Below are 56,014 nucleotides of genomic sequence, written 5' to 3'. Positions count from 1 at the left end.
CGCCCGCCCATGTCGCGTAGTGGTCGTCCGCCGACGCGGACGCCTGCCATGCCGTGGTCAGCGACGACGACAGCTCGCCGTGCTGGGGCAGTTGGTCGATGGTCAGTTCCTTGAGCCGGGTGACCAGGTCGCGGCGCTGCTCGGCCGCGCCCTGGAGGTCGGCGACGGCCTTGTCCAGGTTGTCGCAGGTCTTGATGGACTCGACCGCGCTGATCACCGCCGCCCGGCTGTCGTTGCTCTCGGCGAGGAGTTTGTCCAGCGCCTCGGCCTGCGGCTCGGCGGGGTCGGCCGCGGCCTTGTCGCCGTCCGCGCCCGACGGTGAACTCTCCGCAGACACCGTCTGGTTGTTGTCCTTCTTCTCGCCGTCGTCCCCGCTCATCAGCCAGCCGGCGCCGAGACCGAGGACGGCGCAGCCGATGACGACCGCGGCGATCATCGGGACCGGTGAGGACTTGCGGCGGCCGGCGGACCGGCCGTGCGGGCCGGACGGGTCCTGCGGGCCGCCGGGCGGCTGCCCGTACGGCGGCGGGGCGCCGCCCTGCCCGTACCCGTGCGCCGGGCCCTGCTGCGGGTGACCCTGCGGTCCGCCCCGGCCGGGGACCGGACCGGCGGCCGGGTCGAAGTGCGGCATCTGCTGCGTCTCGTCCGGGACGGGACCCGCGCCGGGGGCCTCCGTACGGAAGAGGCTGTCGAACTCGGCGGGCGGCGGGCGGTCGCCGGGGGCGCCGGGCCTGACGCCGAACGGCGCGCCCGGAGGCGGGGCGGGGACGGGGGCGATGAACTGCGTCGCGTCCGCGTCCGACGTGGTCTGCACGGGCGGGGCCGGCTGCTGGGCGGCGCCGAGGTACTGGGTGGATTCGGCGGGGCGCTCGGGAGGCAGCCCGCCGGGGTTCTGGCCCTGCGGATACTGCGGCACCGGGGGTATGTACTGCGTGGCGTCGGCGGGCCCGGCGGCCGGCACCGGCGGCAGATACTGCGTCGCGTCCGCGCTGCCGCCGGGGCTGCCGGGGCCGCCGGGGGACGGTGTCTCGGCCGGCAGGGGCTGGCCGCCGTACGTACCGCCCTGGGGGGCTCCGTACGGCTGCTGCGGCGGCAGGGGCCCCGGCTGGGGCTGCGCGGGCGGCAAGGGCTGCTGGTGCGCCTGATACGGCTGTTGCTGAGGAAGCTGGGGCGGCTGCTGCTGCGGCGGGTAGCCGTAACCCCCGCCTCCGTACGCGTTCGTGGCGTCGTACGACCCGTAGGCGCCCGGCTCCTGCTGAGGCGCCTGCGGCAGCGCGTGCGGCTGCTGCGCGTGCGACGGCGGCAGTTGATACCCCTGCTGCTGCCCCGGGTCCGGCAGTTGCGGCGGCGGCTGCTGCGGCGCCCCCGGACCCCAGGGCTGCCCCCATGGCTGCCCGCCCGCAGGCGCGGCCTGGTCGGCCGGGGCCACCTGGTCCGCCGGGGCGCCGGGGATCAAGGGGGGACCGCCGTCGGCGGGCAGCACGATGCCTTCGTGCGCGGGCCGAGCGGCAGGCGACTGCGACTCGTCCCTTTGTCCGCTTTGCGTCACCGGGACTCCTAGTGTGGACCTACGGAATCGTCAGTTCACGCTACCGGGTGAATCAGGAGCCCTGCCACGCGCCCGGAATCAGTCACAACCCCCCATGTTCAAGACACCTCCCGGCACCTGCCGGTGATGCGGATCGATCCGGCCTACCGCGCCCCGGTCACGTCCCTGCCGCGTCCCGTCCGCACCCCGTCTCACCGGCGCCTCAGTGCCTCGGGGCCCACACCGCTCGACGCCCGCTCAACGCCCGCCCGGCGGCCGTACGACGGTCTTCCGACCGCCGTACGGCCTTACCCCGGACGGAAGTTGTAGCAAAGCCGTGTCACGCGGCCTGCATCTCCAGCCTGGCGCTGAACTCCCGCACCGCGGGCTCCGTGCCGTACGGCTCCAACCGCTGCTGGAAATCGTCCAGATACTCGGCGCCTCTGCTGGAGCGCAGGCCGCCGAGCAGCTCCGCCGCGCGCGTTCCCGTACGGCACGCCTCCTCCACCTCGCGCTGCTGGACCTGCGCCGTGGCCAGCAGCACCAGGCCGATCGCCCGACGTCTCGTCCGGCACTCCGGGTGTCCGGCCAGCGCGTCGGAGGCATGGCGCGCCGCCACCTCGGGCTGCCCCAGATCGCGATAGCAGTGCGCCAACTCGTCGGCCAGATAGGCGTGGTCGTAGTGCGCGATCCACACCGGGTCGTCGTCCACCTCCGGATCCGTCTGCTCCAGTGCGGTGAGCGCTCGGCCCGCCACCGCGTTGCACTGACTCACGTCGCCCAGCAGCGCGTGGCCCCGCGCCTCGGCGCCCAGGAACATCGCCTGCGCCCTCGGGGTGACGTGCCCGCGCGCGCCTTCCTGTGCGGCACGCGCCAACTGGGCGATCTCGCGCGGATTTCCGAGCTGGGCCGCGAGATGGCTCATGGACGCGGCGAGCACATAGCCGCCGTATCCCCGGTCGCCCGCGGCCTGGGCGAGCCGCAGCGCCTGGATGTAGTAGCGCTGGGCGAGCCCCGGCTGGCCGGTGTCCACCGCCATGTATCCCGCCAGCTCGGTGAGGCGGGCGACGGTGGCGAAGAGTCTGCGGCCGACCGCTTCCCTGTACGACCCCGAAAGCAGGCCCGACACCACGCTGTTCAGATAGTGCACGACGACCGGGCGGACATGGCCGCTGCCGAAGCGGTGGTCCAGCTCCACCAGGGCGGCCGTCATGGCGGCGACCGCCGCCACGTCCGAATCGCCCACCCGCGCGCCGGTGTTGCGCGCCACCGACACGTCCGCGCCGGTGATCAGCCAGTCCCTGCTCGGCTCGACGAGCGCCGACGAGGCCACCGCCGATCCGGTCAGGAAGTCACGCCGGCCCACATCGCTGCGCCACAGCTCGCAGACCTGCTCGATGGCGCCGGTGACCGTCGGTGAGAACTGGAGGCCGATGCCCGAGGCAAGATTCTTGCCGTTGGCCATCCCCAGCTCGTCGATCGTGACCGTACGCCCCAGCTTGCGGCCCAGGGCCTCGGCGATGATCCCCGGGGCCCGGCCGCGCGGCTGCTGTCCGCGCAGCCAGCGAGCGACGGATGTCTTGTCGTAGCGAAGGTCGAGGCCGCGCTCATTCCCGACCATGTTCACCCTGCGGGCAAGCCCGGCGTTGGAACACCCGGCTTCCTGGATGAGTGTTTGCAGCCGTTCGTTCGGCTGACGGGCGACGAGAGGTCTGGCTGCCAATGGATACCCCCTGTGGCCGCAGTGATCGACTGAGTGATCACTGCCCGGCGGAAACGCAGTAAATGCGTGCGATGGTCGAAATCAGCAATCTTCGGTAACTTTCAGGAAACGCCGCCCGCTTGGCACCGAGATATGTGTGATCCGCCTCACGCCTCGCGCCTCCTCGATGGCAACCCCCAGTCACCGGTTGTGGTTACCCACCGACACGCCGCAACCTCGCGCGCGCCCCCACCCATGCATCAGTGCGCCCCGCGTGCGGGACCGATACCCCGCCGGGAGGGTCCCCGGCGCCCGTAACCCGCGGTGCGGGCGGCAGTTGTGTTCTTCGTGGACAAGACCATCGGAGTGACAGGCGTCACAGACATCGCGCACAACGCCGCGCGGGAAGCCGCGCACGAAGCCGCGCGGATTCCCAAGCAGCGGGGCGATCTGCTGCTTGACAGCGCGGTGCGGTACGCGGAGGAGCGGCACTGGGACGTGTTCCCCGGCAGTTGGCTGGAGGCGGTGGACGGCGCGGAACGCTGCTCGTGCGAGCGCTCCGACTGCCCGGCCCCCGGCGCGCATCCGACGAGGCCGGACTGGTCGACGCAGGCGACGGGCAGCGGCGTCGCCGCGCGAAGGCTGTGGTCGAAGCAGCCCCGCTCCTCGATCCTGCTGCCGACGGGCCGCACGTTCGACGCGCTCGACGTGCCGGAGTCGGCGGGGTTCCTGGCGCTCGCGCGGATGGAGCGGATGGCGATGACGCTCGGCCCCGTCACCCGCACCCCCGAGCGCCGGATGCTCTTCTTCGTACTGCCGGGCGGCTCGCTGAAGGTGGACGACCTCGTAAGGAAGTTGGGCTGGTCGGCGTCGGCGATCGATCTGGTGGCGCGCGGCGAGGGGCATTACGTGGCGGCCCCGCCCACGCGTGTCGGCGGTTACGGCGCCGTGCAGTGGGCCCGCAGGCCCACTCCGGCGAACCGCTGGCTGCCCGACGCCGAGGAGCTGATCAGCCCGCTGGCGTACGCCTGCGGCCAGGACGCGGCGACAGCGCGGGCCGCGCGGACCTGATCGACAAGACACCCCCTGGCCGCGCGGTCCTATGGTGGGTCCTCTCGACACCTCGAAAAGGAACACCGAAGGGCAGTGCGGCATGCCGGATCACGTACCGGACCGAGCGGCGGAGCAGCAGACGGGGACGGGAACGGCTGCGGGAACGGCGGCGGGAACGGTGGCGGCTGCGCCCGGCACGCCGCCCGCCGTCCGCGTGGAGGGGCTGTGGAAGCGCTTCGGCGAACAGATCGCCGTCGCCGGGATCGATCTCGATCTGCCCGCCGGCCAGTTCGTGGGTCTCGTCGGCCCGAACGGCGCCGGCAAGACCACCACGCTCTCCATGGTCACCGGCCTGCTGCGGCCGGACATGGGCCGCGTCCAGGTCGCCGGGCACGACGTCTGGGGCGATCCGGTCGCGGTCAAGGCCCGGATCGGCGTCCTGCCCGAGGGGCTGCGCCTGTTCGAGCGGCTGTCCGGGCGCGAACTCCTCGGATACACCGGCCGGCTGCGGGGACTGCCCGGCGACGAGGTCGACAAGCGCGCCACCCAGCTCCTCGACGTACTGGACCTGGCGGGCGCGCAGCACAAGCTCGTCGTGGACTACTCGACCGGTATGCGCAAGAAGATCGGCCTGGCGTCGGCGCTGCTGCACAATCCCGAAGTCCTGTTCCTGGACGAGCCGTTCGAGGGCGTCGACCCGGTGTCGGCGCAGACGATCCGCGGTGTGCTGGAGCGCTACACCGAGTCCGGCGCGACCGTCGTGTTCTCCAGCCATGTGATGGAGCTGGTCGAGTCGCTGTGCGACTGGGTCGCGGTGATGGCCGGGGGCCGTATCCGCGCGCAGGGGACGCTCGCGGAGGTACGGGGCGAGGCGCCGTCGCTCCAGAGCGCGTTCCTCGAACTGGTCGGGGCGCAGGGCCGTGACACCGGCGAGTCCCTGGACTGGCTGGGCGGCGCGCGATGAGCGCGCAGGCGCGGGCCGAGGGGGCGGACCTCTCCGGTTCGGCCGGTTCGGCCGGTCCCAGCGATTCGGCCGGCCTCGCGAGTTCCGCCGGACCCACCGGACCCGCCGGACCCGCCGGTCCTGTCGGCTCGGGCACGACGCCCGTCGTCACCCTCGGCACCCGCGCCCTCGCGCCGGTCTTCGTACGGCTCAAGCTGTCGCTGCTGCGCAACGGGCTGCGGCAGTCCTCCGGCCGTACCGCCGCGTACGTCGTCTCCGTCGTCCTCGCCCTGCTCATCGCCGCCGGTCAGCTCCTCGGGCTGATCCTGCTGCGCGGGAACGACGGCGCGGCCACCCTCGTCGTCGTACTGACCGCGATCGTGGCCCTGGGCTGGGCGATGCTGCCACTGTTCTTCCCCAGCGGCGACGAAACGCTCGACCCGAGCCGGCTCGTGATGCTGCCGCTGCGGCCCCGGGCGCTGATCGGCGCCCTGCTCGCCGCGTCCCTGGTCGGTATCGGGCCGCTGTTCACGCTCTGTCTGGTGCTGGGGTCCGCGATCGCCGTGGCGCACGGCGGCGCGGCGGTGGCGCTGTCGGTCGTCGTCGTACCGCTGGTGCTGCTGGTGTGCGTGGCGCTGTCGCGTGCCGTGGCGGCGGCGAACATCCGGCTGCTGACCTCGCGCAAGGGCCGGGATCTGGCCGTGCTGAGCGGTCTGGTGATCGCGGTCGGGATCCAGTTCGTCAACTTCGGTGTGCAGCGGCTCAGCGAGGCGGGCGGGCTGTCGGCGCTCGACCCCGTCGCGGACGTCCTGCGGTGGCTGCCGCCCGCGTCGGCGATCGGCGCGGTGGACTCGGTGAGCGACGGCGCGTACGGGTCTGCCGCCGGTCAACTGCTGCTGTCGCTGGGCGCGCTGGCCGCGCTCATGTACTCCTGGCAGCGCTCGCTCGTGAAGCTGATGACCGCCCCGGACGGCTCGACGATCGCCGCCGCCGCACCGGACGCCGCCCGCAAGGGGTCGCGGTCCGGGCTGAGCCGGCTGCTGCCCGAGGGGCGTACAGGCACGGTGATGCTGCGCAGCCTGCGGTACGTGTGGCGGGACCCGAAGACCAAGGCGGCGTGGGTCACCTCGCTGGCGATCGGGCTGATCGTGCCGCTGGTGAACGCCCTTCAGGGCAGCGGCTCGATCTATCTCGCGTGCTTCGCGGCGGGGATGCTCGGCATCCAGATGTACAACCAGTTCGGGCAGGACACCTCCGCGTTCTGGATGGTGGCCCTGACGATCTCCTCCACGCGTGACGCCTACCTGGAACTGCGGGCGCGGGCCTTCGCCCTGCTGGTGATCACACTGCCGTACTCGACGCTGGTGACCGTCGGGACGGCCGCGCTGCTCGGCGACTGGCGGGCGCTGCCCGAAGCGCTCGGGCTGTCCTTCGCGCTGCTCGGCGCGATGATGGCGACGGGCGCGGTCGCGTCGGCCCGGTTCCCGTACTCGATCCCGCAGGACAGCGCGTACAAGAACGTCGCTCCGGGGCAGGCCGGGCTCGCCTGGATCTCGATCCTCGGCGGCATGCTCGGCGGCGCACTGCTGTGCGCGCCGGTGATCGGGCTGACGATCGGCCTGCATGTGTCGGGCGCGGACGGCCTGACGTGGCTGGTGCTGCCGTTGGGCACGGCGTACGGCGCGCTGCTCGCGTGGGCCGGGGTGAGGGTGGCGGCGCCGCAGACGGCGTCGCGGCTGCCGGAGATCCTGACGGCGGTGAGCAAGGGCTGAGGCCCCGCCTTCGTACGGGGCGCCCGTCCGCCGGCTTCCCGGCCTGGGGTGGGCGCCCCAGGTGCGGCGCGCGGTGGGCCATCCAGCCCGGGAGCGAGGCCCATGTACCCACGCCTCTGGTGCGGCGTCCGCGCCATAGGCCGCCGTCCAGCCGGGAGTCGGGCCGGGAGGCCCACGCCCGTGGCCGAAGGGCAACCGCCGACCCTCCAGCCGGGGGCCGGGCACCCCGGCCCCCGCGTCCACGCGACGGGCCATCCGCCCGGACGGCGGGGCAGGCGGGGACCCGCCTTCGTACGGGGCCGTCCGCCGGCTTCCCGGCCCGGGGAGGGCGCGCCCCAGGTGCGGCGCGCGGTGGGCCACCCAGCCGGGGAGCGAGGCCCATGTACCCACGCCTCTGGTGCGGCGTCCGCGCGGTAGGCCGCCGTCCAGCCGGGAGTCGGGCCCGGAGGCCCACGCCCGTCCTCCAGCCGCACTTGGCCGAAGGGCAACCGCCGACCCTCCAGCCGGGGCCGGGCACCCCGTCCCCCGCGTCCACGCGACGGGCCATCCGCCCGGACGGCGGGGCAGGCGGGGACCCGCCCTCGTACGGGGCCGTCCGCCGGCTTCCCGGCCCGGGGGGCGCCCCAGGTGCGGCGCGCAGTGGGCCACCCACGCGGGGAGCGAGGCCCATGTACCCACGCCCCGGCCGCACTCGGCCGGAGGGCGGGACGCCGACCTTCCAGCCGGGGGCCGGGCACCCCGGCACCCGCGTCCACGCGACGGGCCATCCGCCCGGACGGCGGGGCGGGCGGGGCAGGCGAGGCGGGCGGGGACCTGCGCCGAGTGGCGGCAGTTGTGCGTCCGACGGGGTCACCTCGACCACGCGCGCGGTGAACGCTCCGCTCACCGCGCGAGCCGCTGACGCCTCCCGCACGAAGCGCGCGCGGAACCCGTCCCGTCTTCGTCCGCCAGACGCGGGCGGATCACCTTGACGCGTACAACCGCCTGCCTCGGACAGCTCCTGGCGCGTCCGGCGGCGGGCCTCGTGGGTGTCGCTTCACTCTGCTGGGTGGAATCGGCCCCGTAATAAGGGGCCTTCGGCCCCGCCATGCCCGGTGTCGTCGGCGTCCGCCTCAACCATGAGCGCATGTCACTACCCAGCCTGCGTTCGCTGGCCGGTCGCGTGGTTCCCGCGCTGCTGGTCGCCCAAGCCGCCTTCCTCTTCCTTCCCCCTCAGTCCGCCTCTGCCGCCCAGCAGTTGGCGCACCCGTGCCGAGCGCTGGCCAGTTGCGGTTCGGTCGTCGTCGCGCCTGTCTCCCAGGCGGCCCCGGATCACGGTCCCTGCACCAGCGCCGAACCCGTCGTATGTCTGATCCGCAGTGAGACTCCGCAGCAGCGCGAGGTCGCCCGCGATCAGCGGATGCGCTACCACGACCTCCTTGAGGACATGGAGCGCGCGGAGTGCGCCATGCGTGCGGAAGGGCGCTCCGAGGAGGACATCGCCCGCACCCTCGTCCAGATGCGCAACGACGCCAAGGACGTCGTCCGCGCCGGCATGACCCGCGAACAGGTCGCGGAACTGGAGGCGCGCAACCAGAAGAAGTACGGCAACCCGCTCGGCCCCACGGCGGACCAGCTCTATCTGAAGTACGGCTCCTGGGAGAAGGTCACCGACGCCGCCACGCGTTCGAGTGCGGCCGTGGACCGCGAACTCGGCCTGGAATTCCGTCACTGCCCCTGTGAAGTGCTCCAGGTGGCATGACTCGGCCGTCACCCGCCGCATGGTGCGGACGGGGACGGCGGGGGGCGGGGGCGGGGCCGACACGGGTCGGTCCCGCCCCCGCCCCTTCTCACGCCGCGTGCAGCGCCAGCGTCGGGGAGAGGCGGGAGGCGCGGACCGCCGGGTAGAGGCCCGCGACCGTGCCGATCGCCAGCGTGGCGGCGAAGCCGCCGCCCATCGCCCATGGCGGTACCACCCAGGGCAGCCCGCCGGATCGCGCGTACACGCCCGTCGCCGCCGCTCCCAGCGCCACACCGGCCAGCCCGCCCAGGCCGGAGAGCATCAGCGACTCCGTGACGAACTGGATCCGGATCTGGCCCCGGGTGGCGCCCAGCGAGCGGCGAAGGCCGATCTCGTAACGCCGTTCCAGCACCGAGATGATCATGGTGTTGGCGACCCCGACCCCGCCGACGAGCAGCGCGATGCCGCCCAGCCCGAGCAGCAGACTGCTGAACGCGCCCTCGGTCGCCGCCTTGGCCCGCAGCGCCGACGACGGGTCGGTGACCTTCACGTTCTGCGGGTTCCGGGGGTCGACGGTCGCGGCCATGACCGCGCGTACGGCCCGCACCGACGCGTCCGTCGAGCGCTCGTACACCGACGTCGGGTGGCCGTCGAAGTCCAGCAGCCGCTTCGCGCCCTCCCAGCCGACCAGCGCGGACCGCTCGATCTCCGGGGCCAGCGGAAGCGGGTCGAGGATGCCGACGACCGTGAAGTAGCGGTCACCGATCCACACCTGCCGGCCGGGCTCCGTGATGCCGAGACGCCGGGCGGAGACATGGCCGAGGACGACGGAGGGGTAGCGGCCGGTCGCCTTGTTGAGCCAACTGCCGCTGCCGACCTCGCCGCGCAGCACCTTCAGCAGGTCCTCGGTGGTGGCCTTGACCGCGATCCCGGCGGTGTCGTCCTCGTCGATCTTCTCGTTGCGGAGTACGGAGGCGTCCAGGTCGGCGGTCGCGCCGACGTCCTGTACGCCGTCGATCCTGCCGACCATCCCGGTCGACTCCTCGGGCAGCTTCACGTCCTGGCCCGCGAACATCGACTCGCCGGGCGAGGCCACCAGCAGGTTGGTGCCCAACTTGTCCAGTTCGCGCAGTAGTTGGGCCTGGCTGGAGGACGAGATGCCGACCACCGCGACCATGGTGGCGATGCCGATCGCGATGCCCAGCGCGGACAGCACGACCCGCATCGGGCGGCTGCGCAGCCCCGAGGAGCCGACGTGCAGTACGTCGCGGGGGCCGAGCCGGGCCGCCGTCAGCCGCCGCGCCCCCCGCCCCTGGGCCTTCACAGGCCCGCCCCGATCCGTATGTCGTTGCGGATGTCCGCGACCACCTCGCCGTCCCGGATGCGTACCTCGCGCGGCAGCCGCCCGGCGATCTCCATGTCGTGGGTGATGACCGCGATGGTGGCCCCCTCCTGGTTGAGGTCGTGCAGCAGTTGCAGCACCGCCGCCCCCGACGCCGAGTCCAGCGCCCCGGTCGGTTCGTCGGCCAGCAGCAGTGCGGGCTCGCCGACCACCGCCCGCGCGATGGCGACCCGCTGCTTCTGTCCGCCGGAGAGCTGGTGCGGCCGGTGGTCGAGCCGGTCGGCGAGCCCGACCCGTTCCAGCGCGGCCACGGCTTTTCGGCGGCGTACCGAGCGCGACAGGCCGGAGTAGAGCAGGCCCTCGGCGACGTTGTCCCGGGCGCTGACGCCCGGCACCAGGTGGAACGCCTGGAAGACGAAGCCGACGTGCTGGGCGCGCAGGGCGGAGAGCTTGCGGTCGGAGAGCTTCGCCACGTCGTGCCCCGCGATGCGCACCGAACCGGCGGTCGGGCGGTCGAGGGTGCCGATGATGTGCAGCAGGGTGGACTTGCCGGAGCCGGACGGGCCGACGATGGCGAGGAGTTCGCCCTCCTCGACCGTGAGGTCCACCCCGCGCAGGGCACTCACCCCGCCCGGATACTCCTTGGTGACCCCGGTGAGGCCGACGACCGTACTCGCAGGCGTACTCACAGGCGGCGTACTCGCAGGCGTACTCGCAGGCGCACTCACAGCGACGGCACCCCGACCTTCATGCCCTCGCGCAGCCCGCCGCCCGAGACCTCGACCCGGCCTTCGGCGAACATGCCCAGCTCCACCTTCACATCGCGCGCGGCCCCCTTCTCCACGACCTGGAGTCCGAAGCCGCCGCCGGACAGGGCGAGCAGCGCGTTCACCGGGACGCTGAGGACGTTCTCGCGTGTCTCGCCGGTCAGATTGACGGTGACCGGGGACTGGTCGAAGCCGTCGACCCGGTCCGGTTCGCCGAAGGAGACGGTCAGCGTGACCTTGGGCTCGGTGTCCTGCGGATCGTCGCCGGGCTTCGCCGTCCTGCCGACCGACGCGACGGTGCCGGGCGCGCTCGTACCGTCCGGCAGATCGACCGTGACCTTGGTGCCCGCCTTGGCGAGCCCGCTCTCGGTCACGGGCAGGGCGAAGGTCACGACGCGCTCGGAGCCGGTGGTCGTGAGGACCGGGGCGCCGGGCTGGGCCAGGTCGCCGACGGGCGTCCCGATGCTCTTGATCCGTACCTCGCCCGGCGCGAACGCGACGTCCCCCGGCCCCAACTCGCCCGTCCGCTCGCGGTCGTGGGCCTTCTGCCAGCGCTTGACGGCGGCGGCGGTGAGATCGGTGTACTCGTCGTCGGGCGTGAAGCCGGTGTAGCCGAGGTCGGCGAGGTTACGTTCCAACTGCTCGACGTCCCGGCCCCGGTCACCCGGCTTCACCGTCCGGTACATCGGCCCCGAGCCGTACATCAGCCGCACCGCCCGCCCGTCGATCTCGTACAGCCGCTCGTCGCGTTCGACGGTCGAGCCGGTTCGCGGGGTCCAGGTCATGGTCCCGGCCACGCCCGCGTTGACCTTGCGCTGTTTGTCGAAGCCGAGCTTCCCGTCCGCCTGGGCGCTGTCGCGCAGGTCGCCGCGCTGGACGGCGGCGGTGTCGGGCGGGAGTCCGGTGTTCTGCCGGGCGTCGGCCCGGTCGGAGCCGCCGAGTTGGGTGAGGGCGAGGGAACCGGCGGCGACAGCGAGCACCGCCGCTCCGGCGGCCAGGACTTTTCCGCGCCTCATCGGCCGGCGCTTTCGCAGGCCTTGTTCGCCTTCTCGAACTTCTTCATGTCCTTCTCCTCCACCATGGGCGCGGCTTGCATCGCGCCGCTTTCGAACGTGGGGTCGGGCATGTCGATGCCGTTCTTGCGCATGCACCGGGCGAAGGCGAGCTGCTTGTCCTTCTCCGCCTGGGTCAGCTCTTTGGGCCCCCCGCCGACGGCCTTGTCCTGGCACGCCTTGAACGCCTTCTCCACCTCTGCTTCGCTGCCCCCGAGTTCGAGGGTCGCGCCCTCCCCGTCCGTCTTCGGCTCGGGGATGTCCAGGCCCTGTTCCCGCAGGCACTTACGGTGCTCCAGCGCCTGGTCCTCCTCGGTCTTGACGCTGTCCCCGCCGCCGGATCCCGCGTCCTCGGCACCGCCGCCGGAGTCGCCCGAGCAGGCGACGAGCCCCAGGGCGAGGGAGGCGAAGAGGGCGGCGGCGGCAGCGGTGTTGCGGCTCGCGGTGAACTGGTTCAGGAAAGTCATGACGACTCCTCGTCCATGGGCTGACAGACCGGATACGGACCCGGATACGGACCCGGATACGGACCCGGATACGAACGGTCCGAGCGTGCGCGAGGTCCCGGTTTCGTTTCTCTCAAGCCGAATGCTTACGCCGGCGAAACATCGTTGTCGGATATAGAGATCCCATGCGTGTGCTGGTGGTGGAGGACGAGGAATTCCTGGCCGAATTGATCGCCGAGGGGCTGCGGCGGGACGCGATAGCCGTCGATGTGGCCCTCGACGGCCATGCCGCCCTGGACCGGCTCCGGTTCGGCGCGTACGACGTGCTGATCCTCGACCGCGACCTGCCGGGTCTGCACGGGGACGAGGTGTGCCGGCAGGTGGTCCGCTCCCGGCTGCTCACCCGCGTCCTGATGCTGACGGCGTCCGGGACCGTACGGGACCGGGTGGCCGGTCTCGGGCTCGGCGCCGACGACTATCTGACCAAGCCGTTCGCGTACGACGAACTCCTCGCCCGGGTTCTGGCGCTGGGCCGGCGGGCCAGACCCGCGCTGCCGCCGGTGCTGGAACGGGCCGGGCTGACGCTGGACACCGCGCGCCGCCAGGTCAGCCGCGACGGCCGCTATCTGTCCCTGTCGCGCAAGGAGTTCGCCGTACTGGAGACGCTGCTGCGCGCCGAGGGCGCGGTCGTCAGCGGTGACGATCTCATCGAGGAGGTGTGGGAGGAGGACACCAGCTACCGCACCAACGCGGTCCGGGTCACGCTCTCCAAGCTCCGCGCGAAGCTGGGCGCCCCGGCGGTGATCGAGACCGTCCCGGGGGCGGGCTACCGCATCAGCGACGGCACCGGCGCTCCCGCCGGCCCGCGGGGCGACCGGTGAACAGCGAGCGGGCCCGGCTGACCGGGCTGTACGGCGGACTGCTGGTGCTGGCGGGCGTCCTGCTGACGGGCGGGGTCTATCTGCTGGTCAGCGAGGGCATGTACGCCAATCTGCTGACGGCGGTGTTCCCGACCGTCTCCGCCGGACAACTGGACGCCGACTTGGTCCTCGGCACCCCGGCGGACGAACAACTGGCGCAGACCGTCGTCGCCGACCCCGGCCAGTTCGCGGTGGCGCGCAAGGTCAGCAGCGCGGCCGGGGACGCCGCCCTCAGCCAGTTGCTCACGGTCTCCGGGATCGCCCTCGCCGCCTACTCGGCGCTGTCCGTCGCCCTGGCCTGGTGGATGGCGGGCCGGGTGCTGCGGCCGGTCGGTGTGATCACGGCGCGGGCCCGGCGGCTGTCCGGCAGCAATCTGCACGAACGCCTCGCGCTGAAGGCACCACCCGGCGAACTCAAGGAGCTGGCCGACACGTTCGACGGAATGCTGGACCGGATCGAGGAGCTGGTCTCCTCCAGGCAGCGGTTCGCCGCCAACGCCGCCCATGAGCTGCGTACCCCGCTGGCCGTGCAGCGGGCCGCCGCCGAGATCGGGCTCGCCGACGACCCGACGCCGCAGAACGTGGCCCGGATCCGGGCCAAGCTCATCGAAACGGCCACCGGCAGCGAGCGGTTGATCGAGGGGCTGCTGCTGCTCGCGGTCTCCGACGAGGGCCTGCGGCGCAGGGAGCGGGTCGCGCTGGACGAGACGGGCGCGGCGGTGACCGCCGCGCTGGCGGCCGACGCCGAGGCCCGGTCGATCACCGTCGAGTTGACGGCGCGGCCGGTGACGGTCGAGGGCGACGCCGTCCTGCTCGACCACCTCGTGCACAACCTGGTCTCCAACGCCCTGCGCCACAACCACCCCGGCGGCACGGTCCGCGTCGACGTCGGCCCGCAGGGGCCGCAGACCGTCCTGGAGGTCGTCAATACCGGGCCGGTGATCGCGCCGGAGACCGTACCGCTGCTGTTCGAGCCGTTCCGCCGTGCCAAGGCCCGGCTGCACGCACCGGGCGAGGGCGCGGGCCTGGGCCTGTCCATCGTGGCGTCGGTCGCGCGGGCACACGGCGGCGAGGCGACCGCGGAGGCGAACCCCGGGGGCGGTCTGACCGCCCGGGTCGTCCTGCCGAGGTGCCCCCAGGCCGTGTCCGGACAGGACCTAGACTCGCCGGTATGACTGTCTCCCTCAGCGCCGGCGCCCGGAAGCTCCTCGACGGCCGCAACCACGCCGTCCTGTGCACGATCAGCCCGGACGGCAGTCCGCAGTCCTCGGTGGTCTGGGTCGGTACGGACGGCGACGATCTGGTCATCTCCTCGCAGGCCGGCCGGCGCAAGGTGACGAACGTGGCCGGTGAACCGCGGGTCAGCCTCTGTGTGTTCGACCTGGCGGACCCGGAGCGGTACGTGGAGGTGCGCGGCACGGCCACGGTCGGCGAGGACGTCGGCCGGCGGACGGCCGTCGCTCTCGCGGAGAAGTACAGCGGCCCCGGCGCCGGGGAGGAGTACGTGAACCTCCCGCCCGAGGCCGTACGCGTCACGATCCGGATCACCCCGCAGCGGCTCACGGGCAACGCGGCGGCCTGATCCGGTAGATGATCCGGTAGATGATCCGGTGGATCGCGCCTCCCGCAGCCGTTACGGGGTCAACGCGCCGTCCAGGAAGGGCTCTATCGCCGCGCGCCAGGCTTCCGGCTGGTCGTAGTGCACGAGATGGCCGGCGTCCGTCACCTCCGCGTACTGCCCGCGCGGCAGGACCCGGACCATCTCCTGCGCCTCCGCGCGGCCCAACTCGCCGTCCAGGCCCCGTACGACCAGCGTGGGGCAGCGGACCTGCGCCAGTTCCTCCCAGTGCGCGTCGTGCACCCAGGTCTCGCGGGAGACGAGCATCTGGCGGCGGGAGAAGACCGGCCGCCAGCCGTCGGCGCGCTCGGCCATCACCTCGGCGAAGAACTCGCCGCGGCCCGGACTCGGCCGCTCCAGCCACGGATCGTCCTCGGCGAACCACTTCCGTACGTCGGCGAGCGTCGCGAACGGGACGGGCCAGGAGCGGAACCAGTCGTCCCACTCCCGCTGTGACGCCGCCCCCAGCGCGGACGCCCGCATGTCGCTGATGATCAGCGCCCCGACCAGGTCGGGCCGCTTCGCCGCCAACTGCCAGGCGGTGAGCGCCCCCATGGCGTGGCCGACGAGGGTGACGGGCGCCAGGCCGAGCTGTTCGATCACCGCCTCGGCGTCCGACACGTACGCCTCGCGGGTGTACGCCGCTGTGGACGGCTTGTCGCTGCGGCCGTGGCCCCGCTGGTCGAGCGCGACGGCCCGATGGCGGCCGGACAGCCAGCGCGCGGTGGACTTCCAGTGCGAGGCGCGGCCCATCAGTCCGTGGAGCAGCAGCACTCCGGGGGTCGTACTCCCCGCCCCGGCCGGCTCCTTGGGCGGATCCGCGAACTCCCAGGCCGCGAGCCGCAGCCCGTCGAAACCGGTCACGTCGATGCGCTGCACCATGTGTCCTGGCACCCCCTTCGGTCCTGAGTGGTCGAGTCCGATGGCACCGGCCCGATGCTGTGCCGTTCGGTCGTGCGGTCCCCAGACTATCGAACTCTCGTTCGAAAACATGGCTGTGGCGCGCAACACCGCTCGTTCGAGTGACCATGGTCCAGGGTTGGCCGAAGCGCCGCTGGGGAGATCTTCTGCGGGAGGCGGACCACTCGGGGATGAGGGTCCGTGGGGATCGACCCTGGGAGCTCGGGGCTCCGGGTCGAGCAAGGGGAGGACAGGCCCCGGCGCCGCGCGGCGCCGGGGCCCTTAACCTTCGGGGCGGGGCCGGGCGACACGGACCGGGCGCACCGGACGGACCGGTTCAGCGGCTCGTACAGCACATCGGTGGCGGCGTCGGTCACCGCGCGCGCACCCGGTATCGCGCACATCGCGGGCACAGCGACAAGCATCAGGCGCACAGCCCCGCTCCCTCCTCGGCCGCGCGACGAGGTCCGCGACCGGCTGCCCTCAGGCCCTACGCTCCCCGGCCAGCGTGGCACGCGAATCGCCCGCGCGCTGCCATTCCGCCGGGAAATCGCATTCTCCGTCGCCGGAGGAACACGCTCCGCAGCCGCCACCGGACACCGGGAAGCCCGCCCGCGAGCACCGTACGAACACGGCAGCACCCGGCACGTGCCCGGCGGACCGACCGCCCGGGTCCCGGAACCGAGTGACGAGAGGCGGTCCGGGTCCCCGGGAGGTCAGCGCTTGGCGACGAAGACGTGCGAGGCGACCTCGGAATTCAGCTCGGCGGCCTCGCCGCTGCTGCCCACGAGCACCCCGCCGACCGGCGACTGAGTCACGCTCACCACGGAGCCGGGCTGCACGCCCGCCCGCCGCAGCGTGTACATGAGCTGGGCGTCGGTCTGGATCGGCTCGCCGATCCGGCGCACCACGACCGTCTTGCCCTCGGTGCCCGGGTCGAGATCGGCCAGGCTGACCATGCCCTCGTCGAGGAAGGGGTCGGCCTCCTTCTTCTCGCCCAGCTCCTCCAGCCCCGGGATCGGATTGCCGTACGGCGACTCCGTCGGGTGCCGCAGCAGCTCCAGCACCCGCCGCTCCACCGCCTCGCTCATCACGTGCTCCCAGCGGCACGCCTCCGCGTGCACCTGCTCCCACTCCAGGCCGATCACGTCGACCAGCAGACACTCGGCGAGGCGGTGCTTGCGCATCACCCGGGTCGCGAGCGTGCGCCCTTCCGCCGTCAGCTCCAGATGCCGGTCCCCCGCGACCTGCACCAGTCCGTCGCGCTCCATGCGGGCCACGGTCTGGCTGACCGTCGGCCCGCTCTGATCCAGCCGCTCCGCGATCCGGGCGCGCATGGGGACCACACCTTCCTCTTCGAGCTCGAGGATGGTGCGGAGATACATCTCCGTCGTGTCGATCAGTCCGGACATACGTGCCCCTCAATGCTGTGACATGAAAACAACCGTGCCCTGCCCCGGCCCCTGCTCAATTCTGACGCATCGCACTGACAACCGTGCCGTACGGGAAGCCACCTCTGGCGAAGCCGTATTGACACGGTAAAGGTCCAGACCGCAACGTGATCCGCGGCACAGGCATTCCCGCGCCCTGTTCCACCCTCTTCTCCGCTTCCCCAAGCCTCCTAAAGAAGGGTCTCTCCATGAGCGAGAGCACGCTGGCCGGTCAGTTCTTCGGCGCCGCGATCGGTCTGCTGGAGCGCGTACGCGACGAGGAGGCCGCGAACATCGAAGCGGCCGGCAAGGCGATCGCCGAGGCCGTCGCCTCCGGCGGCCGTGTCTTCGCCTTCGGCGCCGGACACTCCTCGCTCGCCGCGCAGGACGTCGTCTACCGGGCGGGCGGTCTCGCCGTCATGAACCTCCTCACCGTGCCGGGCGTCACGGGCGTCGACGTCATGCCCGCGACACTCGGCTCCGCGCTGGAACGGGTCGACGGCCTCGCGAGCGCGGTACTCGACTCCAGCCCGGCGCGGGCCGGTGACGTCCTGGTGATCGTCTCGCTGTCCGGGCGCAACGCGCTCCCGGTGGAAATGGCCCTGAACGCACGGGCGTTGGGCCTGAAGGTGATCGGGGTGACCTCGGTGGCGTACGCGACGGAGACGAAGTCCCGGCATGTGACGGGGACGTACCTCAAGGACCACTGCGACATCGTGCTCGACAGCAAGATCGCGGTGGGCGACGCGGAGCTGTCGGCGGACGGCATCGAGGCACCGTTCGCGCCCGCGTCGACGGTCGTGACGAGCGCGCTGATGCAGGCGATGGTGGCGACGGCGGCCGGCGGCCTGGTCGAGCGCGGCATCGACCCGCCGCTGCTCAGGTCGGGGAACGTGGACGGCGGGCACGACTGGAACATGCGCGTGATGACGGAGTACGGCGACCGGATCTTCTACCGCAACTGACGCCGGACGGTCCGGGGCGGTCGAGCCGGGACCGGCCGGGGGCGACCAGGGGGCGACCGGCGGCGGCTCACGCCTCCGGCCGCGTCTCCTGCGCCCGGAGCAGATCCAGCGAGGCCGCCATCCGGGCCGTGACATCCTCCGCGTACACCGCGTCCTGGCGCTCGAAGGACGGACGGCTGGCGCTCCGCAGGAACGTGACCACGCCCAGGGTCCTGCCCCGGCTCCGCAGCACCGTACAGAGCGCGTGCACGGAGTCGGGGGGCCACTGGCGGGAGACCGACCAGGTCGGGGTGGTCGAGACGCCCGAGGGGGCGCTCGCGCGCACCGAGCCGGTCCGGGCGACCGCCTGGAGCGCCGGATGGCCTTCCCGGTAGCGCACGGGGATTCCGCCCGTCGCCACCGGCTGGCAGGGGCCGACCGAACCGCCCGGTGTCGCCGCGACCCGTACGAGCCTGGTCGGCGGTACGTCTCCGGTCGACGTACCACCCGCCGGAGCAGCCAAAGTCGCTGCCGCCGGATCGCCGTGCACCAGATCGATCAGGGCGTGGTCGGCGAAGCCCACGAGCGCGAAGTCCAGACAGACCGTCGCCGCCTCCATCGGGCTCTCGCACTCCCCCGCCGCCCGCCCCGCGCGATGCAGTTGGCTGGAGCGGAAGCGCAGCCTGTCGGCCTCCTGCGCGGCGAGCTTGGCCTCCGTGACGTCCTGGAACAGCCAGCCGACGCCCAGCGGCACCGGCTCCTCGGCCAGCGGCGAGGCCAGCCGGAGGAAGCCGCTGCGCCAGCAGCGCCGCCGCTCGCCCCCGTCCGGCGTGCGCAGCGTCACCCACAGCTCGGAGAGCGCGCGAGGGGCGCCCTCGGCCAGTACGTGATGAAGCGCGCCCTCCAGCTCCTCCACGCCCTGCGCGACGGTCTCGCCCAGGGGCCGCCCGAGCAGCGCCGCGCGGCCCGAGCCGAGCGCACGCGCGGCATGGCCGTTGACGACGGTCGGCCGCAGATCGACGTCGACCAGGACCACGCCCCACACCGCGTCGTCGAACAGCGCCTCGCTGAGCGCGATGGACCGCTCGAGATCGATCTGCGCGTGGACCTCGCTGAACGCGCAGTACACCCCGGCGGGCCCGCCGTCCGCACCGCGCACCCCGGCCGACTGGGTCCGTACGAGCACCCGGCTGCCGTCCTTGCGCAGCAGCGCGAACTCGTGCACCAGCCGTCCGGGCACGTTCATCGCCGACATCAGCCGCCCGCGCACCTCGTCGGCGTCGGCGCTGCGCACGGCCCAGCCGGCGAATCCGCGCCGGCCGACGGCTTCGTCGGCACTCCAGCCCAGTATCCGCTCGGCCTCGCGGTTCCAGTGCGTTATGACGCCGTCGGCGTCGAACGCGCAGAGCGCCGCGTCCATCCCGTCGAGCAGCGCGGCGAGCAGATCCGCCCCGGGACCGCTGTCCCCACCCGGGCCCGTCACCTCGGCCGGGCCGGATCCCGGCTCGTCGGGGCCGGGCGGGCGAGTGGTCTCACTCCGGGAAGCACTCATCGTTGGCACCCCCTGCCGGCTGCTTGGTCACACCTACGATCATTCAACTCGAACGTGACTCAGCACACACCTGGTTCCCGGAAATCGTTGTGCGGTGGAAATCCAAAATAATCACTTGTGGGTCGACGGACGCCTTCCTAGGGTGGTGAGCACACTAGAAGGGAGGTGGTTCGGAAGTGATTTCAATCCGGACAAGTGAGGTGGCTGCGGGCTGACGCCCGTCGTCGCACACGTGCGGTGCCGGTGAACCACCGGCCCAATCCAAGCAGTCACCCGACCCGCGTGCTCGCCGGTAAGTCCGGCCGGCTCCTCCCCGGAGGAACCTGAGCACGCGGGTCGTCTGCGTTGCCGGTTCCTACCGGTTCACGGGCAGAGCCGCTCCACCCGCCAGCCCGCCGCCTCCGTCACGTACCGCAGCCGGTCGTGCAGCCGGTTCTCGTGCCCCTGCCAGAACTCGACCGCGTCCGGCGCGACCCGGATGCCGCCCCAGTGCGGCGGGACCGGGACCTGCTCGTCGGCCCCGTAGCGGCCGTCCAGCTTCTCGTACCGCTCCAGCAGTTCGGCGCGCGAGCCGATCGGCGCGGACTGGTCGCTCGCCCAGGCGCCGAGCTGGGAGCCGTGCGGGCGGGTACGGAAGTACGCCGCCGTCTCCTCGTGGCTGACGCGGGACGCCGTACCGGTGACGATGACCTGGCGGGCCAGCGGGTGCCAGGGGAAGAGGAGGCCGACGTAACGGTTCGCCTCGATCTCGCGGCCCTTGCGGGACCCGTAGTTGGTGAAGAAGACGAAGCCCCGCTCGTCGTACCCCTTGAGCAGCACCGTGCGGGACGACGGGCGGCCGTCGGGGGTCGCGGTGGAGACCACCATCGCGTTCGGCTCGTGCAGCCCGCCGGCCACCGCGTCCTTGAACCAGCTCGCGAACTGGTCCATCGGTCCGGCGGCGAGGTCGCTCTCCAGGAACGCGGCCGTGCGGTACTGCTCGCGCATGACGGCGGGATCGGGCGTCTCGGCGGGATCGGGGGTCTCGGCGGGGACGTCGACGGTCTCGGGGGGCGGAGTGTGAGGCACGCGACCCATCCTCGCGCAATGCCGAGGGCGTGGCATGGTTGATTCGATGACCGAGCTGGGCAGGACGGTGAGTAACGGATGACCGTTCCGGACCGCGAGTCGTAGGACAACGACCGCGGATCCGTGCCGGCGCCGACAACTTCTGACACCGGACCGCGGGCCGTAGGCCGTAAGCCGTGCTCCCGGTTCAGCCGCACGCTTCCGCGTCCGTCACACCAGAGGAGCCGCCTGATGTCCGATTTCGTACCCGGACTCGAGGGAGTCATCGCTTTCGAGACGGAGATCGCCGAACCGGACAAGGAGGGCGGTGCCCTCCGTTACCGGGGCGTCGACATCGAGGATCTGGTCGGCCGCGTTTCCTACGGGAACGTGTGGGGCCTGCTCGTCGACGGCGCCTTCAATCCCGGTCTGCCGCCCGCCGAGCCCTTCCCCCTCCCCGTCCACTCCGGCGACATCCGCGTCGACGTGCAGTCGGCGCTCGCGATGCTCGCCCCCGTCTGGGGCCTCAAACCGCTCCTCGACACCGACGAGGCCACGGCGCGCGACGAGCTGGCGCGGGCCGCCGTCATGGCCCTGTCGTACGTGGCGCAGTCGGCGCGCGGCCAGGGGGTGCCGATGGTGCCGCAGAGCGAGATCGACAAGGCGGAGTCGGTGGTCGAGCGCTTCATGATCCGCTGGCGCGGGGAGCCCGACCCCCGGCACGTCAAGGCGGTCGACGCGTACTGGACGTCGGCGGCCGAGCACGGCATGAACGCCTCGACGTTCACCGCCCGCGTCATCGCCTCCACCGGCGCGGACGTCGCGGCGGCCCTGTCGGGGGCCGTGGGCGCCATGTCCGGACCGCTGCACGGCGGCGCCCCGTCGCGCGTCCTCGGCATGATCGAGGAGATCGAGCGGCTGGGCGACGCCACGGCCTGGGTGAAGCAGGCGCTCGACAAGGGCGAGCGGCTGATGGGCTTCGGCCACCGCGTGTACCGGGCGGAGGACCCGCGCGCGCGGGTGCTGCGGCGTACGGCGAAGGAGCTTGACGCGCCGCGTTACGAGGTGGCCGAGGCGCTGGAGAAGGCGGCCCTGGCGGAGCTGCACGCGCGCCGCCCGGACCGGGTGCTGGCGACGAACGTGGAGTTCTGGGCGGCGATCATGCTGGACTTCGCGGAGGTGCCGGCGAACATGTTCACGTCGATGTTCACCTGCGCGCGTACGGCGGGCTGGTCGGCGCACATCCTGGAGCAGAAGCGGACGGGCCGGCTGGTGCGGCCCTCGGCGCGGTATGTGGGCCCGGGGTCGCGCGACCCGCGCGAGATCCCGGGGTACGACGCCATAGCGTCCTGACCGCTGACCGCTGAGTGATCGCTTGCCCGGCCGCCGGACGAACGTTGTGCGGTTCTCACCCTGCTGGCGCTGCCGGTTCGGCGGGCCGGGCCGTGAAGAAGCGGACGATGTCTTCGGCCGCGGTCGGGGACAGCATCATCGCCTGGACCCGTGCGGACATTTCGGCGATCGCGTGGGACCTGGTGAACATCGCCTCCTCGTACGTCCGGATCGCCGAGTGCGGGTCGGCGGGGTCGGCGGCGAGCCGGCCGGCGAGTTCGGCGCCGTCGAGCATGGCCTGGTTGGCGCCCTCGCCGACCGGCGGCATGAGGTGCGCGGCGTCGCCGATGAGGGTGACGCCCGGCCGGCCGGACCAGCGCGTACCGATGGGCATCGTCTCGATCGCGCGCGGCACCGGCGCGCCGTCGCCGGCCTCGATGAGTGCGGTCAGGCGAGGGTCCCAGCCGTCGAACATCTCCAGCAGAGCGCGCTTGCCGCAGTACGTGTCGACGGGGCGGTCCGGTGCGCGCAGCGAGATCCCGACACGCAGTGCGCCGTCGCCGAGGCGTTGGGCCGCCAGGATCTGGTTCACGCCGACGCACCACAGGTTCCCGGGCCCGACCAGCTCGGCGAGATCGGGACGGCGCCGGTCGACGTCTTCGACGGTCAGCTCCACGAGGGTGGCCACGTAGGACAGTTGGACGTCGGTCAGCAGCGGCCGGACGACCGAGCGCGCGCCGTCCGCGCCGATGAGGATGTCGCAGTTGGTGCGGTGGCCGCCGTGGAACGTCAACTCCCAGCCCCCGTCAGGTCGTGGGGTCGCGGCGGCGAGCCGGTGCCCCCAGACGACGGTGTCGCCGGGGAGGGAGTCGAGCAGAAGATCACGCAGTGCGCCGCGGTCGATCTCGGGACGTCCGTCGAACGAGCCGGGCTGCGGCTCATGGTGGACCAGGGTCCGGCCGGCCGGGTCGAGGATGCGGTGTTCCTCGCCCTCGGGCCGCGCCCGCGACCGGAACCGGCCGTCGAGACCCGCCTCGGCCAGGGCGTGTTGCCCGGACTCCGGGTGCAGGTCGAGCGAGCCGCCCTGCTGCCGGGCGGACCGGCCCGCCTCGCGCTCGTACACCACCGCGTCGATGCCGAGCCGGTGCAGGACCCGTGCCAGTGTCAGCCCGCCGAGGCCGCCACCGGCGATCGCTATGCGCATTCCGCCACCCTTCCCGTACACTGTATCTGTGGATACACCGTACGGTAGCGAGACGCCGCCCGTTTGGGAACGGCCCGAACCTCAACCGCGGGCGGCGCCCGTGCCGTTGAGCCGCGAGAAGATCGCGACTACGGCGATCCGGCTTGCCGACGCGCACGGCCTCGACGGTCTGTCGGTCCGCAAGCTCGCCAAAGAACTCGGCGTCGGTCCGATGCGGCTCTACGACTACGTGGCCAACAGATCCGAACTGCTCGATCTGATGGTCGACGTCGTCTATGCCCGGATCGCCGAGACGGGCTCGGACTCGGACTCGGACTCGGGCTCGGACTCAGACTCGGCACCGTGGCGCGCCACGGTGCTGGCCATCGCCCACGCGACCCGTGCCGCCGCCCTCGACCACGAGTGGTTCGCCGATCTGCTCGGCGGAAGGCCGCACTTGGGACCTCACGCGCTCGCCGTGGGCGAAGCGACCGCGGCGGCACTGAGCCGGGCGCCCGGCGTGCGCGGCGTCGACGGTCTCCAGCGGACCTTGGGCGCCCTCAACGCCTTCCTCGTCGGAGCGGTCCGCAGCGAGGTCACCGAGCGACGCACCGCCCGTGCCACCGGCACCGACGAGGCCGCCTTTCAGGCCGGCCTCGGCCCCTACCTCACCCGCATGTTGCAGACCGGCAAGTACCCCACCGTCGCGCGGCTCGTCATCGAAGGCGCCCACCTCGACGCCGAGGAGACGTTCGACCACAACCTGACCACCGTCCTGGACGGCATCACCGGCCGATCCCGCACGTGAACTACAGGCCCTGGTTCTCGTACGCGTCCGTCACACAGTCCCCGTCGCAGCGGTTCCACTCGTAGCGCTCGCGCAGCGCGACCGCCGCCGATTCGCGTGGCACGGTGGCGTGGCCGAAGTGCTCGGCGGCCACGGTCAGTACGTCGTCGACCCGGACGATCGCCGGTTCGTCCGCCGCCGCCGCGTGGCGGGCCGCCGCGATCGCCATGTCGGCGGAGCGGCGCAGATCGCGGGGCAGCCGCCGGTTCTTGACGTTCCGCGCGCGCACCCGCAGATACGGCTTGCGCACCTGCCCCTTCCAGACCGCCCCGGCCGCCATGAGTACGGCACCCGCCGCGACGATCACGAACACGCCTTCCACCGCCACCGCCGTCCCCGCCGTCCCCGCCGTCCCCGTCAGCCCAGCGCCGTTTCCAGGATCCTGGCCCACTGCGCGACCACCCGGTTCCGCCGCTGCGTGTCGTCCGTCAGGAGCGTGGCCAGCCCCAGGCCGCGCGCCATGTCCAGCAGGCCCTGGACGGTCTCGCGTACGCCGGGCACGGACTCGTCGGCGCCCAGGAGTTCGACGGTCATACGGTGCGCCTCGCGGCCGACCCGCGCTTCGAGTTCGGTGACGCGGGGCCGCAGTTGCTCCTCGTCGGAGGCGGCGACCCACAGATGCAGCGCGGCCCGGAACAGCGTCCCGGTGTAGAGCGCGACGACCGCCTCGACCACCTCGCGGCGGCGGGTCGGCCCGGCGGGCCCGAGGGCGCGCAGGGCGGTGGAGCGTTCCTCGGCGACGTACTCGACGGCCGCCGTGAACAGGTCCTCGCGGGTGGGGAAGTGGTGCTGCGCCGCGCCACGCGACACCCCGGCGCGTTCGGCGACGACGGAGACGGTGGAGCCCGCCCAGCCGTGTTCGGCGAGGCAGGAGACGGCGGCCTCCAGCAGCCGTCGCCGGGTGGCGCGGCTGCGGTCCTGCTTGGGCGCGGCTAGGCCCTGACCTAGCGCACCCACGCCGCGTCCCGCCGTTCGAGGAAGGCCGCCATGCCCTCGCGGGCCTCGGCCGTGGCGAAGAGGGACGCCGAGCGCTGGACCAGGTCCTCCGCGTACCGGTCGAAGGTCTCCAACACCCCAGCGGTGAGCAGCTTCTTGGACTCGGCCAGGCCCTGCGGGGACCCCCGGCGCAGGGCGTCCAGCAGCGGGGTGAGCGCGCTGTCCACGTCGTCGGCGGCCTGGGTGACGAGCCCGTCCGTGACGGCCTCGGCCGCGCCGAACGTCTCGCCGGTGAGGTAGTGCCGGGCGGCGGCGCGCGGTGTCATCCGGGGCAGCAGCGGCATCGAGATGACGGCGGGCGCGACACCGATCCGTACCTCCGTGAAGGCGAAGTCCGAGTCGCTGGACGCGACCACGATGTCGCAGGCCCCGAGCAGCCCGAGGCCACCGGCCCGGACATGACCGGTGACACGGGCGACAACGGGCTTGGGGTGCTCCACGATCTGCCGCAGGAGCGCGACGAAGGTGTACGGGTTCGGCGGCTCCTTCAGATCGGCCCCCGCGCAGAAGGTGGTGCCGGTGTGGCTGAGGACCACGGCGCGTACGGACGTGTCCTTGGCGCAGTCGGCGAGCGCCTCGCCCAACTCACCCACCAGCCGCGCCGACAGAGCGTTGCGCTTGGCCGGCGCGTCCATGATCAAGGTGGTGATGCCGCGCTCGTGCGCGGTCGCGACGAGCGTCACGTGGTCTCCGTCTTTCCTTGCGCGGTCCCTTGTGGTGCGCGAGGTTCAGAGGGTGGCAGCGTGCGCCGCATCAATCAAGCGAGCATGTCCAGGGCTTCCGCGACCGGGGTGGGATCCAGCGGGCCGACGTGTGACGCCTCCGGGAAATTGCGCACGCGGAACCTGTTGCCGGGTGTGATCGCGTCGGCCTCCGCGATCATCCTGTCCTGGAGTGCGGTGGCGATCGTACGGTCCTTGCCGAAGCGCAGGTAGGTGCGGGGAACGCGTCCCCAGTTGGCGACCCGGCCGACCGCCCGGCCCGCGTACGCGGTGATGGGCTCGTCGGTCTGCATGCCGGCGAGTATCCGGCGGTAATCGGCGTCGGGGTAGTCCGCGCAGATCATCTCCTTCAGGAGGGCGAGTTCATGGCTGTCTCCTGTACGGAAGTTGAGTCGCAGTACACCGAGCCGGTCCGGGTCGCCCACCGTCAGCTCGACCGGGCTGACGGCGTTCGCGTTCTCGGGTGCCGCCGTGCAGGCGTCCGCCGTGGGCAGGGCACGGCTGGGACAGAAGGCCGCCATGTAGCAGATGTGGTCCAGCAGATGCGGGACGGCGTCGGCGACGCGGCTGACCGATACGCCGCCCAGGCTGTGCCCGACCAGCACCACCGAGCCGTTGCGTGCCGCCCGCCGCACGACGCCCGTCACCCGCGCCTCGTACTCCTCCAGCCCGACGCCCTTCAGCGGCGACGGCTCGGTCGCCATCGCCTTGAGGTCCTGGCGCTGATACGCCTCCGGCACGAAAGCCTCCGCGCCGTGCCCCGGCTGGTCCACCGTGACGACGCGGGGACCGCGCAGGGTCAGCTCCCGCGCGATGGGCGTCCAGAACGCGCCCGCGCTGTGGGTGCCGTGCACCAGCACATAGGTGGTGATCCCGCGACGCGGGTCCGCCGCCGCCGGCGAGGCACCGAGCCCGGTGGCCAGTGCCACGCCCCCCACCGCGAGTCCCAGGCCACGCAACGCCGACCGGCGGGTGGCACCTGTTCGTTCTTCGTTCGTCGCATTCATCATGGGTACGACGCTATAAACGGCCCACTCGGCCCACCAGCGGTCCAACGCCACCGCTGGGGTGGACCCAACACCACCTTCCGACGCAGCCGTTACGGGTGGTCCGGAAGCGTGGTCCGGAAGCGTGGAACTCCCGTGATCACGGACAGAAGGGGCTATCCCCGCTCCCGGCCACCAATGCGCCCTGCACGGACCGGGCATCATTTCCTACGGTGGAAAAGGAAATCCACGCCTTCTGGAGGCACGTATGGACGCGGCACTGGCCAAACACCGCAACCCCATTGGCGATGATGTTCACCAGCCAAACCGTCCCCTCTCGCCGCCGCAGCCGACACCACCGCCGCCTGCCCCGGACAAGAAGTAGGTGCGGTGAGCACAACAGCGGTGTTGGCTGCCCACACGGAGCAGTTCCTCGCCGAGGTCGCCCAACTCGTCCGGCCGTTGCCGCCCGCTCTCGACCGCGCTATGCGCGCGGTACCGAGGCATCTGTTTCTTCCGGCTGTCATCTGGCCGCGCGACGGGGAGGGCGGCTACCGGCCGTGCGACCGGGCCACAGACCCGGACGACTGGCTGAGCGCGGCCTACAGCGACGCGCCGCTCGTCACGCAGCTCACCGACGGAGTTCCGACGTCGTCGGCGTCCATGCCCTCCATGGTGCTCCGCACGCTCGCTCTGGCGGACCTGGATCTGGACCGCGAGTCGGCAGGGCGGCGCGTTCTCGAACTGGGCGCGGGCACCGGGTTCAACGCGGCCCTGCTGTGTCAGCTTTGCGGCGATCAGGCGGTCACCACCGTCGAGTTGGACCCCACGGTCGCGGCGGAGGCGGAACGGAATCTGAAGGCTGTCGGCCACGCGCCGAGGGTGGTACGCGGTGACGCCGGGGCCGGCTGGTCGGCCGGGGCTCCGTACGAGCGGATCATCGCCACGTTCTCGGTCGACCGAATTCCGGCGGCCTGGCTGGAACAGACCGAACCGGGCGGACGCATCGTCACCCCGTGGAACTCCGCCTGGTGCGGCGGCTACGGCACGCTGGTGCTGACGACGACACCGGACGGGGGCGGCGGCGGCGAGGGCCGGTTCCACAACTTCGCCTCGTACATGGCGATGCGGGAACCTGCCCCGTCGACTCCCGCGCCCGCCGACGACGACGGCAGCGGCCCGCCGCCCGAGCAGGTGACGTCCTCGGCCTTGTCACCGTGGGCAGTGGCCGGTGGAGATCTGAACGCCGAGTTCCACGTCGGCCTCGCCGTTCCCGGAGCCTATTTCTCCTGGGACGCGAGCGGGGAGCACGCTCCCACACGGCTCGACGTGGCCGACGACACCGGGCTGTCCTGGGCGACGGTCGACTACGACGGCCAGCATGCCGACCGGTTCACCGTCACCCAAGCCGGTCCCCGGCGTTTGTGGGACGAGATCGCTGCCGCGTACGCCGGTTGGGAGAACCTTGGCCGCCCGAGCGTCGACCGGTACGGGCTCACGGTTAAGGCGGCGGGGGATCAGACGGCGTGGGCGGAGGGGACGGACGGCACCCGTGAATGGGTTTCCCTCGATGCTGCGGTTGATCTCAGTCAATCGTAAAGCCCCAGAAGATGCCGACTTCCGTGGCGGAGAGAGCGATGACACCGCAGTCCAGTACATGCCCGGTGAACCCCTCATAGGCACCTTCTCGACGGAACATGTCGGCATGGGGATTCTCTCGCGCCGTCGCCGCGTTGGTGAAGAACAGCGCGTCTCCCCCGAACCGTTCCAGAATCACTCGCGCATGAGAGGTCAACTCGGCCTCTCGTACGGAGAATTCCGGAATACCTTCCACCTGGAACCACTCTCCCAGGAGAGTGACCATGATCTGTTCCGCGCCCCTCCTGGACACAGGGAATACCGAATCGAAATCGGCGGGTGTGACGGCAACGAAGGGGCTTTCCGGGGCAGTGCCGTAATCCCGCCCTCCCGGCGCCTTGATCAGCCTCAACCAGCCACGGGGATCGCCCGTCCTCAACTGCATGGCATCGAGGGCATCCTGTCTCCAGTCATCGTGCCCCCGCGCGCCGACAGCCGCGAACATGACTTCCCCGAAGAGATTCCGCAAGGAACAGTTCCAAGACGCCTTGCCCATCTGGCTGTCAACCATTCTCGAATCTCCAGAGGACGGTGAAGCGCCCCGCAGACCGGTGGGAACGGGCTACGGGGCGGTGTTGGACGGGGGCGGATCAGGCGTCCAACGCGCCTTGCTTCACGGCCGAGATGAAGGATGCCCAGCCGGACGCGTCGAACGCCAGCACCGGGCCGTGCGGGGTCTTGCTGTCGCGCACGGGGACGACGGGGGCGAAGTCGTCAGAGACCTCGACGCACTCGCCGCCATCCGAGTTGCTGTAGGAACTCTTGCGCCAGCTAGCGGCGCTGGCGAAGTCGTCAGAGACTTCGAGGCAGGCGCCGCCATCCGAGTTGCTGTAGCTGCTCTTACGCCAGGTGATGGCGCTCAGGTCGATGGATCGCACGCTGCAACCTCCAACTGGGCGTCAGGTGCCCAAGGTTCCGACCTTCACGGCCGAGACGAACGAAGCCCAGCCGGACGCGTCGAACGCCAGCACCGGGCCGTGCGGGGTCTTGCTGTCGCGCACGGGGACGACGGGGGCGAGGTCGTCAGAGACCTCGACGCACTCGCCACCGTCTGGATTGCTGTAACTGCTCTTACGCCAGGTGACGATGCTCAGATCGAGGGATCGCATGACACTTCCTCCAACATGCGTAGGACGAACTTTCGCGACTTGGCAGGGGACAGGGCCAGATCGCGCACCACATCGTAGGCGCGCTGCAAGCGTTCGACCATCGGGCTCTCCTCGATGAGTTGGCCCCAGTAGGTGTTCTCGGTGTACGCCACGGGGCGCCCATCCGGTAGTCGCAGGAACATCACTGCGCTTCCCACCAGACCGTGCAATCCCTCACTTTGCGGCAACACCTGAATGGTCACGTCCCCGCACTCCCCCAAGTACTCCAACTGTTCGCGCCACTTCCCTGCATCCCTGCACGGTGTCCGAAGCACCGCCTCCGAGAGGATCGTTCGGAATGGCGGCGCGCTGTCCCCTTCCAGCAACTCCCGCCGCCCCATCCGCGCTTCAACCTGCTGCTCAAGCGCCTCCCCCTTGAACCCGCCCGCCACCAGCACCTCACGCGCGTAGTCCTCCGTCTGCAACAACCCCGGCAGCACACTGACTCCGAAGTGCCACAGGCTCGTCGCCTCCGCCTCCAACGACATGTATCGCCGGTACTGCTCCTTGAACTGCGACTTGTCGCCCACCGCCAGCTCCCACAACGCCAGCAACAACCCCGGCGTCCCGTAATACGTGTCGAGTGCCTGGACGACCTCCGGGCCGCCCAGCGTCTCGCCCTTCTCCATTTTGCCGAACAACGACCAGTCCCAGCCCAGCCGTTCACCGAGCTGGCGCAGGCTCTCGCCGCGTGCGGCGCGCAGTGCGCGCAGCTCTTGGGCGAACCGCGCCCGGGGCTCCCTGCTGCGGCCGGTGACCGCTCGTCTCGTCGGCATGGGTGCTGCCCTCCGCGCGTTCGTAACGGGTCCGTCACGCACGGTAGTTCACGACGAGGCCCCACGCCGGGCAAACGGGCAACAACCAGCCGGACGAGCTGCCGCAGGGCTACGGCTACGGGTGCAGCATCACCTTTGTGTAGCCCTCGATGCGCTTGTCGAACTTGTCGTACGCCGATGCCGCCTGATCCAGGGGCAGTTCATGAGAGACCACGAAGCTCGGAGTCGCCCTGCCGTCGATGATCATGTCCCGCAGGAACCGGTTGTAGTTCTTCACGTTGCACTGACCCGTGCCCATCCGCAGGCCCTTCTCGAAAAGCTTGCCGATGGCGACGAGAAGCATGCCCTGCTTGGACTGGTCGTCAGGGCCGCCGGGGTCGGCCGGGACATAGAGGCCCGGTACGCCGAGTGCTCCGGTGGCGCGGACCGTTGCGACGAGGGAGTTCAAGACGCTCGCCGGCTCCTCGTGGCCCGCGCTCTGCGCCTTCGCCTGGTAGCCCACGGCGTCGATGCCCTTGTCCGTGCCGACGCCCCCGGTCTGCTCCTTGATCTGCTCGACCGGGTCGCCTTCGCCGAAGTTGATCGGAATCGCGCCTATCTCCTCGGCCTTGGCCAGCCGCTCGGGGACCCGGTCCACGACGAAGACCTTCCTGGCGCCGCGCAGCAGGGCCGAGTAGGCGGCCATCAGGCCGACCGGCCCGGCGCCGTACACCGCGACGCTCTCGCCGGGGCGGACGTCGGCGAGTTCGCAGCCGTGATAGCCGGTGGGGAAGATGTCGGCGAGCAATATGAAATCGCTCTCGTGCTCCTGTCCCGGCGGCAGCTTCAGGCAGTTGAAGTCGGCGTAGGGAACGCGCAGGTATTCGGCCTGGCCGCCCTTCCAGGGGCCCATGGCGACGTAGCCGTAAGCACCCCCGGCGAAACCGGGGTTGACGGTCGTACAGAATGCGGTGAATCCGTCGACGCAGTTGGCGCAGAATCCGCAGGCGACGTTGAAGGGCATGACCACGCGGTCGCCCTTCTTGAGGCCGGTGACGCCCTGGCCGATTTCGTCGATGATTCCCATGTTCTCGTGACCGAAGACGATGCCGGGCTCGGCGGCGGTGCGGCCCTCGTACATGTGCAGGTCAGAGCCGCAGATCGCGGTGGTGCTGATCCGTACGATCACATCGTTCGGATGCTGGATGCTGGGCTTTTCGACATCTTCGACCGCGACTTCGAAAGGTCCCTTGTATACGACGGCCTTCATGGCTGCCACCTCCGCTCGACTTGCTCGCGTGTGTGATGTGCCCCACCCCCGCGTGACCCATGTCTCATGGTTCTCCGCCCTGCCCGATGAGGCAAATCGGTATTCTCCGGTGAATTACCGTCGGCGCCGTACCATGAATGAGGGAGGTCCGCGAGACATGTCCGCTCAACGATTGGGTACTTTGCTTGTCTCCGCACCAGGACTGTCCGGCACCGTTTACCCGCCCGGCACGACCGTGACTGTCCAGGGAAGCGGCTCCGCCGTCGACGCCTTCGTCAACGGTGACTGGCTGGCCCTGTCCTGGTGGGAGTTCTCCGACGGTCTCCGCGAGGACATCGCGGACTAGGTCGCGTACTGGGTCGCCCACTCCCAGCCCACTCCTAGCCCTTGCCTCACCTATCGAGATTCGATAGATTCCCATCGTATCTCGATCGAAGGATGGGTCATGGGAAAACTGACAGTGCGTGCTCTGCGCGCCGTGCTCATGGCGGTGCTCACCGGCACCGTGTTCGTACAGGCAGTGATGGTGTGGGCGTTGGTCAGCGGGAACGACCCGGAGGACGGGTCGCTCCCGCTGACCGCGCTGCGCGTGATCACGATCCTGGGCATCGGAACGGCCCAGGTCGCCCTGGCCTGTGTATGGCGACTGGTGACGATGGTGCGACGCGGAACGGTGTTCTCCCCCGCCGCCTTCCGGTACGTGGACTTCATCATCGGCGCGATCGTCGCGGCTGCTCTTGTGTGGTTCGCGGTCACGGCCCTGAACGCGCCCGACCAGGGGGACGACCCGGGCGTCACCGTCATCATGGGCGGGATCGGCGTGGCCATCCTGGGAGTCGCGCTCATCGTGCTCGTGCTGCGGATGCTGCTCGCCCAGGCCGTCGCCCGCGACGTCGAAGCGGCGCGGATGCAGGCCGAGTTGGACGTGGTGATCTGATGCCGATCACCGTCGACATCGACGTGATGCTTGCCAGGCGGAAGATGTCCGTGGGCGAACTCGCCGACCGCGTAGGGATCACGCCCGCCAACCTGGCGGTACTCAAGAACGGCCGCGCCAAGGCGGTGCGCTTCGCGACGCTCGCCGCGCTCTGCGAGGTGCTCAAGTGCCAGCCGGGAGACCTGCTTCGCTGGGAGGCCGAGGACGCCGCAGGCACCGCGGGCACCGCAGGCACCGCAGGCGCCGCGAGCACCGCGGGCGAATGAACCGTGCCGGCCGGCGCGTTTTCCCGGTTCGGCCCCTTCGTGGAACGTGTGGAACGTGTCGGGGCACCGAGGGAAGCACCCCTCGCCCTCGGTCCCGGCCGCTCCCCCGCTGACGCATTCTCGTAATGCACCCCTCACGCACGGTAGTTCAGACCATTCGTCGGTCGGGGTGGAGAAGTCGCGCAGCAACGAGCCGAAGGAGACCCCCCATGACGTCTGCGACTCCCAAGCCGCCGCTCCCCAGCCGTACCCCGCCCAGCCCTCTCCCCCCGGACAAGGTCCAAGAGGCCGTCGAAGCGCGGGACGTGTTGGCTGCGGCGCTGACGCGGGCCGGGATTCAGTTGCCCGCCATGGATGTCCGTACGCCGTGGCCGGTCACCGACGACAGCGAGGCCGGGCGGGACACGCGCTACGCCCTGGTCCATCTCGGCGTCTGCTCCGCCCCCGTCGCGCTCGCGCTCGCCGCCGTGATCGTGGACGGGGCCGGCCGGTGACAGACGGTGCGCGGCCGGTGTGGCCGGTGTCGGAGGCCCAAGCGCCCCCGCCGTCGCCCGTACGTATCGGGGACACCGTCCATGACACCGCCCGTGACCGCGTCGGCGTCGTCACCGACCGGCAGGGTCCGTACTTCCAGCTACGCCCGCTCGGCGGCGGACGCGAGTGGGACGCCGACCCGGCCGGCGTACGGCCGCTGAGCCCGGCCGAACTGCTCAGCGCCCGCCTCGCATACGCCAACACCCGCAGTCGCGGTCGCGCGGGCCGGAGCGACTGACCGGAGAGCCCGGCCCGCCGCCCCGCGTCAGGCTCAGCTCCCGATGCTCTGCGCGTGCCGGAAGAAGTTCGGCGCGTCGTACCGGCGTTTGACCGACACCAGCCGGGAGTAGTTCTCGGCGTAGTACGCCTGCCGCCAGTCCCCCAGGTCCGGGTTGGGGAAGTTGAGGTACGACTCGCCGCTCGAGAGCGGGTCGATGACGTCGAAGGCCTGGATGGGCCACTGCATCGCGGCCTCGGCCTCCTCCGCCGGTGGCTGGGCGTTGGGCAGCAGGGTCGCGCAGGCCACGAAGAACTCCGTGCCCCGGTGCACGTACGCGGTCTGTCCGCGCGGGACCTCGTTGGCGACTCCGCCCAGTGCCGTGAGGTAGAGGTACGTGGTCAGGCCCGGCCTGCGGTTGGCCTCGAAGACGGTGAGCAGGTCGGCCACCCCGGAGGCGCCCGTGGGGCGGTCGAGCATCCGGGTCCGCTCCCTGAGGAAGGGGGTACGGGGGATCTTGGCGTCCGGGTTCGTGCCGGCGCGGTGGCACTGCTCGACCGTGAACTGTTCGCAGCCGTAGACGGCCTTCATCGCCTCGTCGTACGGAAGGTCCTTGACCGTACGGAAGGTGGGGGTGGCACCGGCCTCGGCGGCCAGTTCGTTCAGCGCCTGCTCCATCTCCGACTGCGGCCCGTGGTAACCGCCGTTGATCTTGATCATCGGCACATTGCCCGGGGAGCCGTCACGCAGGAGCACGTTCAGCGTCGAACCGAGGTTGTTCGAGCCGTTGGAGCACCACTCCTGCCAGGCCGTGATGATCTCCTGGGCCTTGTCCCACGGCCACAGGCTGTCGAAGTACACCATGCGAGGCGCCGATATCGGACGTACCTCGAAGTCGACGGCCACCCCGAAGTTGCCGCCGCCACCGCCGCGCAGGGCCCAGAAGAGATCGGCGTGCGACCGCTCGGAGGCGCGCACGATCCGGCCGTCGGAGAGGACCATCCGGGCCGACACCAGGCGGTCGCTCGCGACGCCGAACTTCCGTACCTGAAATCCGATGCCCCCGCCCGAGATGTAGCCGCCCTGGCGCACGGTGGCACAAGTGCCCGTCACGATCTGCCTGTTGTACGGCCTGAGCGTGGCCAGCGCGTCGACGCTCTGCACGCCGGGGCCGAGCCGCACCGTCTCCGCACCCACCGAGACACCGTTGAGCCGGGAGACGTCGAGGACCATGCCCCGGCCGGTGGACCAGCCGGCCAGGCTGTGGCCGCCGCTGCGGGTGTGTACCGCGATGTCGTGGTCGCCGGCGAACTTGATGGCCGTGCTGACGTCCTGGGGAGTCTCGCAGTAGACGATCGCGCGCGGTTTCACGGTGTCCAGCTCGACCAGAACGCCTTGCTTGGAATAGTCGTAAGCCTGGTCGGAAGGCAGCACCACATCGCCCTTGAGATGCCTGCGCAATTGCCCCCATTTATCTTCACTGCCGTATGCCGACCGCATGGATGACCCGACAGTGGCAGCCGCCAGCGCCATGCCGCCGCCACCGCGGAGAAGGGATCGTCTACTCAGCATCGTTCCTCCAGAAATAGAGACCAGAACGTCGGCCCGACATTTATTCTGTCTGCGGTGAGCAGGGACAACGGGCGTGGCACGGCTACTTTCGCCACCCCGTGAAGGGTCGATGCGAGCACTCGGCATGTCAAGAAGATTTCTGCCTTAGTTCATTTCTAGTGACACTTGAGCGGCGACCAGTACGGTGGCGGACCAGGAATTCAGCGCGTGAATAAGTGCATATTTGGCTCGACTGCTCGGCCGCTCGACATTGACCGGCGTCGACCAGAAAACAAACAATGGAAATGCCGCAGCCGCGTCGCGGTATCGACCTGGGGGAACCAAATGGGACAAGGAACATCACCATGACGATTTCCGGTCACACTTCTGTCGCGGGCACCTCGCTGGGCCGCAGATCGCTGATGGTCGGCGGCGCCTCGGCCGTGGCGCTGTCCACGCTGTCCACACTGCCCTTCGCCCGCACGGCCTTCGCCGCCACCGGCGACGAGGCGGCCCCGATCGACCTCGACCTGGACAAGGACAACTACATCAAGTGGGCCCAGCCCGGCGAGGCGCAGGCCGGCGAGGAGGGCAGGCTGGCGTTCATCGGGCCGATGGACGCGACCGTCTTCCTGTGGACGAGCCGGGTGGCGATCATGTCGGTCTTCGACGCGCTCGCGCCGTACCACGAGACCGCGGTCGGCGTGCACTCGCGGATCCCGCGCCGCCCCGCGAGCGAGTCCGCCACCAACCGGAACATGAACATCGCGGTCATCTACGCGCAACTGTCCATCTGGAAGCGCATGCTGCCGAACGACACGGCGGGCATCCGGCAACTGATGGTCGCGCTCGGTCTGAACCCCGACGACGAGTCGGAGAACCTGACCTCCCCGATCGGTATCGGCAACGTGGCGGGGAAATCGGTCTGGGCGGCCGTGAAGAACGACGGCATGAACGCCCTCGGCTACGAAGGCGGCCGCAAGTACCACCCCACACCCTGGGCGGACTACACCGGCTATGTGCCCGTGAACACGCCGTACAAGCTGTCCAACCCCTCGCGCTGGCAGCCCTTCCTCGGCGCCCACAACGGCCGCCGGGTCGGCGGCGGCCCCGGCGACATGGGCATCTTCGTCAGCCAGCACTTCGTGACCCCGCACATCCGGCTGACCAACCCCTACATCTTCAAGGACCCGGCCAAGTACCGGCTCGCGCCGCCCACGCACACCGATCACACCAACACCCGTGCCTACAAGCGGTCGGTGGACGAGATCATCGAGGCGTCGGCCACGCTCACCGACGAGCGCAAGGCGCTCGCCGAGATCATGGACAACAAGACCTGGGGCATCGGCTACTCCTCCATCGTCGTCGCCCGGCACAACGACCAGAACGACGAGATGGGCGTGCAGGGCTGGGCCCACTGGTCGCTCCAGCACCTGCTGGCGACCTTCGACACGCTGATCGTCGCCTGGCATCAGAAGGCCATCTACGACTCGGTGCGGCCGTTCAGCGCCGTACGGCACGTGTACGGCCGCAGCAAGCTGACGGGCTGGGGCGGTGCGGGTATCGGCACGGTCGACGATCTGCCCGCCAACGAGTGGGCCAGCTATCTGCCGGTGAGCGACCACCCGGAGTATCCGTCCGGCTCCACGACGATCTGTGCCGCCGCCGCGCAGACGGCGCGGCGCTACTTCGGCTCCGACGACCTGGACTGGACGCTCACGTTCCCGGCCGGCTCGTCGCTGGTGGAGCCGGGAATCGGCCCCGCCAAGGATCTCAAGATCAGCTTCGGCACCTTCACCGACCTCGAGAACGCGTGCGCCAGCAGCCGGGTGGACGGTGGCGTCCACTTCAAGAAGACGGTCGAGAGGTCCCTGGACTTCGGTTCCCAATTCGGCGACATGGCCCACGAGTTCGTACAGCGGCACGTCAGCGGCAACGTCAAGGACTGACCCCCGCTCCGCCGCGCGGCCCGAAGGCCGGGGCGGCACGGCCATCGACACCCCGTGCCTCACGAAGGGCCTGCGCGGGCTCGCCTCCGCAGGCCCTTCCCCGTCAAGAAAAGGAAGACGAACATGACGACGTCCGCACTCACCTCTGCCGCCGGCACCTCGCTGGGCCGCAGAACGCTGCTGCTCGGCGGCTCCTCCGCCGCCCTGACCATGCTGGCCTTCTCACGAACGGCCGGTGCGGTCACCAGCGACGAGCCACTCAAGATCGATTTCGACCTGGACAGAGACAACTACGTCAAGTGGGCCCAGCCCGACGACGACCAGGCCGGTCAGTCGCCCAGCCTGGCGTTCATCGGGCCGATGGACGCGACCGTCTTCCTGTGGACGAACCGAGCGGCGATGCTGTCGGCGTTCGACGCGCTGGCGCCGTACCACGAGACCGCGGTCGGCGTGTACTCCAAGATTCCGCGCCGCCCCGCGAGCGAGTCCGCCACCAACCGGAACATGAACATCGCCGTCATCTACGCCCAGCTCGGAATCTGGAAGCGTCTGCTGCCACGTAACGTGGGCGGTCTGGTGCAGGTGATGACCGCGCTCGGCCTGGACCCCAACGACGAGTCGGAGAACCTGACCAGCCCGATCGGCATCGGCAACGTGGCGGCCAAGACCGTATGGGGGGTCCTGAGCCATGACGGTATGAACGTCCTCGGCTACGAGGGCGGCCGCAAGTACCACCCCGTGCCCTGGGAGGACTACACCGGCTACGTGCCCGTGAACACGCCGTACAAGCTGTCCAACCCCTCCCGCTGGCAGCCGCAGTTGGGCCCCCACAACGGCCGCCGGGTCGGTGGCGGCCCCGGCGACATGGGCATCTTCGTCAGCCAGCACTTCGTGACCCCGCAGGCCGGGCTGACCAAGCCCCACATCTTCCGGCACCCGAAGCAGTTCCCGCTCGCCCCGCCCACGCACAGCGACCACACCCGGGCGCGGGACTACAAGCGGTCGGTGGACGAGATCATCGAGGCGTCGGCCTCGCTCAACGACGAGCGCAAGGCGCTCGCCGAGATCATGGACAACAAGCTGTGGGGCATCGGCTACTCGTCCATCATGGTGGCCAAGAACCACGATCAGGACAACCGGATGGGCGTGCACGGCTGGGCGCACTGGACGCTCCAGACCATCCTGGCGACGTTCGACACCCTGATCGCCGGCTGGCATCAGAAGCGGGTCTACGACGCCGTGCGGCCGATCAGCGGAGTCCGGCATCTGTACGGCCGCAGCAAGCTGACGGCCTGGGGCGGTCCCCACAAGGGCACGGTCGACGACCTTCCGGCCAACGAGTGGCGCGGCTATCTGACGACGGGCGACCACCCGGAGTACCCGTCGGGCTCCACGACGCTGTGCTCCGCCGGGTCCCAGGCGGCGCGGCGCTACTTCGGCTCCGACGTACTGGACTGGACGTTCACCTTCCCGGCCGGCTCGTCGCTGGTGGAGCCGCAGACCAACCCCGCCAAGGACGTCCAGGTGCACTTCGCCACGTGGACCGAGTTCGACAAGGCGTGTGCCGTGAGCCGGGTGGACGGCGGCGTCCACTTCAAGAAGACGGTCGAGAGGTCCCTCGTGTGGGGTGAGCAGTTCGGCGACCTGGCCCACGAGTTCGTACAGCGGCAGGTCAGGGGCGACGTCAAGGACTGACGAACCCGCCGCGACGGAAAGGGGGCCCCCGGTACTCGGTGCAGCCGAGTACCGGGGGCCCCTTTCTCCCGCACGGGCGGGAAGCCTCACAGAGCGCTCACAGAGCGCTCGCGGACCGCCTCGCGGACCGCCTCACGGACCGCCTCGCGGACCGCCTCACGGACCGCCTCACGCGTCGCCGCGCCCGGTGTGAGCCGGGCCTCCGACCGTGGTGTCCACCGGGCGTCCGACGTCGTCCGGGTGTTCCAGCACCGCCAGAGCCCGTTCGATCATCTCCACCAGATCGGCGTCCTCGCTGTGGTCTCCCCACAGCACCTGGTGGAAGGCGCCCGTCACGGCGCCGACCAGGACGCGCAGCTCCAGATTGTCCGCGGGCAGGCGGGCCCGTTCGGCGAGCACCTCGCTCACGTAACGGATCCACCCGTCCTGGGATTCGCCCACCAGGGCCCGCATCGCGGGCACCTGGCGCACGAGATCCCGCCGCCAGCGGTACTCCTCGCTGAAGTCCTCGGCGAGTCTGCGCACCATCTCCGTCACCACCGCCCGCAGGGCGGCCAGCGGAGGCTCGTCCGCCGGGCGCTCGCGCAGGAACGCCATGCTGAAATTGGCGTAGTCGTTTGTGAGGACGATGTGTTCCTTGGTGGGGAAGTAACGGAAGACGGTGCTCGGGGAGACCTCGGCCGCCGCGGCGATCTGCTCGATGGTGGTGTTCTCGTACCCTCGCTCATCGATCAGCAGTCGGGCTGCCGCACGGATTGCGTGACGCGTGCGCAGTTTCTTGCGTTCGCGCAGGCCAAGGCCGGGTTCGGCGCCTGCGATCGCCGATACCGGTGCGCTGGTCGTTTCAGAGGGCATACGAGTCATTGTCGCGCACCGTCCACTGTGTCGGGGAGCGCCTCGGGCAGCGGCTTGTCCTCTGCCGCGGCCTCGGCGTCGGCGTCGGCGTCGGTCTTCTTGTTCTCCCGGCTGTCCGGCAGCTTGAAGGCGCCGAGGATCGCGGCAAGGATGCCGGCGACACCGCAGACCAGCAGCACCGTGCCCATACCGCTGACGAAGGCGGACTCCGCGGACTGTGCCAGTGCCGGCATGTCCAGCTCTGTCGCGACCTTCTGCGCGGCCACCACGGACTCCTCGGCGACCTCGGCCGCCTCGGCCGGCACCCCGCTGGTGTCGACCTTGTCGGCGAACACGGCGTGCAGCACACTGCCCAGCAGGGCGATGCCGATGGCGCCGCCGACCTGGCGCAGGGTGGTGTTCAGCCCGCTGCCGGTGCCTTCCTTGCCCTTGGGCAGTACGCCCAGAGCGGTGTCCAGGGCCGGCACCATGACCAGGCCGACGCCCAGTCCGGTGAGGACCATCCAGATCACGGTGAAGCCGTAGCCGGTGTCGGTGTCCGTGGTGCTGCCGAGGAACATCGCCAGGGACATGATCGTCAGACCGGCGACGACCAGCGGCCGGGTGCCGATCTTGATGGTCAGCGGCGGCACGATCTTGGCGATGACCATCATTCCGGCCAGCAGCGGCATCAGACGTACGCCGGTGCCGAAGGCGTCGTTGCCCTGGATGACCTGGAGATACTGCGGCAGCACGAACATCAGGCCCATGAACACGAACGTGCCGAGGATCAGGAAGATCGTGTTCCAGCGGAAGGTCGGGTTACGCAGCAGCTCCAGGTCCACCATCGGGCGGGTCTGGCGCTGCTCGCGCAGGACGAGGCCGACGAGCAACAGCAGACCGCCGGTGATCGAGGAGAGGATCAGCGGATCGCCCCAGCCCTCGGCGGGCGCTTCGATGACACCGAAGACGAGAGCGCCGAGACCGACGATGCCCAGGGTCGTACTGATCATGTCGACCTTGGGAGCCGATGGGTCCTTGGTCTCGGGGATCAGCAGGACACAGGCGATGATGCCGATGGCGACCAGCGGGACGTTGATGACGAAGACCGAGCCCCACCAGAAGTGATCAAGCAGCCAGCCGCCGATCAGGGGTCCGAGCGGCAGGCCGATCGAGACACCCACGGTGATGATCGCGATCGCCTTGGTCTGCTCCTCGCCCTTGAACAGGGTCGGGATGATCGACAGCGACAGCGGCATGATCAGCGCGGCGCCCAGACCCATGACCGCACGGGCCCCGATGAGCGCGCCCGGCGTGGAGACCAGCGTGCCGATGATCGAGCCCGCCAGGAAGATCAACAGCCCGGCGACCAGCATTTTGCGCCGTCCGAAGCGGTCACCGAGGAAGCCGGCGGGGAGCATCGCGGAGGCGAAGACAACGGCGTACGAGTCGATGATCCACTGCAACTCGCCCGTGGAGGCGCCGGTCTCGGCGGCCAGGGTGGGCAGGGCGACGTTCAGGATCGTCGTGTCGAATCCGATAACGAGGACGCTGATGGTCAGCGCGATCAGCGCCAACCAGCGATTTTTGACAGCCATAGCGAAAAGATAGCAGCTCTCGCTTGAGAGCGAATAGAGATTGGATGAGTCTCGCCGAATACCTGATCATGACGCAGGCATGACATCTTTTCCCGGCCTATTGACTGCACAACGACTGCACTGATGCTAAAATGCAGGCATGACCGCGATCACAGTCCGGGATGTCCCGGATGAGACAGTCAACGCCCTGAAGGTCCGCGCCGCACAGGCCGGGAAGTCGCTCCAGGCGTACGCCTTGGACCTGCTCACCCGGGAAGCCGCCAAGCCCACCCTCACAGAGATGGCCGCACGGCTGGAGCGTGAAACCCGTACCGAGCTCGATACGAGGGACATCCTTGACGCCATCGAGGACGGGCGGCACCGACGTTGATCGTCATTGACTGCTCCAGCCTCGTGCACTTCCTCCTCGACCACGGCAAGACCGGAACCGCGATCCGTGAGCGGGTGAGCCTCGCCGGTACTCTCGCGGCGCCGGGCCTACTGGACTACGAGATCACCTCGGCCACCTTCGGGCTGGCCCGCGGCCGCAGAGGAGGCAAGCCGAGAATTACGGAAGCGGAGGCGCTGAAGGCGATCACCGACTACCAGGCCCTCGCTGTCGACCTGCACCCAACGCTGGTCCTGTGGCAGCGCGTTCGCGAGCTGTCGAACAACCTCTCCGTCTACGACGCGCATTACGTGGCCCTCGCCGAGAGCTTCGGTGTTCCGCTGGTCACCAGCGACGCCAGGATCGAGCGCAGCGGGGCGGCGCGCTGCACGATCGAGACCTTCGAGGCACCCGGCACCTGACCCCGGCGGCACCAACGTGTGGGCTCAGTACGGGCTCAGTACGACTTGGGGAGACCCAGGGACTGGTGGGAGACGTAGTTCAGGATCATTTCGCGGCTGACGGGTGCGATGCGGGCCACCCGGGACGCGGTGATGAGGGACGCCAGTCCGTACTCACGCGTGAGCCCGTTGCCACCGAGGGTGTGTACGGCCTGGTCGACGGCGTGTACGCAGGCCTCCCCCGCCGCGTACTTGGCCATGTTGGCCGCCTCGCCCGCGCCCGCGTCGTCGCCCGCGTCGTACAGGTGCGCGGCCTTGCGCATCATCAGGCGGGCGAGTTCGATCTCGATGTGCGCCTGGGCGAGCGGGCGCGCGATGGCCTGGTGCGCGCCGATGGGCTGCCGCCAGACCTGCCGGGTCTTGGCGTAGTCGACGGCCTTGTCGAGCGCGTAACGGCCCATGCCGAGGGCGAAGGCGGCGGTCATGACGCGTTCGGGGTTGAGACCGGCGAAGAGTTGGAGGAGTCCGGCGTCCTCGTCGCCGACGAGGGCGTCGGCGGGCAGCCGTACATCCTCCAGCACCAGCTCGAACTGCTTCTCCACCGCCTGGAGTTCCATGTCGATCTGCGAGCGCTGGAAGCCCTGCGCGTCGCGCGGGACGATGAACAGGCAGGGCTTGAGGGAGCCGGTCCTGGCGTCCTCGGTGCGGCCGACGACGAGCGTGGCGTCGGTGATGTCGACGCCGGAGACGAAGACCTTGCGGCCGTTGAGTATCCAGCCGCCCCCCTCGCCCTCGGCCGCCTTGCGGGCGGTGGTGGTGATGCGGTGCGAGTTGGAACCGGCGTCGGGTTCGGTGATGCCGAAGGCCATGGTGCGCGAGCCGCCGGCGAGGCCGGGGAGCCATTCGCGCTTCTGCGCGTCGGTGCCGAAGCGGGCGATGACGGTGCCGCAGATGGCGGGCGACACGACCATGAGGAGCAGCGGACAGCCGGCGGCACCCAACTCTTCGAGGACGATGGAGAGTTCGGCGAGTCCACCGCCTCCGCCGCCGTACTCCTCGGGGAGGTTCACGCCGAGATAGCCGAGCTTGCCCGCCTCGCTCCACAGCGTCTCGCGGTCGAAGGCGCGGCCGTGGCGGCGGCCGAGGGCCGCGACGGCGGCGCGGAGGTCCCGGTGTTCCTGTGTCTCGACGATGCTCAACTTTCCTCCTGTGCGGTGTCCGTGACTACGGCGAGGAGCGCGCCGACCTCGACCTGTTGGCCGGGTACGGCGTGGAGCGCGGTGAGCGTGCCGGAGGCGGGAGCGGTGATGCGGTGCTCCATCTTCATGGCCTCCAGCCAGATGAGCGGCTGCCCGGCGGTGACGGCGCTGCCCTCACCGAGCCCGTCCGCGATCCGTACGACGGTCCCGGGCATGGGCGCGAGCAGCGAACCGGGCGCGGTGGCGGTGCGGGGGTCGGTGAAGCGGGGGTGGGCGAGGAGGCGGTACGAGGCGGTGGGGCCGTCCACGTAGACGTGCTCGCTTCCGTACTCCTTCACGTCGAAGTGGCGTTGCACTCCGGCGACTTCGAGCGTGACGCGGTCGGGTGCGACGTCGACGGCGCGCACCGCGTCGTCCTCGACGCGGAATCCGTCGCGGGTGCGGTGGTAGCGCACCTCGTACCGCACCTCGTGCCCGCCGTACGTCTTGGTCTGCGGCTGCGACGGGAGGTTCCGCCACCCGCCGACCGGGTGGCCCCGGCGGACGGCGTCGGCGAGCGCGGCGGCGAGGGCGGCGTGCCGGGCGCTGTCGTTGCCGTTGCCGTTGCCGTCGTCGGCGGCGGCGGCGGGCTCCGTGAGCGCGACGAGATGCCGGTCGTAGAACCCGGTGTCGGGCAGGCCGCCGGTGAACTCCGGGTGGCGCAGGGACCGTACGAGCAGTTCGCGGTTGGTGACCGGCCCGTGCACCCGTGCCCGGCGCAGCGCGTCGGCCAGTCGTCGCACGGCCTCGGCGCGGGTGGGCGCCCAGGCGACGACCTTGGCGAGCAGGGAGTCGTAGTGCACCCCGACGCTGTCTCCGGGCCCGTAGCCGGAGTCGACGCGCAGCCGGGGCCGGTCGCCTCGCGCGGTCGCGGCGAGGGCGGGTCCCGGCACCGCCAACTCGTGCACCCGGCCCGGTTGCGGTGCCCAGCCCCGCGCCGGGTCCTCCGCGTACAGGCGGGCCTCCACCGCGTGGCCGCGCGAAGTCGGCGGGTTCGCCGGGAGCCGGGCGCCTTCCGCGACGGCGAGTTGGAGCGCCACCAGGTCGACGCCGAACACCTCCTCCGTCACCGGGTGTTCGACCTGGAGGCGGGTGTTCATCTCCAGGAAGTACGCGCGGCCCTGCGGCGAGAGCAGGAACTCGACCGTGCCCGCGCCCCGGTACCGCACCGCGCGCGCCGCCGTGACCGCCGCGTCCGTGAGCGTCGCGCGCAGCTCCGCCGTCAGACCGGGCGCCGGGCACTCCTCGATCACCTTCTGGTGGCGTCGTTGCAGGGAGCAGTCGCGGGTGCCGAGCGCCCACACCGTGCCGTACGCGTCGGCGAGGATCTGGACCTCGATGTGCCGGCCCCGTTCCACGTACGGCTCCGCGAAGACCTCGCCGTCGCCGAACGCCGACCGGGCTTCGGCGGCGGCCGCCGCCAACTCGCCCGGCAGGTCGGCCACTTCACGGACGACCCGCATTCCCCGGCCGCCGCCGCCCGCCGCCGCCTTGATCAGCAGCGGCAGATCCGCCCCGGTCGCGGACGCCGGGTCCACCGGCGCCAGGTGCGGTACGCCCGCCGCCGCCATCAGCTCCTTCGCCCGTGTCTTGGACGCCATCGCCTCCATCGCGTCCGGCGGCGGCCCCACCCACACCAGCCCGGCATCGAGCACCGCCCGTGCGAACTCAGCGTTCTCCGACAGGAATCCGTAACCGGGATGCACCGCGTCCGCGCCCGCCGCGAGGGCCGCCTTCACGATCAGATCGCCGCGCAGATACGTGTCGGCGGGCGCGGCCCCCGGCAGCCGTACCGCCGCGTCCGCCTCCCGTACATGCAGCGATTCGGCGTCCGCGTCCGAGAAGACCGCGACCGTGCCGATGCCCCGCTCGCGGCAGGTCCGGAAGACACGGCACGCGATCTCGCCGCGGTTCGCGACGAGGAGAGTGGATATCACCGTAAGCCTCACATTCGGAAGACGCCGAAGCCGCCGCGCACGCCCTCGATCGGCGCCGTACGGATCGCCGACAGACACAGGCCGAGCACGGTGCGGGTGTCACGCGGGTCGATGACCCCGTCGTCGTACAACCGCCCGGACAGGAACGCCGGCAGCGACTGAGACTCGATCTGCGCCTCAACCATCGCGCGCAGCGCCGCGTCCCCCTCCTCGTCGTACGGCAGCCCCTTGGCCGCCGCCGAGCCGCGCGCCACGATCGACAGCACGCCGGCGAGTTGCTGCGGCCCCATCACCGCCGACTTGGCGCTCGGCCACGCGAAGAGGAAGCGCGGGTCGTAGGCCCGGCCGCACATGCCGTAGTGCCCGGCGCCGTACGACGCGCCCATCAGCACCGACAGATGCGGGACGGTCGAGTTGGCGACCGCGTTGATCATCATCGCGCCGTGCTTGATGATGCCGCCCTGCTCGTACTCCTTGCCGACCATGTAGCCGGTGGTGTTGTGCAGGAAGATCAGCGGGATGTCGCGCTGGTTGGCGAGCTGGATGAACTGCGCGGCCTTCTGCGACTCGGCGCTGAACAACACCCCCCGCTCGTTGGCCAGCACCCCCACCGGACTGCCGTGCAGCTCCGCCCAGCCGGTCACCAGGCTCGGCCCGTACAGCGGCTTGAACTCGTCGAAGTCCGAGCCGTCCACGATCCGCGCCACGACCTCGCGCGGATCGAAGGGGATCTTGAGGTCGCCGGGGACGATGCCCAGCAGTTCGTCCGTGTCGTACTTCGGCGGCTCGGCGGGGCCGCAATCCGGTTGCGCCTTACGGTGGTTGAGGCGGGCGACGATCCGCCGCGCCTGCCGGATCGCGTCGGGCTCGTCCAGCGCGAAGTGGTCGGCGAGCCCCGACGTACGGGCGTGCATCTCCGCGCCGCCGAGCGATTCGTCGTCGCTCTCCTCGCCCGTCGCCATCTTCACCAGCGGCGGTCCGCCGAGGAAGACCTTCGACCGCTCCTTGATCATCACGGTGTGGTCGGACATGCCGGGGACGTAGGCCCCGCCCGCCGTCGAGTTGCCGAAGACGACCGCGACGGTGGGGATCCTGGCGGCGGACAGCCGCGTCAGATCGCGGAACAGCGCGCCGCCGGGGATGAAGATCTCCTTCTGGGAGGGGAGGTCGGCGCCGCCGGACTCGACGAGGCTGATGAGCGGCAGCCGGTTCTCGTACGCGATCTGGTTGGCGCGCAGGGCCTTCTTCAGCGTCCAGGGGTTGGACGCGCCGCCGCGCACGGTCGGGTCGTTGGCGGTGATGACGCATTCGACGCCCTCGACCACGCCGATGCCGGTGACCATGGACGCGCCCACGGGGTAGTCGCTGCCCCAGGCGGCGAGCGGGGACAGCTCCAGGAACGGGGTGTCGGGGTCGAGCAGCAGCTCGACGCGCTCGCGGGCGAGGAGCTTTCCGCGTTTACGGTGCCGGGCCACGTACTTCGCACCGCCGCCGGCCACCGCCTTGGCGTGCTCGGTGTCGAGGTCGGCGAGTTTGGTGAGCATGTCGGCGCGGTGCGCGGCGTATTCGGGGGACGTGGTGTCGAGCGCCGAGTGGAGCACGGTCACGGCAGCAGTACCTCCGGGATGTCGGCGTGCCGGGAGCGCAGCCACTCGCCGAGCGCCTTGGCCTGCGGGTCGAAGCGGGCGCGCGCGGCGACGCCTTCGCCGAGGAGGCCCTGGACGGTGAAGTTGAGGGCTTTGAGGTTCGGCAGGACGTGCCGGGTGACGGTCAAGTCGGCGGTCTCGGGGAGGAGTTGGCGGAACAGGTCGACGGTCAGCGCGTGCGCGAGCCAGCGCCAGGCGTCGTCGGTGCGTACCCACACGCCGACGTTGGCGTCCCCGCCCTTGTCGCCGCTGCGGGCACCGACGAGCAGGCCGAGCGGGGCGCGGCGGGTGGTGCGGACGGGCAGCGGGTCGGGGAGTTGGGGCTCTGGGACGGGCTCAAGTTTCTTAGTGCATACGGGAGTTGGCACCGGTACGCGCGTGTCGTCGGGCAGTACCGCCGTGTGCGGGACCTCGGCCGCGCCCACGTACGCCGCCTCGAAGACGCCGTACGGCGCGCCCTTGCCGGGCGGCGCGGTGACATGGAACCCGGGGTAACTGCCCAGCGCCAGCTCGACGGCGGCGCCGCTGACCGTCCGGCCGACCGCGTCCGGGTCGCTGTCACGGACGACCAGCCGCAGCAGCGCGCTCGCGGTCTCCTCGGTGTCGGCGTCCGCCCGGTCGGTGCGGGCCAGCTCCCAACGGACGTACTCCGGGGCCTGGTCGGCGCGCGCGAACGCGTCGGCGACCTGGACCTTGACCAGGTCGGCCTTGGCGTCGATGTCGAGTCCGGTCAGGACGAACACGATCTCGTTGCGCCAGCCGCCGATCCGGTTCAGCCCGACCTTGAGCGTGGGGGGCGGCGGCTCGCCGCGTACGCCGGTGATCCTGACCCGGTCGGGGCCGTCCTGGGTGAGCCGTACGGTGTCGAGCCGGGCCGTCACGTCGGGGCCCGCGTACCGGGCTCCCCCCGTCTCGTACAGCAACTGCGCGGTGACGGTGCCGATGTCGACGATTCCGCCGGTGCCGGGGTGCTTGGTGATGACGGCGGAGCCGTCGGCGTGGAGTTCGGCGAGAGGGAAGCCGGGGCGGCGCAGGGTGTGTGCGTGGTATGCGTGGTGTGCGTCGTGCTCGCGGAAGAAGGCGTAGTTGCCGCCGGTGGCCTGGGTGCCGCACTCCAGGACGTGCCCGGCGACGACCGCGCCGGCGAGTGCGTCCAGGTCAGTCGCGTCCCAGCCGAAGTGCGCGGCGGCGGGCCCGGTGACCAGGGCCGCGTCCGTGACGCGTCCGGTCACCACCACGTCGGCACCGGCCCGCAGGCACGCGGCGATCCCCGCCCCGCCGAGGTAGGCGTTGGCGGTGAGCACGCCCTCGCCCCACCGGCGATCGGCCGTCAGCAGGTCGTCGCCCTCGACGTGCGCGACGCGCACGGGGACGCCGACGCGCCCGGCCAGTTCGCGTACGGCGTCGGCCAGGCCCGCCGGGTTCAGCCCGCCCGCGTTGGCGACGATCTTCACGCCGCGTTCGTGCGCGAGCCCGAGCCCTTCCTCCAACTGCCGCAGGAAGGTCTTGGCGTAGCCGGAGGCCGGGTTCTTCTGCCGGTCGCGGCCGAGGATGAGCATGGTCAGCTCGGCGAGGTAGTCGCCGGTCACGACGTCGAGCGGGCCGCCGGTGAGCATGTCGCGCAGTGCGTCGAAGCGGTCGCCGTAGAAGCCGGAGGCGTTGCCGATCCGCAGGACGTCCGCGTCCGGGGTGCTCGTCGTCATGGCTTCTTCGCCGCCCGCCCCGGACCGGCCGGTCCCGCGAACGCCTGCGCGATGTCCAGCCAGCGGTCGGCGTCCGCGCCGTCGGCCCGCACGGCGAGGTCCGCGCGGTGGGCGCGCTGTGTCACGAGCAGACAGAAGTCGAGGGCCGGCCCGGTGACGCGCTGCGCGGCGTCCTCGGGGCCGTACGTCCACAACTCGCCTTCCGGGGCGGTGAGTTCGACCCGGAACGCGGTGGTTGGCGGTTGCTCGCCACGTACGACATAGGCGTAGTCGCGGGCCCGTACGCCGATCCACGCCACATGGCGCAGCCGCGCGGTCGGCTCGTGCCGCACGCCGAGCGCGTCGGCGATGTCCTGGCCGTGCGCCCAGGTCTCCATCAGCCGCGCGGTCGCCATCGACGGGGCGCTCATGGGCGGCCCGTACCAGGGAAAACGCGCGCCGGCGGGCGCGGAGCGCAGCGCCAGGTGGAGCTGGTCGCGGCCCTCGCGCCAGCGGGTGAGGAGTTGGTGCGGCGGCAGTACGGCTCCGGCCTGGGCGCCCTCGTCCACGAAGGTGTCGGGGGCGGCGAGCGCCTTCGCGGCCAGGCCGGCGAAGGCGGTCGCGTCGGTGACGGCGAGGAGGGACGCGGTGTCGGTCCAGGCCAGATGGGCGATCTGGTGGGCGACGCTCCAGCCCGCGGCCGGGGTGGGGAGCGACCAGCTCGTGTCGTCCAACTCGGCCACGAGCCGGTCGACTTCCTCACTCTCGCTGCGCAGATCGGCGAGGACTGAGGCGGCGGGGTCGGGCACGGGACGCACTCCGATCGGCTCTCGGGACACGGCGTGGTGCGGTGTCCCGGAGCATGGCAGCGCCCGGAGAAACAAGCAAGCGTGCTTGCTTTACTCGTTGACCCCCGCCACGGCGGCCAACTCCTTGCGCTTGCCCACCTGCGTACGGACCGCGCCCATGCTCGCCGCGATGACGAGCGCGATCGCCAGCGCGTCGGTGAAGGAGAGGCCCTGGTGCAGTACGAGGAAGCCGGCCATGGCCGCGAGTGCCGGTTCCGCGCTCATCAGGATCGCGAACGTCGGCGCGGGCAGCCGCCGCAGGGCGAGCAGCTCCAGGGTGTACGGCAGGACCGACGACATCAGCGCCACGGCGAGCCCGAGCCCGATCGTGGACGGCACCACCAGCTTCGAACCGGCCTCGATGATGCCCAGCGGCAGGCTGAGCAGCGCGCCGAAGGCCATGGCGAGCGCGAGCCCGTCGGCCTGCGGGAAGCGCCGCCCGGTCCGGGCGCTGAAGACGATGTACGTGGCCCACATCACGCCCGCCGCGAGCGCGAACGCCGCACCCACCGGATCGAGCCGGTCGAACCCGCCACCACTGAGCAGCAGCACACCACCGAGCGCGAGCCCGGCCCACAGGAGGTTGCCGAGCCTGCGGGAGGCGATCACGGACAGGGTGAGCGGCCCCAGGACCTCCAGGGTCACGGCGGCGCCCAGCGGGATGCGGTCGGCGGCCTGGTAGAAGAGGAGGTTCATGGCCGCGAGCACGGCACCGAAGACGAGCACCGTGCCCCAGTCGGCGCGCGAGTGACCACGGACCTTGGGCCGGCAGATCACGAGCAGGACGACGGCGGCGAGCACGAGCCGCAGCGTCACCACGCCCACAGCGCCGGTCCGCGGCATGAGCAGGACGGCGATGGACGCGCCGAACTGCACGGAGAGCATGCCGGTGACGACAAGCGCGACGGGCCCGACCGCCCGCCGCCGCCCGGCCCCCTGCGACCCCCCGGCGGCTGCCCCCACGGCCCCCTCGGCCCCCTCGGCCTCCGGGGTGACGGGCGCGGCACTGACGACTGCGGTACGCGGCTCATCCACCGGGGACCTCCTTCGGATCATCTAGGGCAACACAATGAACTGTCCAGACCAACATACTGCACCCAGAATACGAAGATGCTCGCCGGGTCCGCCTTTCACCATGACACGAATCGGCACGGGCCCAGACATCGGAGGTGGTGTGGCCGGCCGGGAGCGGGCGCCCTTGTCGCATGCTTCCCCCGCCTCCTCTCGTAACGGCAGGATCGGAGCCATGCGCATTCTGGTCATCGGCGGAACCTGGTTCCTGGGCAAGTCCATCGCGGAGCGAGCGCTCGGAAGGGGATGGGCCGTCACCACCTTCAACCGTGGGCAATCTGGCCCCGACGTCGAAGGCGTACAGCCGGTCCATGGCAACCGTATGGTCCAAACGGATCTGGACGAACTGGCCCAACACAGCCCGTGGGACGCCGTAATCGACACGTCCAGCTCGGACCTCGCGCCGCGAGATGTCTTGTTGGCCACTACCGCGCTCCGGGATATGTCACGGCGCTGGGTCCACATTTCCACCGTGTCCGTGTATCAAGGGTGGCCGCACCAGCCGTTGACGGATGCCTCGCCGCTGTTGGAATGCCCGGCAGACGCTGACGAGACCTACGGGTACACGGGCGAGGACGGGAGCCCCACCGTGTACGGATTCCAGAAGGCCGGCGGTGAACATGCCGTCACCGAAGCCTTCGGGGATGCCGCGGTCTTCCTGCGGCCGGGCGTGATCCTCGGGCCCGGTGAATACGTCGGCCGCCTCCCGTGGTGGCTGAGTAGGGCTGTACGCGGCGGGCGCATCGTGGCGCCGGCTCCGGCCGGGCGACGTATCCAGCCCGTGGACGTCCGGGACGTCGCGGAGTTCGCGCTGGGCCAGGCCGCGAGCGCGTCCAGCGGCGGCTATAACCTCACCCACCCTGAAGGGATCACCTTCGCCGACTTCGTCAGCGAGTGCCTGACGGTGGTGGACAGCACGGGCATCCCGGTATGGGTGGATCCGGACGTTCTGGTCGCACAGGGGGTGAGTCAGTGGACGGAGCTGCCGTTGTGGCGCACGCACGCCGGCGTGTGGTCGGTGGACTCAGGGCGTGCCGTTGCCGCAGGACTGCGCTGTCGGCCTATTACTGAGACGATTCGGGACACCTGGGCGTGGCTTGCCCGGGATGGGCGTCCCGTGCACCACCCGCGGTGGGCGGAGCACGGGATCGCCCCTGATAAGGAGGCGAAGGTCCTCGCCTCGCTGTGATCAGGCTTCGAGGGCGAGGAGCCCGATGTGTGGGCCGACCTGGTAAGGCGGGGTCAACACGCGGAGGTCGGCACCGGCCTCGCCGAGATCAAGAAGGCGCTGGGTGTGCTGGTCGAGCGGAGCGCCGATGCAAACCCTGCGCGGCGCAGACCCCACCCCATGCACCTGTCCGGCGCGACCAACGCGCCAGGACTTGTGCACAGCAGGTCACCTGACCGACGCGGGACCTGTCCCCTTCCATTCGCGTTCGAGAATCGAGTGCACGACGGAGTCACGCCACACGCCGGCCTTCTGCACGTGTTCGCGGATGACTCCCTCTTCGACCATGCCCGCCGTACTCATCACCCTCGCGGACGCTTCGTTCAGAGGAGATCGGGCACCCCAGACGCGATGCAGGTCCAACTCTTCGAATGCCAGGCCAAGCAGCAGATGTACGGTCTCCACCCCGTATCCCACACCCCAGGACGCGGGCCTCAGCGCAAAGCCGAAGGTGGCGGCACGGGGCTGATGCGGATCCATGGCGAGACGCCCGAACCCGATCATCGAGCCACTGTCTCGTTCGATCACGGCCACTGCGTACTCGGCACGAACGGCCTTGAGAGCAGACGCCATGCACCCGGCCAGGACGTTCTCGACATCCTCAACCGTGCGCGGGAGGAACGACATGTGCTCTGTCGCCTCAGCGCTGCCGTAGATGTCAAAGAGCGCGCCCGCATCGTCTTTCCGCAGCTCGCGCAGTCCAAGCCGCTGACTGGACCTCTTGATCGGGTGCATGGCGAAACCCTACTCGCGTCGTGACTACTGCGGGAGAGCCAGCCGGCGCGGGGGGTACATTTCGATCTCTTCCCGGATCTCGCGGGCCGTGACGCTGTCCCGCGCGGGCCCGCTCATGAGGGTGTGACGGACCCGCCGGGCTGACGCGACAATGCCGTTGCTCCGGTAGCTGGGCGGCAGGTCCAGCACCGGACGAATGGCTTCCGCAGTTCCGTCGACGTCCCCGCCGTGAAGACGCGCGAGGCCAAGGGCGCATTGTGCGCCGGCCAGATCGCCGAAGGCCCAGTCATCGGCATCCGGGTCGGAAAAGCCCTCCACGGCCAACTGAGCTCGTTCCACAAGCTCCGTGCCGCCGTTGTTGAGCAGGACCTCGGACTCCGCCTCGTAGTAGAGCTGTTTTTGTCGCGAGTACGTGAACAGACCTCCCAGTTCATCGAGTTGATCGGGCTGGACACTGTCCCGGCGGTCGGTTGCATCCCGAATGGCCAGCCGTGTGGTCTGCTCGTCTCCCAACACGGCAGCAGAACGGGCCTGAAGGCCCAGAAGCCACAGCCCAGCCGTACCTCGGTCGGGGGCCGTCTGCGCGCCCTGCCGGGCATAGTGGAGCGCGTCTCCGGGGCGGCCCGACCAATAGGCGATCAGGGACTTGAGTCCGTCGACCATGGCAACGAGACCTGGATGTTCCGCCTCTCGTGCGCAGGCATGGGCAACCCGCGTCATCGTCATGGCCTGAGCCGAGTCCTCCATGTCGTGGAATCCCTTGGCCATCAGGAAGGACAGAACGGCTGCCGAGACGTTCAGGTCCCGGAGTTGTGACGGCGTCACCCTGCCGCCCTCCAGGAACCGGAAAACCCTGTCCTGTGTCTCGACCAGGTCCGGCCAGAGGTCGGCGAGCGGAGAACGCGGATAGGTGGCCACCAGGCGCCGCACATCCTCCGCCAGGAAACCCAGCTCATCCTCCCCTACACGCCCCCGCTCTGCTCCGAGCACGTATTCCCTCGCGCGCCGTATAGCCATAGCGCCCATCCTTTTCATCTCGTTCAGGTCCATGCCGGGCTCGGCAGGGCAATGCGTACGTGCCGGGCCGGCAAGGGAAGGAAAGGCCGGAACGCTTCCCTCCGGGACCTCCGTCCACAGTTGCTCAATGCTGTGACCGAACCAGTTCACGAGCACCCTGCGGGAGTCGTTCTGAGGTCGCCGTGTCCCGTAGTACCAGGCTTCGAGGGTCGACGGAGCGGGTTGCAGACCGCTCAACCCAAGCTCCGCAGCCACCTCGTTGAACGGTCCGATGAACGCGCTGTAGCTCTTCAGCTCGCGCTCGTCGAGGAGATAGCGCAGAAGCGTGCCCATGCTGCTCCTTCCGTCCGTCTACCGCACGTCACCAGCACGAGGGTAATTCGCTCACCCCTACAACTTGCCCTGTTGTGACGGCACTTAGAGGGGTCGAGGGAAAACCGAGGTAGTAACCATTCTCTGTAGGAAGAGCCGATGACGGATTGGGGATATCTCTGTTCGGCGCTCCTTGCAACGCTCGTATCCCGCTGCTGACCCCCCGGACCGCGAGGCACGCAACATGGCACCCGCCGAAGAGAAGTCCCGATGAACACGGTGATCAGACACGCTGACTGGTCGCTCGGTGTCGACACCGAGCCCGGCGCCTCCGGCCCGGTGCACGAGATCGCGTGCACGACGTGCGGCGAGTCCTCCGGAGCGGCGGAGGAGCGGGCGAGCCGCGAGCAATGGGCTCTCCACCACACCGGTGGCCATCCGTCGCACCGCGGCTACCGGGGAATCACTGCGGCCTTCTTCCGCATGACGCCAGCACCCGGAAACCCGTACGCAAGCACCCCGCCCCGAGCCACCTGAACTGATGCCATGAACCCCCCACTCCCCGCATGTTCAGCGCCAGCGCCGGAACTCGTGAGTCCGTCGGCTGCCCCCTCGCCTGCCGCGCCGCCGCCCCAGGGTGACGGCAGAGGGTGTCTCTACGCCCTGTCGATACCGAGCTGCTTCGGCTTCCTCGCATTCATCGGCACGCTGCTCCTTCTCGTGGCCGTGCACGACCTCACCTGGTGATCCAGCTCAGTGATCTAGCTGTCGAAAGGCGCCCCCATGGCCGCACCCACAGCAGCAGTACAACCGGCCCCGGACGAAGGGCTGGTGGAGCTTGAAGAGACCATCCACGGCGGTGGCTTCTGGCGCCTCGTACCCGAGTGCGTACCCCGCGTCTACGCCCCGGTCGACCGATCGCTCCTCAAGCACGTCGAGACCTGTCTGCGGCGGCTGACATGAGGGCGCGTCACGGCGCCGCGGTTCTCGAGCCCGTGGCCGTCGAGGGGTGTGACGTGTGCGCGGCACTGGCCGCGCAGCGGGAGGAAGCCCGCCGCCGGGGCGGTCAGCCGACAGTCGAGGACTGCGACAACGAACTGCGCGCGCACGCGCACCACGCCCGCCCCGCGCGTCGGCACACCCCATAGCCCGGCTCGGTTCGATAGCCGGACGGGCTCCAACTCTCGCCCAGGAGGCGGTCGTGACCCTCACGACAAGCGAGCGAACAGCGGCGGCAACCCCGACGCAACTGCAAAACGTGACCCGGCGGGCCATCTCCCGCGCGGTCAAGGACCTGTGGCCGAACAAGCGAATTGTCTTGGGCAAGCCGTGCCCGAGCGTCACCTCCTACGTCTGCCGGGTCACGGTGGACGACGAGGAACTGATCGCGAAATACGGCTGGTTGGGCGTGTCCCTGGTGTCCCTTCTGCGAGGGGCCGGAGGGGCCTGGAAGGACGTACGGCAGGCGCAGGCGGCGTATCTGCGCAGCGCTGATCCGGTCATCGCTCGCGAGGCGCGGCACCTGAAGTTACTTCGTGAGCTCGGACGCCCGCGTGTGTGCGAGACGACCGCTCTCCACCAAGGCGTTCTGCTCACGCGGGTCGTGCCAGGCGTGACGTTGGTCGATGAACTGATGGCCCGCCCGTGGGACACAGGCGACCTCCTAGAAACGGCCTTCGCCGCCCTGGGAGACCTTCACGGTCCGTCGGGTGCACGGCTTTTGGGCAGAGCGGCGCCGATCGGTGAGCGTTCCGTCGTCGGTGTCTTCCGCCGCAAGTTCAACGGCCTGAGCGCCGGGGCCTACCTGACCGCGCTCGGCCAGGACAGTGGGCTTGCGGAGTCCGCGCGCCAGGAGGTCGTGGAGCTGACACAGCACACCGTGTGGCGGCTGCTTCGGATGGGTGGCGCCATCTCATCCCGAAGGAACATGGCGATCTACGGGGATCTCAAGCCTGAGCACGTCGACGTCGACGGTCCGCGTATGCACTTCATCGACCCGGCCGTGCAGTGGGCCGGCGGCCCACAGCCGGACATCGCGAAACTCGTCGGCCGGTCGCTTCTTCTCGCGATCGGCCACCCCGACCGGAGCCTCGGGCAGCAGATGGTGCGGGGCATTGCCTCCACACTCGCCCGGCAGGCTTCGGCGGTTCCGGCGAGCGGGCGCGCGGGCTGGCTGCGCGAGGTCCTGGTGCTGTGGCTCATGGACACAGTCAGCATCCTGAGCACCTGCCTCAGCGCACCACCTGGGCTTCCCCTGGCGCCCCACCACCAGACCCTCGTCAAGCAGGCCCGTGAGGTGGCGGGCATTGTCAACCGGGTGAGCGCACTCCTCACCGGG

Annotated in this window: 56 protein-coding genes (2 of these 56 running past the window's edge); 25 read left to right on the top strand and 31 right to left on the bottom strand. The window is 70.6% G+C overall.

The features are described 5' to 3' along the window. Together OG329_RS24170 and OG329_RS24165 are read right to left on the bottom strand one after the other, a co-directional pair. On the bottom strand, positions 1-1,549 hold the 5' portion of the coding sequence (locus tag OG329_RS24170; RefSeq protein WP_405798007.1) for a hypothetical protein. The gene continues 173 nt to the left of window position 1, outside the view; the window shows 1,549 of its 1,722 coding nt (coding positions 1-1,549); its start codon is at positions 1,547-1,549; its stop codon lies beyond the left edge, outside the window. 319 nt (positions 1,550-1,868) lie between these two features. Further along, positions 1,869-3,251, bottom strand: coding sequence for a transcriptional regulator (locus tag OG329_RS24165; protein WP_405798006.1), 1,383 nt, complete (start codon positions 3,249-3,251; stop codon positions 1,869-1,871). Positions 3,252-3,596: 345 nt separating this feature from the next. Here OG329_RS24165 and OG329_RS24160 point away from each other — a divergent pair, with 345 nt between their 5' ends. The 4 genes from OG329_RS24160 to OG329_RS24145 all read left to right on the top strand — a co-directional run bounded on the left by OG329_RS24160 (position 3,597) and on the right by OG329_RS24145 (position 8,739). Next, positions 3,597-4,301, top strand: a complete 705-nt coding sequence (locus tag OG329_RS24160; RefSeq protein WP_405798005.1) for a bifunctional DNA primase/polymerase — start codon at positions 3,597-3,599, stop codon at positions 4,299-4,301. A gap of 82 nt (positions 4,302-4,383) precedes the next feature. Next, positions 4,384-5,247 (top strand): ABC transporter ATP-binding protein, encoded by an 864-nt coding sequence (locus tag OG329_RS24155; RefSeq protein WP_405798004.1) that lies wholly within the window; start codon positions 4,384-4,386, stop codon positions 5,245-5,247. Next, positions 5,244-6,998, top strand: a complete 1,755-nt coding sequence (locus tag OG329_RS24150; protein WP_405798003.1) for a collagen-like protein — start codon at positions 5,244-5,246, stop codon at positions 6,996-6,998. Before OG329_RS24155 ends, OG329_RS24150 begins: the two co-directional genes overlap by 4 nt. A gap of 1,126 nt (positions 6,999-8,124) precedes the next feature. Next, positions 8,125-8,739: a hypothetical protein gene (locus tag OG329_RS24145; RefSeq protein ID WP_405798002.1), complete on the top strand. Its 615-nt coding sequence runs from the start codon at positions 8,125-8,127 to the stop codon at positions 8,737-8,739. 88 nt (positions 8,740-8,827) lie between these two features. Here OG329_RS24145 and OG329_RS24140 read toward each other — a convergent pair whose 3' ends face one another. Genes OG329_RS24140 through OG329_RS24125 form a run of 4 tightly spaced genes read right to left on the bottom strand, consistent with a single transcriptional unit; the run spans position 8,828 to position 12,346 of the window. Then, the gene (locus OG329_RS24140; RefSeq protein WP_405798000.1) at positions 8,828-10,042 is read right to left on the bottom strand and encodes an ABC transporter permease; all 1,215 of its coding nucleotides are present in this window, start codon (positions 10,040-10,042) and stop codon (positions 8,828-8,830) included. After that, positions 10,039-10,749, bottom strand: coding sequence for an ABC transporter ATP-binding protein (locus tag OG329_RS24135; RefSeq protein ID WP_405797999.1), 711 nt, complete (start codon positions 10,747-10,749; stop codon positions 10,039-10,041). Before OG329_RS24135 ends, OG329_RS24140 begins: the two co-directional genes overlap by 4 nt. A 35-nt stretch (positions 10,750-10,784) precedes the next feature. Next, a complete protein-coding gene (locus OG329_RS24130) occupies positions 10,785-11,843 on the bottom strand; it encodes an efflux RND transporter periplasmic adaptor subunit (protein ID WP_405797998.1) in 1,059 nt (352 codons plus the stop codon). Continuing rightward, a complete protein-coding gene (locus OG329_RS24125) occupies positions 11,840-12,346 on the bottom strand; it encodes a hypothetical protein (protein ID WP_405797997.1) in 507 nt (168 codons plus the stop codon). Before OG329_RS24125 ends, OG329_RS24130 begins: the two co-directional genes overlap by 4 nt. A gap of 164 nt (positions 12,347-12,510) precedes the next feature. On the opposite strand from OG329_RS24125, the gene OG329_RS24120 reads away from it, so the two are divergent. The 3 genes from OG329_RS24120 to OG329_RS24110 are packed head-to-tail and all read left to right on the top strand — an operon-like array spanning position 12,511 to position 14,827. Then, on the top strand, positions 12,511-13,206 hold the full coding sequence (locus tag OG329_RS24120; protein WP_405797995.1) for a response regulator transcription factor: 696 nt from the start codon (positions 12,511-12,513) through the stop codon (positions 13,204-13,206). Further along, a complete protein-coding gene (locus OG329_RS24115) occupies positions 13,203-14,420 on the top strand; it encodes a sensor histidine kinase (RefSeq protein WP_405797993.1) in 1,218 nt (405 codons plus the stop codon). The genes OG329_RS24120 and OG329_RS24115 overlap by 4 nt, the downstream gene beginning before the upstream one ends. After that, complete coding sequence (locus OG329_RS24110; RefSeq protein WP_405797991.1) at positions 14,417-14,827, top strand: PPOX class F420-dependent oxidoreductase; 411 nt, start codon at positions 14,417-14,419, stop codon at positions 14,825-14,827. Before OG329_RS24115 ends, OG329_RS24110 begins: the two co-directional genes overlap by 4 nt. A 51-nt stretch (positions 14,828-14,878) precedes the next feature. On the opposite strand, the gene OG329_RS24105 is transcribed toward OG329_RS24110, so the two are convergent. Further along, on the bottom strand, positions 14,879-15,745 hold the full coding sequence (locus OG329_RS24105) for an alpha/beta fold hydrolase (protein ID WP_405797990.1): 867 nt from the start codon (positions 15,743-15,745) through the stop codon (positions 14,879-14,881). Positions 15,746-16,479: 734 nt separating this feature from the next. Beyond that, the gene (locus OG329_RS24100; RefSeq protein ID WP_405797988.1) at positions 16,480-17,175 is read right to left on the bottom strand and encodes a metal-dependent transcriptional regulator; all 696 of its coding nucleotides are present in this window, start codon (positions 17,173-17,175) and stop codon (positions 16,480-16,482) included. 227 nt (positions 17,176-17,402) lie between these two features. Here OG329_RS24100 and OG329_RS24095 point away from each other — a divergent pair, with 227 nt between their 5' ends. Further along, positions 17,403-18,158: an SIS domain-containing protein gene (locus tag OG329_RS24095; RefSeq protein ID WP_405797987.1), complete on the top strand. Its 756-nt coding sequence runs from the start codon at positions 17,403-17,405 to the stop codon at positions 18,156-18,158. Between the two features lie 67 nt (positions 18,159-18,225). Here OG329_RS24095 and OG329_RS24090 read toward each other — a convergent pair whose 3' ends face one another. Beyond that, complete coding sequence (locus tag OG329_RS24090) at positions 18,226-19,689, bottom strand: PAS domain S-box protein (protein WP_405797985.1); 1,464 nt, start codon at positions 19,687-19,689, stop codon at positions 18,226-18,228. A 363-nt stretch (positions 19,690-20,052) separates the two neighbouring features. Then, complete coding sequence (pdxH, locus tag OG329_RS24085; RefSeq protein WP_405797984.1) at positions 20,053-20,766, bottom strand: pyridoxamine 5'-phosphate oxidase; 714 nt, start codon at positions 20,764-20,766, stop codon at positions 20,053-20,055. Positions 20,767-20,988: 222 nt separating this feature from the next. Between pdxH and OG329_RS24080 the strand changes: the two genes are divergently transcribed. Further along, positions 20,989-22,089, top strand: coding sequence for a citrate synthase 2 (locus tag OG329_RS24080; protein WP_405797983.1), 1,101 nt, complete (start codon positions 20,989-20,991; stop codon positions 22,087-22,089). A 55-nt stretch (positions 22,090-22,144) separates the two neighbouring features. Here OG329_RS24080 and OG329_RS24075 read toward each other — a convergent pair whose 3' ends face one another. Further along, positions 22,145-23,272, bottom strand: coding sequence for an FAD-dependent oxidoreductase (locus OG329_RS24075; RefSeq protein ID WP_405797981.1), 1,128 nt, complete (start codon positions 23,270-23,272; stop codon positions 22,145-22,147). Positions 23,273-23,372: 100 nt separating this feature from the next. On the opposite strand from OG329_RS24075, the gene OG329_RS24070 reads away from it, so the two are divergent. Beyond that, a complete protein-coding gene (locus OG329_RS24070; RefSeq protein ID WP_405797979.1) occupies positions 23,373-24,059 on the top strand; it encodes a TetR/AcrR family transcriptional regulator in 687 nt (228 codons plus the stop codon). Between the two features lies 1 nt (position 24,060). On the opposite strand, the gene OG329_RS24065 is transcribed toward OG329_RS24070, so the two are convergent. The 4 genes from OG329_RS24065 to OG329_RS24050 all read right to left on the bottom strand — a co-directional run bounded on the left by OG329_RS24065 (position 24,061) and on the right by OG329_RS24050 (position 26,754). Then, positions 24,061-24,411, bottom strand: a complete 351-nt coding sequence (locus OG329_RS24065; RefSeq protein ID WP_405797977.1) for a hypothetical protein — start codon at positions 24,409-24,411, stop codon at positions 24,061-24,063. A gap of 44 nt (positions 24,412-24,455) precedes the next feature. Continuing rightward, the gene (locus tag OG329_RS24060) at positions 24,456-25,055 is read right to left on the bottom strand and encodes a TetR/AcrR family transcriptional regulator (protein WP_405797976.1); all 600 of its coding nucleotides are present in this window, start codon (positions 25,053-25,055) and stop codon (positions 24,456-24,458) included. Continuing rightward, positions 25,043-25,777 (bottom strand): enoyl-CoA hydratase family protein, encoded by a 735-nt coding sequence (locus tag OG329_RS24055; RefSeq protein WP_405797974.1) that lies wholly within the window; start codon positions 25,775-25,777, stop codon positions 25,043-25,045. Before OG329_RS24055 ends, OG329_RS24060 begins: the two co-directional genes overlap by 13 nt. 74 nt (positions 25,778-25,851) lie before the next feature. Then, positions 25,852-26,754, bottom strand: a complete 903-nt coding sequence (locus OG329_RS24050; protein ID WP_405801989.1) for an alpha/beta hydrolase — start codon at positions 26,752-26,754, stop codon at positions 25,852-25,854. Between the two features lie 438 nt (positions 26,755-27,192). Here OG329_RS24050 and OG329_RS24045 point away from each other — a divergent pair, with 438 nt between their 5' ends. After that, positions 27,193-28,401, top strand: a complete 1,209-nt coding sequence (locus tag OG329_RS24045; RefSeq protein ID WP_405797973.1) for a methyltransferase domain-containing protein — start codon at positions 27,193-27,195, stop codon at positions 28,399-28,401. Here the strand turns inward: OG329_RS24045 and OG329_RS24040 are convergent. From OG329_RS24040 to OG329_RS24020, 5 genes are all read right to left on the bottom strand, one after another. Further along, entirely contained in the window at positions 28,388-28,951 is a 564-nt protein-coding gene (locus tag OG329_RS24040; protein WP_405797971.1) for a hypothetical protein, read from the bottom strand. The genes OG329_RS24045 and OG329_RS24040 overlap by 14 nt on opposite strands. Positions 28,952-29,030: 79 nt before the next feature. Next, positions 29,031-29,318 (bottom strand): DUF397 domain-containing protein, encoded by a 288-nt coding sequence (locus OG329_RS24035; RefSeq protein WP_405797969.1) that lies wholly within the window; start codon positions 29,316-29,318, stop codon positions 29,031-29,033. Positions 29,319-29,339: 21 nt separating this feature from the next. Next, the gene (locus OG329_RS24030) at positions 29,340-29,549 is read right to left on the bottom strand and encodes a DUF397 domain-containing protein (RefSeq protein ID WP_405797968.1); all 210 of its coding nucleotides are present in this window, start codon (positions 29,547-29,549) and stop codon (positions 29,340-29,342) included. Further along, a complete protein-coding gene (locus OG329_RS24025) occupies positions 29,531-30,364 on the bottom strand; it encodes a helix-turn-helix domain-containing protein (RefSeq protein WP_405797966.1) in 834 nt (277 codons plus the stop codon). The genes OG329_RS24030 and OG329_RS24025 overlap by 19 nt, the downstream gene beginning before the upstream one ends. A gap of 115 nt (positions 30,365-30,479) precedes the next feature. Further along, a complete protein-coding gene (locus tag OG329_RS24020) occupies positions 30,480-31,613 on the bottom strand; it encodes a glutathione-independent formaldehyde dehydrogenase (RefSeq protein WP_405797965.1) in 1,134 nt (377 codons plus the stop codon). Between the two features lie 157 nt (positions 31,614-31,770). On the opposite strand from OG329_RS24020, the gene OG329_RS24015 reads away from it, so the two are divergent. From OG329_RS24015 to OG329_RS23995, 5 genes are all read left to right on the top strand, one after another. Further along, positions 31,771-31,959, top strand: a complete 189-nt coding sequence (locus OG329_RS24015) for a hypothetical protein (RefSeq protein ID WP_405797964.1) — start codon at positions 31,771-31,773, stop codon at positions 31,957-31,959. Positions 31,960-32,058: 99 nt separating this feature from the next. Further along, entirely contained in the window at positions 32,059-32,550 is a 492-nt protein-coding gene (locus OG329_RS24010) for a DUF2975 domain-containing protein (protein WP_405797962.1), read from the top strand. Continuing rightward, entirely contained in the window at positions 32,550-32,816 is a 267-nt protein-coding gene (locus tag OG329_RS24005) for a helix-turn-helix domain-containing protein (protein WP_405797961.1), read from the top strand. The genes OG329_RS24010 and OG329_RS24005 overlap by 1 nt, the downstream gene beginning before the upstream one ends. 209 nt (positions 32,817-33,025) lie before the next feature. Further along, complete coding sequence (locus OG329_RS24000; protein WP_405797959.1) at positions 33,026-33,310, top strand: hypothetical protein; 285 nt, start codon at positions 33,026-33,028, stop codon at positions 33,308-33,310. Between the two features lie 65 nt (positions 33,311-33,375). Further along, complete coding sequence (locus OG329_RS23995; protein WP_405801987.1) at positions 33,376-33,588, top strand: hypothetical protein; 213 nt, start codon at positions 33,376-33,378, stop codon at positions 33,586-33,588. 33 nt (positions 33,589-33,621) lie between these two features. Here OG329_RS23995 and OG329_RS23990 read toward each other — a convergent pair whose 3' ends face one another. Then, positions 33,622-35,028, bottom strand: a complete 1,407-nt coding sequence (locus tag OG329_RS23990; protein WP_405797958.1) for an FAD-dependent oxidoreductase — start codon at positions 35,026-35,028, stop codon at positions 33,622-33,624. A 455-nt stretch (positions 35,029-35,483) separates the two neighbouring features. Between OG329_RS23990 and OG329_RS23985 the strand changes: the two genes are divergently transcribed. Continuing rightward, entirely contained in the window at positions 35,484-37,067 is a 1,584-nt protein-coding gene (locus OG329_RS23985; RefSeq protein WP_405797957.1) for a DUF6851 domain-containing protein, read from the top strand. Between the two features lie 123 nt (positions 37,068-37,190). Beyond that, positions 37,191-38,762 (top strand): DUF6851 domain-containing protein, encoded by a 1,572-nt coding sequence (locus OG329_RS23980; protein WP_405797956.1) that lies wholly within the window; start codon positions 37,191-37,193, stop codon positions 38,760-38,762. A 168-nt stretch (positions 38,763-38,930) separates the two neighbouring features. On the opposite strand, the gene OG329_RS23975 is transcribed toward OG329_RS23980, so the two are convergent. Next, on the bottom strand, positions 38,931-39,617 hold the full coding sequence (locus tag OG329_RS23975; RefSeq protein WP_405797954.1) for a TetR/AcrR family transcriptional regulator: 687 nt from the start codon (positions 39,615-39,617) through the stop codon (positions 38,931-38,933). Between the two features lie 5 nt (positions 39,618-39,622). Next, the gene (locus OG329_RS23970) at positions 39,623-41,194 is read right to left on the bottom strand and encodes an MFS transporter (RefSeq protein ID WP_405797953.1); all 1,572 of its coding nucleotides are present in this window, start codon (positions 41,192-41,194) and stop codon (positions 39,623-39,625) included. A gap of 139 nt (positions 41,195-41,333) precedes the next feature. Between OG329_RS23970 and OG329_RS23965 the strand changes: the two genes are divergently transcribed. Together OG329_RS23965 and OG329_RS23960 are read left to right on the top strand one after the other, a co-directional pair. After that, complete coding sequence (locus OG329_RS23965; RefSeq protein ID WP_405797952.1) at positions 41,334-41,564, top strand: FitA-like ribbon-helix-helix domain-containing protein; 231 nt, start codon at positions 41,334-41,336, stop codon at positions 41,562-41,564. Next, complete coding sequence (locus tag OG329_RS23960) at positions 41,561-41,983, top strand: type II toxin-antitoxin system VapC family toxin (protein ID WP_405797950.1); 423 nt, start codon at positions 41,561-41,563, stop codon at positions 41,981-41,983. The genes OG329_RS23965 and OG329_RS23960 overlap by 4 nt, the downstream gene beginning before the upstream one ends. A gap of 35 nt (positions 41,984-42,018) precedes the next feature. Here OG329_RS23960 and OG329_RS23955 read toward each other — a convergent pair whose 3' ends face one another. The 6 genes from OG329_RS23955 to OG329_RS23930 all read right to left on the bottom strand — a co-directional run bounded on the left by OG329_RS23955 (position 42,019) and on the right by OG329_RS23930 (position 50,369). Beyond that, positions 42,019-43,161 (bottom strand): acyl-CoA dehydrogenase family protein, encoded by a 1,143-nt coding sequence (locus tag OG329_RS23955; protein WP_405797948.1) that lies wholly within the window; start codon positions 43,159-43,161, stop codon positions 42,019-42,021. Further along, complete coding sequence (locus OG329_RS23950) at positions 43,158-45,137, bottom strand: acetyl/propionyl/methylcrotonyl-CoA carboxylase subunit alpha (RefSeq protein ID WP_405797947.1); 1,980 nt, start codon at positions 45,135-45,137, stop codon at positions 43,158-43,160. Before OG329_RS23950 ends, OG329_RS23955 begins: the two co-directional genes overlap by 4 nt. An 8-nt stretch (positions 45,138-45,145) precedes the next feature. Continuing rightward, a complete protein-coding gene (locus tag OG329_RS23945) occupies positions 45,146-46,744 on the bottom strand; it encodes an acyl-CoA carboxylase subunit beta (RefSeq protein ID WP_405797945.1) in 1,599 nt (532 codons plus the stop codon). Further along, positions 46,741-48,486, bottom strand: coding sequence for an acyclic terpene utilization AtuA family protein (locus tag OG329_RS23940; protein WP_405797943.1), 1,746 nt, complete (start codon positions 48,484-48,486; stop codon positions 46,741-46,743). The genes OG329_RS23945 and OG329_RS23940 overlap by 4 nt, the downstream gene beginning before the upstream one ends. Next, positions 48,483-49,274, bottom strand: a complete 792-nt coding sequence (locus tag OG329_RS23935) for a TIGR03084 family metal-binding protein (RefSeq protein ID WP_405797942.1) — start codon at positions 49,272-49,274, stop codon at positions 48,483-48,485. Before OG329_RS23935 ends, OG329_RS23940 begins: the two co-directional genes overlap by 4 nt. 90 nt (positions 49,275-49,364) lie before the next feature. Next, positions 49,365-50,369, bottom strand: a complete 1,005-nt coding sequence (locus tag OG329_RS23930; protein WP_405797941.1) for an EamA family transporter — start codon at positions 50,367-50,369, stop codon at positions 49,365-49,367. A gap of 190 nt (positions 50,370-50,559) precedes the next feature. Here OG329_RS23930 and OG329_RS23925 point away from each other — a divergent pair, with 190 nt between their 5' ends. Then, a complete protein-coding gene (locus OG329_RS23925; RefSeq protein ID WP_405797940.1) occupies positions 50,560-51,573 on the top strand; it encodes an NAD-dependent epimerase/dehydratase family protein in 1,014 nt (337 codons plus the stop codon). A 207-nt stretch (positions 51,574-51,780) separates the two neighbouring features. On the opposite strand, the gene OG329_RS23920 is transcribed toward OG329_RS23925, so the two are convergent. After that, entirely contained in the window at positions 51,781-52,347 is a 567-nt protein-coding gene (locus OG329_RS23920) for a GNAT family N-acetyltransferase (RefSeq protein ID WP_405797938.1), read from the bottom strand. A gap of 24 nt (positions 52,348-52,371) precedes the next feature. After that, entirely contained in the window at positions 52,372-53,697 is a 1,326-nt protein-coding gene (locus tag OG329_RS23915; protein ID WP_405797936.1) for a hypothetical protein, read from the bottom strand. A gap of 249 nt (positions 53,698-53,946) precedes the next feature. Here OG329_RS23915 and OG329_RS23910 point away from each other — a divergent pair, with 249 nt between their 5' ends. The 4 genes from OG329_RS23910 to OG329_RS23895 form a co-directional block, all read left to right on the top strand. Continuing rightward, on the top strand, positions 53,947-54,213 hold the full coding sequence (locus OG329_RS23910; protein ID WP_405797935.1) for a hypothetical protein: 267 nt from the start codon (positions 53,947-53,949) through the stop codon (positions 54,211-54,213). 246 nt (positions 54,214-54,459) lie between these two features. Beyond that, entirely contained in the window at positions 54,460-54,639 is a 180-nt protein-coding gene (locus tag OG329_RS23905) for a hypothetical protein (RefSeq protein ID WP_405797933.1), read from the top strand. Next, a complete protein-coding gene (locus tag OG329_RS23900) occupies positions 54,636-54,824 on the top strand; it encodes a hypothetical protein (protein ID WP_405797931.1) in 189 nt (62 codons plus the stop codon). Before OG329_RS23905 ends, OG329_RS23900 begins: the two co-directional genes overlap by 4 nt. 53 nt (positions 54,825-54,877) lie before the next feature. Next, positions 54,878-56,014, top strand: the 5' portion of a protein-coding gene (locus OG329_RS23895; protein ID WP_405797930.1) for a hypothetical protein. Its footprint extends 72 nt past the window's final position; only the first 1,137 of its 1,209 coding nucleotides appear in the window; it begins with the start codon at positions 54,878-54,880; its stop codon lies off the right edge, out of view.

The organism is Streptomyces sp. NBC_01506 (assembly GCF_045040295.1).
Taxonomy (GTDB): domain Bacteria; phylum Actinomycetota; class Actinomycetes; order Streptomycetales; family Streptomycetaceae; genus Streptomyces.
This window is presented reverse-complemented; position numbering and strand designations above follow the sequence as displayed.

What these genes read in the sequence shown, in the direction of transcription:
- OG329_RS24155 (WP_405798004.1), top strand. Translation starts at nt 4,384, where the DNA reads ATGCCGGATCACGTACCGGACCGAGCGGCGGAGCAGCAGACGGGGACG.
- OG329_RS24150 (WP_405798003.1), top strand. Translation starts at nt 5,244, where the DNA reads ATGAGCGCGCAGGCGCGGGCCGAGGGGGCGGACCTCTCCGGTTCGGCC.
- OG329_RS24145 (WP_405798002.1), top strand. Translation starts at nt 8,125, where the DNA reads ATGTCACTACCCAGCCTGCGTTCGCTGGCCGGTCGCGTGGTTCCCGCG.
- OG329_RS24130 (WP_405797998.1), bottom strand. Translation starts at nt 11,843, where the DNA reads ATGAGGCGCGGAAAAGTCCTGGCCGCCGGAGCGGCGGTGCTCGCTGTC.
- OG329_RS24125 (WP_405797997.1), bottom strand. Translation starts at nt 12,346, where the DNA reads ATGACTTTCCTGAACCAGTTCACCGCGAGCCGCAACACCGCTGCCGCC.
- OG329_RS24120 (WP_405797995.1), top strand. Translation starts at nt 12,511, where the DNA reads ATGCGTGTGCTGGTGGTGGAGGACGAGGAATTCCTGGCCGAATTGATC.
- OG329_RS24110 (WP_405797991.1), top strand. Translation starts at nt 14,417, where the DNA reads ATGACTGTCTCCCTCAGCGCCGGCGCCCGGAAGCTCCTCGACGGCCGC.
- OG329_RS24105 (WP_405797990.1), bottom strand. Translation starts at nt 15,745, where the DNA reads ATGGTGCAGCGCATCGACGTGACCGGTTTCGACGGGCTGCGGCTCGCG.
- OG329_RS24100 (WP_405797988.1), bottom strand. Translation starts at nt 17,175, where the DNA reads ATGTCCGGACTGATCGACACGACGGAGATGTATCTCCGCACCATCCTC.
- OG329_RS24095 (WP_405797987.1), top strand. Translation starts at nt 17,403, where the DNA reads ATGAGCGAGAGCACGCTGGCCGGTCAGTTCTTCGGCGCCGCGATCGGT.
- OG329_RS24090 (WP_405797985.1), bottom strand. Translation starts at nt 19,689, where the DNA reads ATGAGTGCTTCCCGGAGTGAGACCACTCGCCCGCCCGGCCCCGACGAG.
- pdxH (WP_405797984.1), bottom strand. Translation starts at nt 20,766, where the DNA reads ATGGGTCGCGTGCCTCACACTCCGCCCCCCGAGACCGTCGACGTCCCC.
- OG329_RS24080 (WP_405797983.1), top strand. Translation starts at nt 20,989, where the DNA reads ATGTCCGATTTCGTACCCGGACTCGAGGGAGTCATCGCTTTCGAGACG.
- OG329_RS24075 (WP_405797981.1), bottom strand. Translation starts at nt 23,272, where the DNA reads ATGCGCATAGCGATCGCCGGTGGCGGCCTCGGCGGGCTGACACTGGCA.
- OG329_RS24040 (WP_405797971.1), bottom strand. Translation starts at nt 28,951, where the DNA reads ATGGTTGACAGCCAGATGGGCAAGGCGTCTTGGAACTGTTCCTTGCGG.
- OG329_RS24030 (WP_405797968.1), bottom strand. Translation starts at nt 29,549, where the DNA reads ATGCGATCCCTCGATCTGAGCATCGTCACCTGGCGTAAGAGCAGTTAC.
- OG329_RS24025 (WP_405797966.1), bottom strand. Translation starts at nt 30,364, where the DNA reads ATGCCGACGAGACGAGCGGTCACCGGCCGCAGCAGGGAGCCCCGGGCG.
- OG329_RS24020 (WP_405797965.1), bottom strand. Translation starts at nt 31,613, where the DNA reads ATGAAGGCCGTCGTATACAAGGGACCTTTCGAAGTCGCGGTCGAAGAT.
- OG329_RS24015 (WP_405797964.1), top strand. Translation starts at nt 31,771, where the DNA reads ATGTCCGCTCAACGATTGGGTACTTTGCTTGTCTCCGCACCAGGACTG.
- OG329_RS24010 (WP_405797962.1), top strand. Translation starts at nt 32,059, where the DNA reads ATGGGAAAACTGACAGTGCGTGCTCTGCGCGCCGTGCTCATGGCGGTG.
- OG329_RS24005 (WP_405797961.1), top strand. Translation starts at nt 32,550, where the DNA reads ATGCCGATCACCGTCGACATCGACGTGATGCTTGCCAGGCGGAAGATG.
- OG329_RS24000 (WP_405797959.1), top strand. Translation starts at nt 33,026, where the DNA reads ATGACGTCTGCGACTCCCAAGCCGCCGCTCCCCAGCCGTACCCCGCCC.
- OG329_RS23985 (WP_405797957.1), top strand. Translation starts at nt 35,484, where the DNA reads ATGACGATTTCCGGTCACACTTCTGTCGCGGGCACCTCGCTGGGCCGC.
- OG329_RS23980 (WP_405797956.1), top strand. Translation starts at nt 37,191, where the DNA reads ATGACGACGTCCGCACTCACCTCTGCCGCCGGCACCTCGCTGGGCCGC.
- OG329_RS23975 (WP_405797954.1), bottom strand. Translation starts at nt 39,617, where the DNA reads ATGCCCTCTGAAACGACCAGCGCACCGGTATCGGCGATCGCAGGCGCC.
- OG329_RS23970 (WP_405797953.1), bottom strand. Translation starts at nt 41,194, where the DNA reads ATGGCTGTCAAAAATCGCTGGTTGGCGCTGATCGCGCTGACCATCAGC.
- OG329_RS23965 (WP_405797952.1), top strand. Translation starts at nt 41,334, where the DNA reads ATGACCGCGATCACAGTCCGGGATGTCCCGGATGAGACAGTCAACGCC.
- OG329_RS23940 (WP_405797943.1), bottom strand. Translation starts at nt 48,486, where the DNA reads ATGACGACGAGCACCCCGGACGCGGACGTCCTGCGGATCGGCAACGCC.
- OG329_RS23930 (WP_405797941.1), bottom strand. Translation starts at nt 50,369, where the DNA reads ATGATCCGAAGGAGGTCCCCGGTGGATGAGCCGCGTACCGCAGTCGTC.
- OG329_RS23925 (WP_405797940.1), top strand. Translation starts at nt 50,560, where the DNA reads ATGCGCATTCTGGTCATCGGCGGAACCTGGTTCCTGGGCAAGTCCATC.
- OG329_RS23920 (WP_405797938.1), bottom strand. Translation starts at nt 52,347, where the DNA reads ATGCACCCGATCAAGAGGTCCAGTCAGCGGCTTGGACTGCGCGAGCTG.
- OG329_RS23915 (WP_405797936.1), bottom strand. Translation starts at nt 53,697, where the DNA reads ATGGGCACGCTTCTGCGCTATCTCCTCGACGAGCGCGAGCTGAAGAGC.
- OG329_RS23910 (WP_405797935.1), top strand. Translation starts at nt 53,947, where the DNA reads ATGAACACGGTGATCAGACACGCTGACTGGTCGCTCGGTGTCGACACC.
- OG329_RS23905 (WP_405797933.1), top strand. Translation starts at nt 54,460, where the DNA reads ATGGCCGCACCCACAGCAGCAGTACAACCGGCCCCGGACGAAGGGCTG.
- OG329_RS23900 (WP_405797931.1), top strand. Translation starts at nt 54,636, where the DNA reads ATGAGGGCGCGTCACGGCGCCGCGGTTCTCGAGCCCGTGGCCGTCGAG.